The sequence below is a fragment of the Dankookia rubra genome, from assembly GCF_004355005.1.
Lineage (GTDB): Bacteria > Pseudomonadota > Alphaproteobacteria > Acetobacterales > Acetobacteraceae > Paracraurococcus > Paracraurococcus ruber_A.
Genome location: NZ_SMSJ01000002.1, coordinates 1 through 54,464, shown reverse-complemented (window position 1 = coordinate 54,464; position 54,464 = coordinate 1). Strand labels below are relative to the sequence as shown.

At 71.6% G+C, this 54,464-nt stretch carries 54 protein-coding genes and 1 pseudogene (1 of these 55 running past the window's edge); 29 read left to right on the top strand and 26 right to left on the bottom strand.

Annotation, left to right across the window (positions count from 1 at the left end):
* Window positions 1-769: the 5' portion of a CHAP domain-containing protein gene (locus E2C06_RS02000; protein WP_133286910.1), read on the bottom strand. The gene continues 56 nt to the left of window position 1, outside the view; 769 of the gene's 825 nt are visible here — the first part of the coding sequence; it begins with the start codon at window positions 767-769; its stop codon lies off the left edge, out of view.
* 363 nt (window positions 770-1,132) lie between these two features.
* Window positions 1,133-1,483: a RidA family protein gene (locus E2C06_RS01995; RefSeq protein ID WP_133286909.1), complete on the bottom strand. Its 351-nt coding sequence runs from the start codon at window positions 1,481-1,483 to the stop codon at window positions 1,133-1,135.
* A gap of 326 nt (window positions 1,484-1,809) precedes the next feature.
* On the opposite strand from E2C06_RS01995, the gene E2C06_RS01990 reads away from it, so the two are divergent.
* Window positions 1,810-3,570, top strand: coding sequence for a sensor histidine kinase (locus E2C06_RS01990; RefSeq protein WP_133286908.1), 1,761 nt, complete (start codon window positions 1,810-1,812; stop codon window positions 3,568-3,570).
* 51 nt (window positions 3,571-3,621) lie between these two features.
* Here E2C06_RS01990 and E2C06_RS01985 read toward each other — a convergent pair whose 3' ends face one another.
* The 6 genes from E2C06_RS01985 to E2C06_RS01960 form a co-directional block, all read right to left on the bottom strand.
* Window positions 3,622-4,602 carry a Gfo/Idh/MocA family protein gene (locus E2C06_RS01985; protein WP_133286907.1) on the bottom strand — a complete coding sequence of 327 codons (981 nt, stop codon included), beginning with the start codon at window positions 4,600-4,602 and terminating at the stop codon, window positions 3,622-3,624.
* Between the two features lie 73 nt (window positions 4,603-4,675).
* Window positions 4,676-6,511 carry a sulfatase-like hydrolase/transferase gene (locus E2C06_RS01980; RefSeq protein ID WP_165982157.1) on the bottom strand — a complete coding sequence of 612 codons (1,836 nt, stop codon included), beginning with the start codon at window positions 6,509-6,511 and terminating at the stop codon, window positions 4,676-4,678.
* 257 nt (window positions 6,512-6,768) lie between these two features.
* Window positions 6,769-7,803 (bottom strand): methyltransferase domain-containing protein, encoded by a 1,035-nt coding sequence (locus E2C06_RS01975; protein ID WP_133286905.1) that lies wholly within the window; start codon window positions 7,801-7,803, stop codon window positions 6,769-6,771.
* Between the two features lie 81 nt (window positions 7,804-7,884).
* Entirely contained in the window at window positions 7,885-9,141 is a 1,257-nt protein-coding gene (locus tag E2C06_RS01970) for an MFS transporter (protein ID WP_133286904.1), read from the bottom strand.
* A gap of 36 nt (window positions 9,142-9,177) precedes the next feature.
* Window positions 9,178-9,663 carry a hypothetical protein gene (locus tag E2C06_RS01965; RefSeq protein ID WP_133286903.1) on the bottom strand — a complete coding sequence of 162 codons (486 nt, stop codon included), beginning with the start codon at window positions 9,661-9,663 and terminating at the stop codon, window positions 9,178-9,180.
* Between the two features lie 10 nt (window positions 9,664-9,673).
* The gene (locus E2C06_RS01960; RefSeq protein ID WP_133286902.1) at window positions 9,674-10,183 is read right to left on the bottom strand and encodes a hypothetical protein; all 510 of its coding nucleotides are present in this window, start codon (window positions 10,181-10,183) and stop codon (window positions 9,674-9,676) included.
* A 181-nt stretch (window positions 10,184-10,364) separates the two neighbouring features.
* On the opposite strand from E2C06_RS01960, the gene E2C06_RS01955 reads away from it, so the two are divergent.
* The gene (locus E2C06_RS01955; protein ID WP_133286901.1) at window positions 10,365-11,033 is read left to right on the top strand and encodes a MarC family protein; all 669 of its coding nucleotides are present in this window, start codon (window positions 10,365-10,367) and stop codon (window positions 11,031-11,033) included.
* A gap of 54 nt (window positions 11,034-11,087) precedes the next feature.
* On the opposite strand, the gene E2C06_RS01950 is transcribed toward E2C06_RS01955, so the two are convergent.
* The gene (locus E2C06_RS01950) at window positions 11,088-11,327 is read right to left on the bottom strand and encodes a hypothetical protein (RefSeq protein ID WP_133286900.1); all 240 of its coding nucleotides are present in this window, start codon (window positions 11,325-11,327) and stop codon (window positions 11,088-11,090) included.
* A 293-nt stretch (window positions 11,328-11,620) separates the two neighbouring features.
* Here E2C06_RS01950 and E2C06_RS01945 point away from each other — a divergent pair, with 293 nt between their 5' ends.
* Both E2C06_RS01945 and E2C06_RS40710 read left to right on the top strand, forming a co-directional pair.
* Window positions 11,621-12,913: an amidase gene (locus E2C06_RS01945; RefSeq protein ID WP_133286899.1), complete on the top strand. Its 1,293-nt coding sequence runs from the start codon at window positions 11,621-11,623 to the stop codon at window positions 12,911-12,913.
* 124 nt (window positions 12,914-13,037) lie between these two features.
* Window positions 13,038-13,256: pseudogene (locus E2C06_RS40710) on the top strand (hypothetical protein); the annotation flags it as partial.
* Here E2C06_RS40710 and E2C06_RS01940 read toward each other — a convergent pair.
* The gene (locus E2C06_RS01940) at window positions 13,161-14,015 is read right to left on the bottom strand and encodes a uroporphyrinogen decarboxylase family protein (protein WP_165982156.1); all 855 of its coding nucleotides are present in this window, start codon (window positions 14,013-14,015) and stop codon (window positions 13,161-13,163) included. The pseudogene E2C06_RS40710 and the gene E2C06_RS01940 sit on opposite strands and share 96 nt — an antisense overlap.
* 96 nt (window positions 14,016-14,111) lie before the next feature.
* Complete coding sequence (locus E2C06_RS37295) at window positions 14,112-14,282, bottom strand: hypothetical protein (RefSeq protein WP_165982155.1); 171 nt, start codon at window positions 14,280-14,282, stop codon at window positions 14,112-14,114.
* A gap of 109 nt (window positions 14,283-14,391) precedes the next feature.
* Between E2C06_RS37295 and E2C06_RS01935 the strand changes: the two genes are divergently transcribed.
* Complete coding sequence (locus E2C06_RS01935; RefSeq protein WP_165982154.1) at window positions 14,392-15,147, top strand: phytanoyl-CoA dioxygenase family protein; 756 nt, start codon at window positions 14,392-14,394, stop codon at window positions 15,145-15,147.
* A gap of 17 nt (window positions 15,148-15,164) precedes the next feature.
* Here E2C06_RS01935 and E2C06_RS01930 read toward each other — a convergent pair whose 3' ends face one another.
* The 6 genes from E2C06_RS01930 to E2C06_RS01905 all read right to left on the bottom strand — a co-directional run bounded on the left by E2C06_RS01930 (window position 15,165) and on the right by E2C06_RS01905 (window position 21,119).
* Complete coding sequence (locus E2C06_RS01930; protein ID WP_133286896.1) at window positions 15,165-16,814, bottom strand: NTP transferase domain-containing protein; 1,650 nt, start codon at window positions 16,812-16,814, stop codon at window positions 15,165-15,167.
* Window positions 16,811-17,530: an XdhC family protein gene (locus E2C06_RS01925; protein ID WP_133286895.1), complete on the bottom strand. Its 720-nt coding sequence runs from the start codon at window positions 17,528-17,530 to the stop codon at window positions 16,811-16,813. The genes E2C06_RS01930 and E2C06_RS01925 overlap by 4 nt, the downstream gene beginning before the upstream one ends.
* The gene (locus E2C06_RS01920) at window positions 17,527-17,847 is read right to left on the bottom strand and encodes an XdhC family protein (protein ID WP_133286894.1); all 321 of its coding nucleotides are present in this window, start codon (window positions 17,845-17,847) and stop codon (window positions 17,527-17,529) included. Before E2C06_RS01920 ends, E2C06_RS01925 begins: the two co-directional genes overlap by 4 nt.
* Window positions 17,844-19,076: a vWA domain-containing protein gene (locus tag E2C06_RS01915; protein WP_133286893.1), complete on the bottom strand. Its 1,233-nt coding sequence runs from the start codon at window positions 19,074-19,076 to the stop codon at window positions 17,844-17,846. Before E2C06_RS01915 ends, E2C06_RS01920 begins: the two co-directional genes overlap by 4 nt.
* Before the next feature lie 184 nt (window positions 19,077-19,260).
* Window positions 19,261-20,217, bottom strand: a complete 957-nt coding sequence (locus tag E2C06_RS01910) for an AAA family ATPase (RefSeq protein ID WP_370451396.1) — start codon at window positions 20,215-20,217, stop codon at window positions 19,261-19,263.
* A gap of 32 nt (window positions 20,218-20,249) precedes the next feature.
* Window positions 20,250-21,119, bottom strand: a complete 870-nt coding sequence (locus E2C06_RS01905; protein ID WP_133286892.1) for a CoxG family protein — start codon at window positions 21,117-21,119, stop codon at window positions 20,250-20,252.
* 178 nt (window positions 21,120-21,297) lie between these two features.
* Between E2C06_RS01905 and E2C06_RS01900 the strand changes: the two genes are divergently transcribed.
* A complete protein-coding gene (locus tag E2C06_RS01900) occupies window positions 21,298-22,716 on the top strand; it encodes a sodium:proton antiporter (RefSeq protein WP_206664399.1) in 1,419 nt (472 codons plus the stop codon).
* A gap of 100 nt (window positions 22,717-22,816) precedes the next feature.
* On the top strand, window positions 22,817-23,740 hold the full coding sequence (gene prpB, locus E2C06_RS01895) for a methylisocitrate lyase (protein ID WP_133286891.1): 924 nt from the start codon (window positions 22,817-22,819) through the stop codon (window positions 23,738-23,740).
* On the opposite strand, the gene E2C06_RS01890 is transcribed toward prpB, so the two are convergent.
* Window positions 23,709-24,353: a bifunctional transcriptional activator/DNA repair enzyme AdaA gene (locus tag E2C06_RS01890; protein ID WP_133286890.1), complete on the bottom strand. Its 645-nt coding sequence runs from the start codon at window positions 24,351-24,353 to the stop codon at window positions 23,709-23,711. The genes prpB and E2C06_RS01890 overlap by 32 nt on opposite strands.
* Before the next feature lie 126 nt (window positions 24,354-24,479).
* On the opposite strand from E2C06_RS01890, the gene E2C06_RS01885 reads away from it, so the two are divergent.
* A complete protein-coding gene (locus tag E2C06_RS01885) occupies window positions 24,480-24,932 on the top strand; it encodes an SRPBCC family protein (protein ID WP_133286889.1) in 453 nt (150 codons plus the stop codon).
* Window positions 24,929-25,180, top strand: coding sequence for a CDGSH iron-sulfur domain-containing protein (locus E2C06_RS01880; protein WP_133286888.1), 252 nt, complete (start codon window positions 24,929-24,931; stop codon window positions 25,178-25,180). Before E2C06_RS01885 ends, E2C06_RS01880 begins: the two co-directional genes overlap by 4 nt.
* A gap of 44 nt (window positions 25,181-25,224) precedes the next feature.
* On the opposite strand, the gene E2C06_RS01875 is transcribed toward E2C06_RS01880, so the two are convergent.
* Window positions 25,225-25,644, bottom strand: a complete 420-nt coding sequence (locus tag E2C06_RS01875) for a DUF3597 domain-containing protein (protein WP_133286887.1) — start codon at window positions 25,642-25,644, stop codon at window positions 25,225-25,227.
* 119 nt (window positions 25,645-25,763) lie between these two features.
* On the bottom strand, window positions 25,764-26,420 hold the full coding sequence (locus E2C06_RS01870) for a DUF1028 domain-containing protein (RefSeq protein ID WP_133286886.1): 657 nt from the start codon (window positions 26,418-26,420) through the stop codon (window positions 25,764-25,766).
* A gap of 83 nt (window positions 26,421-26,503) precedes the next feature.
* Here E2C06_RS01870 and E2C06_RS01865 point away from each other — a divergent pair, with 83 nt between their 5' ends.
* The 5 genes from E2C06_RS01865 to E2C06_RS01845 all read left to right on the top strand — a co-directional run bounded on the left by E2C06_RS01865 (window position 26,504) and on the right by E2C06_RS01845 (window position 30,404).
* Window positions 26,504-27,457, top strand: coding sequence for a Bug family tripartite tricarboxylate transporter substrate binding protein (locus tag E2C06_RS01865; protein WP_133286885.1), 954 nt, complete (start codon window positions 26,504-26,506; stop codon window positions 27,455-27,457).
* Between the two features lie 44 nt (window positions 27,458-27,501).
* The gene (locus E2C06_RS01860; protein ID WP_133286884.1) at window positions 27,502-27,780 is read left to right on the top strand and encodes a hypothetical protein; all 279 of its coding nucleotides are present in this window, start codon (window positions 27,502-27,504) and stop codon (window positions 27,778-27,780) included.
* Between the two features lie 257 nt (window positions 27,781-28,037).
* Window positions 28,038-29,060, top strand: coding sequence for a PAS domain S-box protein (locus E2C06_RS01855; RefSeq protein ID WP_133286883.1), 1,023 nt, complete (start codon window positions 28,038-28,040; stop codon window positions 29,058-29,060).
* Entirely contained in the window at window positions 29,030-29,758 is a 729-nt protein-coding gene (locus E2C06_RS01850) for a sensor histidine kinase (protein ID WP_133286882.1), read from the top strand. The genes E2C06_RS01855 and E2C06_RS01850 overlap by 31 nt, the downstream gene beginning before the upstream one ends.
* A gap of 58 nt (window positions 29,759-29,816) precedes the next feature.
* A complete protein-coding gene (locus E2C06_RS01845; protein ID WP_133286881.1) occupies window positions 29,817-30,404 on the top strand; it encodes a hypothetical protein in 588 nt (195 codons plus the stop codon).
* Here the strand turns inward: E2C06_RS01845 and E2C06_RS01840 are convergent.
* Together E2C06_RS01840 and E2C06_RS01835 are read right to left on the bottom strand one after the other, a co-directional pair.
* A complete protein-coding gene (locus E2C06_RS01840) occupies window positions 30,401-31,144 on the bottom strand; it encodes an SDR family NAD(P)-dependent oxidoreductase (protein ID WP_165982153.1) in 744 nt (247 codons plus the stop codon). The genes E2C06_RS01845 and E2C06_RS01840 overlap by 4 nt on opposite strands.
* Window positions 31,145-31,197: 53 nt before the next feature.
* Window positions 31,198-32,175, bottom strand: a complete 978-nt coding sequence (locus E2C06_RS01835) for a TRAP transporter substrate-binding protein (protein ID WP_133286879.1) — start codon at window positions 32,173-32,175, stop codon at window positions 31,198-31,200.
* Between the two features lie 99 nt (window positions 32,176-32,274).
* On the opposite strand from E2C06_RS01835, the gene E2C06_RS01830 reads away from it, so the two are divergent.
* The 9 genes from E2C06_RS01830 to E2C06_RS01790 all read left to right on the top strand — a co-directional run bounded on the left by E2C06_RS01830 (window position 32,275) and on the right by E2C06_RS01790 (window position 44,922).
* Complete coding sequence (locus tag E2C06_RS01830) at window positions 32,275-33,051, top strand: SDR family NAD(P)-dependent oxidoreductase (RefSeq protein ID WP_133286878.1); 777 nt, start codon at window positions 32,275-32,277, stop codon at window positions 33,049-33,051.
* Window positions 33,052-33,125: 74 nt separating this feature from the next.
* Complete coding sequence (hisD, locus tag E2C06_RS01825; RefSeq protein WP_133286877.1) at window positions 33,126-34,442, top strand: histidinol dehydrogenase; 1,317 nt, start codon at window positions 33,126-33,128, stop codon at window positions 34,440-34,442.
* Complete coding sequence (locus tag E2C06_RS01820) at window positions 34,439-35,671, top strand: amidohydrolase family protein (RefSeq protein ID WP_133286876.1); 1,233 nt, start codon at window positions 34,439-34,441, stop codon at window positions 35,669-35,671. Before hisD ends, E2C06_RS01820 begins: the two co-directional genes overlap by 4 nt.
* 15 nt (window positions 35,672-35,686) lie before the next feature.
* Window positions 35,687-36,838, top strand: a complete 1,152-nt coding sequence (locus E2C06_RS01815) for a Gfo/Idh/MocA family protein (protein ID WP_133286875.1) — start codon at window positions 35,687-35,689, stop codon at window positions 36,836-36,838.
* Window positions 36,839-36,906: 68 nt separating this feature from the next.
* A complete protein-coding gene (locus E2C06_RS01810) occupies window positions 36,907-37,779 on the top strand; it encodes an isocitrate lyase/PEP mutase family protein (protein WP_133286874.1) in 873 nt (290 codons plus the stop codon).
* 14 nt (window positions 37,780-37,793) lie between these two features.
* Window positions 37,794-38,894, top strand: a complete 1,101-nt coding sequence (locus E2C06_RS01805; RefSeq protein ID WP_133286873.1) for an alpha-hydroxy acid oxidase — start codon at window positions 37,794-37,796, stop codon at window positions 38,892-38,894.
* Between the two features lie 69 nt (window positions 38,895-38,963).
* Window positions 38,964-41,123, top strand: coding sequence for a N,N-dimethylformamidase beta subunit family domain-containing protein (locus E2C06_RS01800; protein ID WP_206664398.1), 2,160 nt, complete (start codon window positions 38,964-38,966; stop codon window positions 41,121-41,123).
* Window positions 41,124-41,127: 4 nt separating this feature from the next.
* The gene (gene pepN / locus E2C06_RS01795) at window positions 41,128-43,761 is read left to right on the top strand and encodes an aminopeptidase N (protein WP_133286872.1); all 2,634 of its coding nucleotides are present in this window, start codon (window positions 41,128-41,130) and stop codon (window positions 43,759-43,761) included.
* Window positions 43,762-43,863: 102 nt separating this feature from the next.
* Window positions 43,864-44,922 (top strand): hypothetical protein, encoded by a 1,059-nt coding sequence (locus E2C06_RS01790; RefSeq protein WP_133286871.1) that lies wholly within the window; start codon window positions 43,864-43,866, stop codon window positions 44,920-44,922.
* Between the two features lie 4 nt (window positions 44,923-44,926).
* Here the strand turns inward: E2C06_RS01790 and E2C06_RS01785 are convergent, their stop codons facing one another.
* Window positions 44,927-45,868: a Bug family tripartite tricarboxylate transporter substrate binding protein gene (locus tag E2C06_RS01785; RefSeq protein WP_133286870.1), complete on the bottom strand. Its 942-nt coding sequence runs from the start codon at window positions 45,866-45,868 to the stop codon at window positions 44,927-44,929.
* Between the two features lie 84 nt (window positions 45,869-45,952).
* On the opposite strand from E2C06_RS01785, the gene E2C06_RS01780 reads away from it, so the two are divergent.
* The 4 genes from E2C06_RS01780 (at window position 45,953) to E2C06_RS01765 (ending at window position 49,078) form a co-directional block, all read left to right on the top strand.
* Complete coding sequence (locus tag E2C06_RS01780) at window positions 45,953-46,792, top strand: amidohydrolase family protein (RefSeq protein WP_133286869.1); 840 nt, start codon at window positions 45,953-45,955, stop codon at window positions 46,790-46,792.
* Between the two features lie 13 nt (window positions 46,793-46,805).
* Complete coding sequence (locus tag E2C06_RS01775) at window positions 46,806-47,246, top strand: cupin domain-containing protein (RefSeq protein ID WP_165982152.1); 441 nt, start codon at window positions 46,806-46,808, stop codon at window positions 47,244-47,246.
* Window positions 47,243-47,959, top strand: coding sequence for a hypothetical protein (locus E2C06_RS01770; protein ID WP_133286868.1), 717 nt, complete (start codon window positions 47,243-47,245; stop codon window positions 47,957-47,959). Before E2C06_RS01775 ends, E2C06_RS01770 begins: the two co-directional genes overlap by 4 nt.
* A gap of 114 nt (window positions 47,960-48,073) precedes the next feature.
* Window positions 48,074-49,078, top strand: coding sequence for a VOC family protein (locus E2C06_RS01765; protein ID WP_133286867.1), 1,005 nt, complete (start codon window positions 48,074-48,076; stop codon window positions 49,076-49,078).
* An 11-nt stretch (window positions 49,079-49,089) separates the two neighbouring features.
* On the opposite strand, the gene E2C06_RS01760 is transcribed toward E2C06_RS01765, so the two are convergent.
* The 3 genes from E2C06_RS01760 to E2C06_RS01750 all read right to left on the bottom strand — a co-directional run bounded on the left by E2C06_RS01760 (window position 49,090) and on the right by E2C06_RS01750 (window position 52,167).
* On the bottom strand, window positions 49,090-50,073 hold the full coding sequence (locus E2C06_RS01760; RefSeq protein ID WP_165982151.1) for a Bug family tripartite tricarboxylate transporter substrate binding protein: 984 nt from the start codon (window positions 50,071-50,073) through the stop codon (window positions 49,090-49,092).
* 100 nt (window positions 50,074-50,173) lie between these two features.
* The gene (locus tag E2C06_RS01755; protein ID WP_133286865.1) at window positions 50,174-51,154 is read right to left on the bottom strand and encodes a Bug family tripartite tricarboxylate transporter substrate binding protein; all 981 of its coding nucleotides are present in this window, start codon (window positions 51,152-51,154) and stop codon (window positions 50,174-50,176) included.
* A gap of 50 nt (window positions 51,155-51,204) precedes the next feature.
* Complete coding sequence (locus E2C06_RS01750) at window positions 51,205-52,167, bottom strand: Bug family tripartite tricarboxylate transporter substrate binding protein (RefSeq protein ID WP_241671077.1); 963 nt, start codon at window positions 52,165-52,167, stop codon at window positions 51,205-51,207.
* Window positions 52,168-52,345: 178 nt separating this feature from the next.
* Between E2C06_RS01750 and E2C06_RS01745 the strand changes: the two genes are divergently transcribed.
* The gene (locus tag E2C06_RS01745) at window positions 52,346-53,332 is read left to right on the top strand and encodes a Bug family tripartite tricarboxylate transporter substrate binding protein (RefSeq protein ID WP_133286864.1); all 987 of its coding nucleotides are present in this window, start codon (window positions 52,346-52,348) and stop codon (window positions 53,330-53,332) included.
* 2 nt (window positions 53,333-53,334) lie between these two features.
* The gene (locus E2C06_RS01740) at window positions 53,335-54,300 is read left to right on the top strand and encodes a Bug family tripartite tricarboxylate transporter substrate binding protein (RefSeq protein WP_165982150.1); all 966 of its coding nucleotides are present in this window, start codon (window positions 53,335-53,337) and stop codon (window positions 54,298-54,300) included.
* Window positions 54,301-54,464: the final 164 nt, after the last annotated feature.

Genomic DNA, 54,464 nt, shown 5'->3' with positions numbered 1-54,464 from the left:
AGGAGGCCGGCTGGGTGGCGAAGCCGGCACCGATCGGCATCTCGGCAAGCTGTTCGAAGCGCAGGCTGCGCTGCATCGGCCGGGCGGCGGCATAGACCGGGGCGCTGTCGCCGGCCGGGCGGTTGTAGATGAAGCCATAGGTCGGATAGGTGCGGCCATAGGCGGCGTCGCTGTGCCCGGACTGGACCCGCACCGCGGTCCAGTCGTTGTTGTCGGAGACATCGACCACGCTGACATTGTGCATGACCGAGCCCTTGCGGATGCCCGGGCCGCCCCAGTTGGCGTGGTCGATCAGTACCTGCCGGTCGCTGAGCACCCGGCTGACCACGGCGACATGGCCGCGCGACATGCCGCCGGTGCTGCGGAAGGCCATGACCGAGCCGGGTTCCGGCTGGTTGCCGCGGCGGTAGCTGCCGGCGGCATTGCTCCACCAGTCCCCGCCATTGCCCGAGATGGCCATGCCGGTGACGCTGCGGGCATAGGGAACGCAGGAAATGCCGCCGCTCCAGCCCGCGGCGGTGGCGTAGCGGCGGGTAGCGGCGTGGCGGCCGGTGCGGCTGGCGCCGGGCCGGTGGGCCGACGCCTTATAGGTGATGCTCCGGCGGGACGACGTGGCACGAGCCTGCGACTTGGGCGCCTGGGCTGATGCCGGGGCATGGCCCGCATCCTGCCGCGTATCATGCCTGCTCCGGGCGGCCTCGGCCTCGGTCGTCGTCGCGACGCCGCCCAACAGGGCGCAAACAGCCAAAGTCGTCCCAGTGACGCGCATGATATCCGAGCCCCCTCGTCGCCCCCGGCGCTCCTTCCGGCCACTCCCAGGCACCTCGTCTGTGCGCTGGAACACGGTATCCGGAGGCGCGTCCTGAAATCTTGGGTAACAAGGCGCTGGTGAACGGGACAACCCGCTGCGGCGCAGCAAGCGGGAAACCGGCGTGATTCGCTGGAACGCGTGCCGCTTACCGGTCCGTGAACGGAATTGCGTCCTAGATACCCGCCCGATCACAAATCATGCAACAGTGTGGCGACAGAAATGCAACGCCAAGGGATAGCGGTTGCGAAGAGCAGTTCTGGCCCTCGGGTTCGTCCGGGGCCGGCGAGCGGCGTCGCCGGCCCCATCCTCCAGCCTGGCCGGTCAGCGGCAGGCGGTGATCATGATCTCGACCAAGTGGCGCGGGTCGGCCATCTCGGCCTGCACGCAGGCGCGCGCCGGGCGGCCGTCGTCGCCCAGCCACTTCACCCAGACCTTGTTCATGGTGTCGCGGTCGGTGATGTGCTTCAGCCAGATCTGCGCAGTCAGCAGCCGGGTCTTGTCCGTGCCGTTGTTCTCCAGCGCCGCGTCGATCTTGGCGATGACCTCTTCGGTCTGGCCGGTGATGTCCTTGCTGAGGTCATCGGCGGTGATGCCGGCCAGGTAGACGAAATTGTGGTACTCGACCGAGGTCGAGAGGATCTGGTTGCTGCCCTGGCGGGTGATCTTGGACATCGGTCTGGCCTCTCCGTTGCGGGTTGGAATTGCGACGGGGGCGGTTCTAGACCGGAAAGGGCAGGGGCGTCATCCGGGGGGCGAGGCCGGTATGGGGCAGGCCGGCGCAACCGCGGAGCAGGGCACGCCGGACGAGACGATCCTGATACCAATAACTGACTTAGTTTTCATCAACTTCGGGTATCCGCGACCTTGTCCATAAACATACAATGGAAATTCTGAGATCGGTACGATCTGGCGATGGGGCGGGTCGCGCAGGTTCGCATCGGCGATCGCGCGACGCGGAGCAGGTGCCTCCATGCAATGATGTGCGGTCGGCCCTTCCGATGCGGCGCCTGACGCTGCGCGCCAGGCTGGCGCTGCTCGTCCTCGCCAGCGTCCTGCCTTTGGTCGGCTACAACCTGGTGGGCGGCTATGCGGCCTACCGGGTCGACCGTGACCACGCGGCGCGGGAGGCGCTCGACCTCGCGCGCAGCCTGGCCCGGTCCGTCGAGAGCGAGTTGCGCGCGCGCATCGCGGTGCTCGAGGTCCTGGCCCTGTCCAGGACGCTGGCGGCCGGCGACCTCGCCGGCTTCCGGACCGAGGCCGAGGCGGTCGTGGCGCGGCAGACGCCCGGTGCGAACATCCTGCTGCTGCGGGAGGACGGGCAGCAACTCATGAACACCATCGTGCCGCCCGGCGTGCCGCTGCCGGCGCGCCAGTATCTCGACAACCAGCGCCGCGTCTTCGCCACCGGCGGGGCTTTGGTCTCGAACGTCTTCGTCGGCATGGTGCAGCAGCGGCCGTTGCTCGGCGTCGACGTGCCGGTGCGGCGCGCCGACGGCAGCGTCGGACTGATCCTCGCCCTCAACCCCACGCTCGATGCCTTCGAGCCGCTGCTGCGGCGCGACCGGGCCTCCTCGGGCTGGATCCTGTCCATCTTCGACCGGGTGGGCGCCCGCGTGGCACGGGTGCCGGACGGGGCCAGGCTGGTCGGCACGCCGGTGGATGCCGCGCTGCTGCGCGCCTGGGGGACGGGTGACGCGGAGGGATCGCTGGAGACGGCCGCGGCCGAGGGCAGGCCGTTCCTCACCGCGTTCAGCCGCGTGCCGGGCATCGGCTGGGGCGTCGCGGTCGCCATCCCGCTGGCGGAGCTGACCCGGCCCGCGGTCCGGTCCGCCGTCACCTCGCTGGCGGTCGGGCTGGCCTTCCTCGTGCTCGGGCTCGGGCTCGCGCACCTGGTCGCGCGCGGCATCAGCCGGCCGATCCTCGCGCTGGTCGGCCTTGCCGCCTCCGCCGACGAGGGCCATGCGGGCGGCGCGGCGGTTCCGGCGCTCGGCCTGCCCGAGGCCGACCGGCTGGCCGATGCGCTGCTGGCGGAGGCGCGCCGGCGGCGCGCCGCGCTGGCCGCCCTGGTCGAGGGCGAGCGGCGGCTCCGCTTGGTGGTCGCGGAGCTCAACCATCGCGCCAAGAATGCGCTCGCCACGGTCCAGGCCCTGGCCCTGCAGACCGCGCGGGTCGAAGGCGCCGATCCGACCCGCTTCACCGAAAGCTTCACCGCGCGGCTGCGGACGCTAGGGCGGGCGCATGACCTGCTGGCACGGCTGGCCTGGGAGGGCGCCGCGCCGGGCGCCGTCGTGCGAACCGGGCTGGCGCCGTGGCTGGAAGCCGATGGCGGCGCTCCAGGGACCCGGATCCTGCTATGCGAGGCCTGCGACGATCCCTTGCCGCTGGTGGCGCCGGGTCAGGCCCAGGCGCTGGTCATGGCGCTGCACGAGCTGGCGACCAATGCAGCGAAATACGGCGCCTTGTCGCGGCCCGATGGCCTGGTCGAGATCGCCTGCGGCGCCGATCCCGCGGGGCATGCCGTGGTGATCACCTGGCGCGAGCGGGGTGGCCCGCCGCTCACCGGTCCGCCGGCGCGGCGCGGCTTCGGCACCAGGCTGCTGGAACGCGGGCTGGTGCACGACCTGGGCGCCGATGCGGAGGTCGCGCTGGCCTTCGAGCCGACCGGGCTGCGGGCCAGCATCCGCTTCCGCCCGCAGCCGATCCAGGCGCCGGCGACCTCCAGCGGATCGCGTTCCGAAGTGAACGCCGCATCGCTGTAGCTTGTTGCTTGCAGGGCGGAACCGGGCGTTCATGCCTTCCCGCCACCCGCCCTAGGCGACGGCGTAGCTGCTGCCCGAGGCCGCGGCGCCGATCATCGTCTCGAAGACCGAGACGCCGTGGATGGCATCCGCCAGCGGCAGCGGATAGGCCGGGCCGCCGGCCGCCGCCGCGGCGAAGGCGGCGAGCTCCGCCGCCTCGATGTCCACCTTGGGGTAGTCGCGGGTCCAGGCCTCTCCCGCGCCGGGGACGGGGACGAAGACCAACTGCTGCTGCCCCCGCATCTCGAGCGAGCCCTTGGTGCCGTAGAGCGCGACGCGCCAGGTCTGCGGCGCCAGCGACAGGGTGGCGAAGGTGCAGGTGGCGCCGCTCGCGAAACGCGCCAGCATCGCCGTGGTATCGTCCACATGCGGCGAGACGCGGCGCAGCGACTGCACGGTGACCTCGGCGAAGCGGCCCATCAGGCAGATCAGCATGTCCACCATGTGGATGCCCATGGCGCCCATGCCGCCGAGCGGGCTCTCAGCGCGGTCGGCGCGCCACATGCCCTCGGTCCAGGCTGCGGCGGCGGGGCCGCTGATATGGCCCTCGGCATGCAGCACCGTGCCGAGCGCGCCCGCGGCCAGGAGCCGTCGCATCTCGGCGGTCGCTGGCAGGAAGCGGCGGTTGTGGCCGAGCGCCAGGACGACGCCGGCCGCCCGGCAGGCGGTGACCGCGGACTCGGCGCTAGCCTTCGACAGGGCGAAGGGCTTCTCGACAAAGACATGCTTCCCGCGTTTCGCCGCGGCGATGACCTGCTCGGCGTGCTGCTTGTGCGGGGTGGCGAGGACGATCGCCTCGACCTCCGGGTCGGCGAGGACCGCCTCGTAGCCGTCATGCAGGCGGATGCCCTGCTCGGCCGCCCAGTCGCGCGCCTTGGCCGGCGTGCCGGTGCAACCGGCGACGAAGCGGATGCCCGCATCGTTCTTCCGCTGCACGCTCTCGACCAGCACGCGGCCCCAGCGGCCCATGCCCACGATCCCGGCCTTCAGCATCCTGGTGATGTCCCTCGACTCGTCGCGCCGAGGGTAGCTGCCGCTGGGCCGGCTGGGCAGCCCTGCCGCCGCGCTAGAATTCGCGGCCGTAGCCGAGGCCGCGCAGCGCGTCCCGCACCGGGCTCGTGCCGTCCGGCGCCAGCACCTTCTGCGCCAGCAGCAGATAGAGCTCCCGCTGCAGGTCCTGCACCAGGCCGAGCCCGCCGGGCAGGCGTTCCTGCAGCTCCTGCGGAATCAGCCGCTCCAGCAGCCGCAGCAGCGCCCGGGCGCGCGGGTCGTCCGGCGTGCTGGCCAGCTCGGCCAGGCCCTCTGCCGTCGCATAATCGTAGAATTCCAGCTCCACGCTGTCCGCGATGATCCGGGTCGAGAGCTCGGCCCATTTGGCGTAGGTGCCGAGCTTGGCCTTATCGGTCCTGATGCCGACGATGTGGGTCGGCGCATCGTTGAAGTTCAGCCGCGCCGGCAGCAGCTCGTCGGTCGCCAGGAGGACATAGGGCCGTCCCGGCGCCTGGGCGGATTTCAGCATCGGCAGCATGTCGTGCCGCTTGGCGTAGATCCGCCCGAGCCGCCCGCGCTGCCAGTCGGTGCTGCCGTTGTGGCCGAGGCTGACCAGCATCGGCGTGAAATCGACCGAGGAGGTAAGCCCGGTGCGGATGGCGTGGATGTCGCCGGTGAAGCGCTGCGTCGGGTCCACCACGATCAGCGGCACGTGGTAGGCTTCCTCGTAGCAGCTCAGCAGCTTGCCCGCGACATAGCCGTGCGCCCCGGCATATTCGCCGTGGTCGGAGGCGAAGACGATGACGGTGTTCTCCGCCACCGCCTTCGGCAGCGCGCCCAGCACCTCGCCGATCCGCTGGTCGACGATGCCCATGATGTTGGCGTAGCTGTTGAGCGCGCGCTGCCAATAGGCATAGGGCGCGACGCCGAGGCCGACGCCATCGACCCCGGGATAGGGCTGCGCGGTGAAGCCGGCCTGGGCAGGGTCCTGCGCGATATCGCCCCAGACCGCCGCTTGGGCGGTGCGGCCGAAGAGCTGGGTGGAGGGCTTGTTGGCCTGCAGCGTCGCCGCGCTCTCCCAGTTCGGCGGCAAGGCAGGGAAGCCGAGGTCGGGCACGGTCTTCAGCGGGTCGTCGTCCCAGGACACCAGCGGCGGGTTGTCCGGCGTCGAGTACTCGATGACCGGCTGCAGCGCCGGGTCGGTGAAAAGCGCGTTGTAGGTCTGGAACTCCGTCCCGGCCCAGAAGAACTGCTGGTCGTGCGGATTGACGAAGCTGACCGTGCAGCACCAGGGCTGTTCGTCCGGCGTGCGGGCGCCGAGCCATTCGACCGCCTTGTCGGCAATGTCCTGGTCGTTCCTGTAGCCGTTCTTCTCGTCGCCGACGGTGCCCTGCAGGTTGAAGCCGGTCGGGTCGGGCGCGAGCAGCCCGTCGAAGCCGTAGATCTCGAGCTGGCGCATGTCGAAGGACAGGTGCCACTTGCCGATATAGGGGGTTTGGTAGCCCGCCTCGCGCAGCAACCGGCCATAGGTCGGGAAGGCCGGGTTCAGGACCGGCGTCGGGCTGACTGAGCCCGGCGTATTGGTCAGCGTCACGCAGACCCAGCTCTGCTGGCTGTAGAGCCCGGTCACCAGTACCCCGCGCGAAGGCGTGCAGGCCGAGGCGGCGGTATAGTGGCTGCCGAACTTCACCCCCCTCTGCCAGAGCCCATGCAGGTTCGGCATGAAGCGCGCGAGGAAGCCGTCGACGTCATGAATGCCCGTCGGGAAGACCGAGGGGAAGCGCAGCTCGTCGACCAGGATAAAAAGGATATTGGGCTGTGGCCCGGGTTCGGGCTGCCTGGCCTCGGCGGCGCCGGCCAGGGCGCTGGTGGCGGCGAGGCCGGCCGAGCGCAGGAAATCACGACGTTCCATGCAATTCTTGCTCCCCCAGGCTCCGGGCCCTGCTGGCCCGGAGGATCCGCTCGCCTGCCCCGCCGGCTGCCGGCAGCCGCTGGCTTGAATGCGGTTCCTTGGACACCGCCCGCCCGGAGCCATCCGTTGGAAAACAGGAACGTATAATGAATAAAAGCGTGCAACGACCATAGGTCGCCCTTTCGCGCCGGTGCGAGAACGGATTGCTCGCGGCGCCGTCACGCCTCGGTGATGTGCTCCCGGTTGCGCCGGGCTGGTCAGCCGCGGTGGACGCGCTGCAGCACGGCCCGCAGCGGGGCGGTCAGCTGCCAGGAGCGGCTGCCCAGCACCCGCCGGAGATGCGACTCGGCGGTCGCCAGCGCCGCTTCCGCCTCCGCCAGCCGGGCGGCGAGGGCGGTGGCGGAGGCCCCGGCTTCGGCCAGGCTGGCCTCGCAATCGGCAAGCGCCCGCGCCTGGGCGGCACAGCGCGCCGCCAGCGCCTCCTGCGCCGCCGCCCGCTCCGCCGCCTCCGCCTGCAGCGCGGCCAGGCTGGCCGCCTGCCGCGTCAGCTCCGCGTCGCGCGCGGCCAGCGTCGCCGCCTGGGCGTCGTGGTCCGCCTGGCGCACGGCCAGCGCGGCGTCGCGCTCGGCAAGGCTGGCGCGCAGGCCGGCGATCGCCAGCATCTCGTCGGTCTGGCCGCGCTCGGCTTCCCGCACCGGCGCGCCGCCGGCGCCGCCATCGAGGATATTCGCCGCCGGCGCCTGCCCGGCGATGCGGCCGCGGCGGCGCAGCGTCCCGGGTCCGGCCTTGCGGAAGACGGCGACGAAGTCGCACCAGCCTTCCCCGCCCTGCTGGCCGATGAAGCTCTCGGCCAGGTCCACCGCCACGCCCTGCCGCGCCGCCCATTGGCAGAGCGCGAGCCCGGCATCCGGGTAGAAGCGCCAGCAATCCAGGGGGTATCGGTGCACCGCGTAATTGCTCGGCGCATTCAGGTACAGCAGCCCGCCGGGGCGGAGGATACGGACCAGCTCCAGGAAGCTGTCCCAGAACGCGATGTCGTGCTCGAAGCAGGAGGAGGTGACGGCGACGTCGATGCTGGCGTCGGCCAGCGGTAGGGGCTGGCCTGGCGCCACCACCAGGTCGACGCCGGGGCCCGGTTCCATGTCCATGCCGATGTAGCGCACCCCGGGCGGGGCATGGTCGCGCAGCCGGCCATTGACGTCGTAGCTGCCGAGCTCCGCCACCGTGGTGAAATCCGGCTGCCAGTAGCAGTCGAAGAACAGTCGGGCGTGCTCATGGGCGGTGTCGTGCATGTGGTCCCCCTGGGCGACAGGGGTATCGCCGCATCGGGGTCCACTGCACGCCGCGGCCTGGTCACAAGCGGCGGAACCTTGTTAGCGCGCCGTGACGGGCGCCTCCCGGCGGTCCTCCAGCACCCGTGCCATGGACGGCAGCCGGCGCAGGCCCCAGGCCAGGACGCCAAGTGCCAGCAGCATGGCCAGGAAGGTCGGCAGCCGCAGCCCCAGCACCTCCCCGAGCCCGCCCAGCACCAGCGCGCCGAGCGCCGGGCAGGCCCGGGTGATCATCCCCCAAAGGCTGAGCACCCGGCCGCGCATCGCCGGATCGGCGGCGTTCTGCACCAGGGTCTGCGTCGAGATCCCGTGCACCGACCCGGCCGCGCCCATGATGGCGGCGCAGAACAAGGCGAAGGGGAAGACGCCGGTGGCGACGAAGCCGATGGTCGCCAGCGCCTGCACCCCGACCGCGCCGACCGCCAGCGCCGTGGTGCCCTCCACCCGGCCGCGATTGGCCACCCAAAGGCCGGAGAACAGCGCGCCGATGCCGATGCAGGCGGTCAGCATCGCCAAGCCATCCGGCCCGCGCAGGAAGATCCGCTCGACAAAGGGCGGCAGGATCTCCTGCACCCCGCGCATCAGGATCGAGGCGACGGCGGCGAAGCCGAGCAGCGGGCCGATCCCCGGATGCCCGCCGGCGTAGCGGAAGCCGGCGATCGCCTCGGCCCAGACGCTGGCTTCCGGCGCATGGCCGCGGCGCTGGGCGGGATCGACCCGCAGCAGCGGCATGGTCAGCGTGGCGATCAGGTAGGCGGTGCAGTTCAGCAGCACCGCCGGCACCACGCCGCCGACCGCGATCAGCGGCCCGGCGATGGCCGGGCCGATGAAGCGGGCCACGTTGAAGCAGAGCGAATTGCAGGCGACCGCGGCCGGCAGGTCGGCGCGCGGCACCAGGCTCGGCATCAGGCTCTGCCGCGCCGGCTGGGAGAAGCTGGCGGCGATGCCGCTGAAGACCTCCAGCACCAGCAGCAGGCCGATGGTAAGTTCCCCACTGAAGATCAGCCCGGCGACCATGGCGGCCTGCAGGGCGATCGCCGACTGCGCCAGCATGGTCAGCCGCACCCGGTCCATGCGGTCGGCCACCGCGCCGGCGATCGGGCTGAACACCACCGCCGGCGCCAGGTCGCAGAAGGCGACCATGCCGACCCAGAAGGCGCTGCCGGTCATCTGCCAGGCCAGCCAGGAGATGGCGATGCGGTGGACCCAGAGCCCGGTCCAGGAGGTCAGCGACGCCGCGAAGAACAGCCGGGCGTCGCGGTGGGACAGCGCCCGGCCGAGCGCCCCGAGATTGGCCATGCGCTCACCCCAGGCCGGACCGGTGGCGGGGCATGCTCAGCGCTGCGGCGCGGCCCGGGTATTCTCCTGCACGCATTGGTCGGCCAGCCGGTCGCGCTCGAAGAGCCGGCCCAGCCGGTCGGTCTCCGCCCGCTGCGAATAGATGCTGGCCTGCGAGCCGACGCGGCTGTCGCGTTCGTCCTCCCGCATCAGCTGGCCGCGGTCGCGGGTGACGATGATGCGGTCGGCGTCGCGCCGGCAGGCTGAGGCGACGGCGGCCTGGTCGCGCATCGCCTGGCCCGGCGCCGGGGCGGCATAGACCTGGCCCGGCGTCGTCGGGATCGCGGCCGGCGCGCCGCCGGCGGCCCCCGGCGGGGCGAGGCTGATCGGGGAGATCGCCGGGTCGCGCCCGCCGCCGGCGCAGCCGGCCAGGACCAGGGTCATGGTCAGGCCGGCGGCCAGCAGGCCCGGCAGGCCCCCGTGCGCGAGGCGGCCGTCGGCGCGGCCGGCGGGGCGGGGCAGGCGGGGCAGCGGGCGGGTCATGGAGTTCTTCTCATGCGATGCGGCGACGGTCGGCGGCGCCTGGCGGGAGTCGGCGCGACAATAGACGCCTTATCGCCGTCTCGTCGAACCTCGCGCCGGCATCGAGCGGCAGGGTCGCCGCCGCGTCGAGCAGCGCCGGGTGCAGCTCGATCCCGTCCGGCGTCACGTCGAAGAGCGGCGCCAGGGCGGGGACCCGCGCCAGGATCTCGACCAGCGCCAGCAGCCGCAGGCAGAGCGCCAGGCCCGGCAGGGTCTGCAGGCCGTAGCCCTCGTCGATCGCCTCCGCCCAGCAGCCGGCATCGGCATCGGCGATGGCGATCTCGGTCGCCTCGCCATCCGGCCGGTCGAAGCGCAGCAGCCGGGGCGGGCCCCAGAGCTCGAGCGCCGCGGCGCGGCGGGCCAGCGACCAGGCGGCGAGAAGGTCGGCGGGCGCGACCGCCGGCAGTCGCTCGGGGGGCAGCGGGACGGCGTAGGTGAGGGCGCCGGCATGGGTGCGGGCGATGCGGATGGGGCCGGGCATCGTTCGAGTGTGGGGATGCGGGAAAGGCGGGGGAAGGGTGGTTCCGCCTCCGGTTGCGGCGGCGCCGGGCAGGCGGGCGCCGGCGTTGGCGTTGCCGCTGGCAGCGGGGGCAACGGTCGGGCAGTCTCGGGGCGCCGGTGCTGCCATCCCCACCCGGCGAGCCGCCCCGAAGGACCAGGCGATGCTGGAAGACCAGGCCATCTTCGTGACCCAGCTGGTGACGCTCTGGGCGGTGCTCGACCCGATCAGCCACCTGCCGCTCTTCATCGCCGCGACCGCCGGGCTGGATGCGGCGGAGCGCCGGCGGGCCGCCACCATCGCCTGCATGATGGCCTTCGTCGTGCTCGCCGGCTTCGGGCTGGCCGGCAAGCTGCTGCTGCATGCGATGGGGATCTCGCTGCTGTCCTTCCAGATCGCCGGCGGCCTGGTGCTCTTTGTCTTCGCGCTGTCGATGGTGCTGGGCAAGGCCAGCGGCCAGGCGTCCGGCCAAGCCCCCGGCGCATCAGCGCCGGACGGCGCGGCGCCAGCGCGGCGGGAGGCGGTGGCGGCGATCGCCGTCCATCCGCTGGCGACGCCGATCATCGCCGGACCGGGGGCGATGCTGACCATGGTGCTGCTGATCGACAACAACCGGTTCTCGGTGCTGGACCAGGCCTATACCGTCGTCGCCCTGGCGGTGGTGCTCGGCCTGCTGCTCGGCATCTTCCTCTGTGGGCACCTGCTGGAGCGGCTGCTGGGCCGCGGCCTGATCCAGTTGATGCCGCGGATCATGGGGCTGCTGCTCTCGGCGCTGGCGGTCAACCTGGTGCTGAACGCGCTGGCGACCTGGCTGAAGCTGCCGGAGATCTAGCCGCGGCTGACCCGGCCCGGGGGGACGGCGACGGCACGCCCAGCCGCGTTCCGGCTAGCGACGGGTCAGGTACAGCCGGTCGCCGGAGGGCGAGTAGTAGAAGCTCTCGTTCAGGACGCTGCGGCAGGGCAGGGCCGGGGTGCAATAGCCGCGGCCCGGCGGCGGCGGGGCATTCGCGGCCGGGGGCGGCGGCGGCGCCACGGTGGTGTTCGGCGGTGCCGGCTGCGCCAGGGCCTTGCCGGCGAGCAGGCCGGCCAGCAGGCCGAGCCCCAGGATCATCGTGCATGCGCGCATGGCCGTCCTTTCTCACCCGGGCGGCGAAAACTCAACGGCGATTTTCAGGCCCGCGGCGCCATGCGGTTGAAACGCCATGAAGTTCTTGTTACGTTCCTTCCGGCTGGATGGAGGCGACCGATGCCCGACCTGCAGGCGACCTTGCCCGGAACCGCGTCCTCCGCGGGCCGCCGCGACCGCATCGCGTCCCGCCGCTTTGTCCGAAACCCGCGTTTCCGCGCCCGGGCCGGGGGATTTGTCCGAAAACTGCATCCGCGCTCAACTGGCCGCCGGATTCTGCCCGGGGCACTGCCATGACCGATCCTGCCGATCTTCCCGCCACCGCGGCCGCGCGCCGGCTGCGCGACGGCAGCTTGACCGCCATGGACCTGACGGAGGCGCTGCTCGACCGCGTCGCCGCCCGCGAACCCGTCCTGCGCGCCTTCGCCTGGCTCGACCCGGCGCTCGCCCGGCGCCAGGCGGCGGCGCTGGACGCCGCGCGCGCGGCGGGCCGGGCGGCGGGGCCGTTGCATGGGCTGGCCTTCGGGGTAAAGGACGTGCTGGACACCGCCGACCAGCCTTCGCAGTACGGCTCGCCGATCTGGGCCGGACACCGGCCGCGCGGCGATGCCGCCTGCGTGGCGGCGGCGCGGCGGGCCGGGGCGGTGATCCTCGGCAAAACCGTCACCACCGAATTCGCCACCCGCCACCCGGGCCCGACCGCCAATCCGGCCGATCCCCGCCATACCCCGGGCGGCAGTTCCTCCGGCTCGGCGGCCGGGACGGCGGCGGGGTATTTCCATGCCGGCTTCGGCACCCAGACTGCCGGCAGCATCATCCGCCCGGCGGCCTATTGCGGCGCGGTCGGCTTCAAGCCCTCCTACGGCACGCTGCACCGGGCGGGGATGAAGGTGATGAGCGAATCGCTCGACACGATCGGCGTCATCACCCGGACCGTGGGCGACGCCGCCTTCGTCATGGCCGGGCTGACCGGGCGGGACTACGGCGCGCCGGAAGCCAGGGCGCCGCGCGCGCCGCGCCTGGCGCTCTGCTGGGGGCCGACCGAGGCGGAGGCGAAGCCGGAAACCCGGGCGCTGCTGGACCGCGTGGCCGCCACGGCGGCCAGGGCCGGCGCGACGGTCGAGCCGATCGTGCTGCCGCCCGCGGTAGTCGGCGGGCTCGAGGCGCATGCGCTGGTGATGAACGGCGAATCGGCCGAGGCGCTGGGCTGGGAGCTGAACACCTCGGCCGCCCAGCTCTCCCCGGTGCTGCGGGAGCGGATGGACTGGGGCCGCGCCCAGGGCGGGCCGGCGCTGGCGGCGGGGCAGGCGGCCTTCGCCGCGGCGCGCGCCGCCTTCGCCGATGCCATGGCCGGCTACGATGCCATCCTGACGCCGAGCGCCCCGGGCGAGGCGCCGGAAGGGCTGGGCTGGACCGGCGACCCCGCCTTCAACTCGCTCTGGACCCTGCTGCACGTCCCTTGCGTGACGGTGCCGGTCGGCGCCGGGCCGCGGGGACTGCCGCTCGGCGTGCAGGTCGTGGCGGGGTTCGGCCAGGACCGGGCGGCGCTGGCCTGGGCGGAATGGGTGCGCCAGGCGGTGGGGTGAGCAGGCCGGGGCCAGAGGGCCACGATTGCAACCTCAAGGTTTGTATTCGATTAAACTAGTCGTTCTGGGTTGAGTATCGACTGTAATCCGTCGCGCCCGACGACGGAGGCTCCAGGTTGCAGCCATGATTCCGGCCGCCATCGCCTCGCGGCGGCCCGCTCGGACTCTACGATCGTGCCTTCCGCCTCATGCTGCTGCCTTCGAGCAGATCTCCGCGCCTTTCGCGGAGGTGACCCTGCCCCTGCTGTCACGCAGCCTGGTCGAGCCGGACGCCTATCGCCGGGCCTTTCGGCGCATCCTCGAGGCCATGCTGCTGCTGACCTTCCCCGGGCTGGTCTGGATGAGCGCCTGCAGCCATGGCTTGGTCGTGCTCGTGCTCGGCGAACACTGGGCGGCGGTCGCGCCGCTGCTTGCCGCGCTGGGCATCGACGGTTTCGTGGCGCCGATCGCCGCCAGCATGGGCTGGCTGTTCGTCAGCCAGGGCCGCCCGCACCCGCCAGAAGGGCAGGTCGCTGGACACCGTGCAGGCGGCGGCCTGCAGTTGCGGCCCGCCCGCCTCGGCCCGCGGCAGGTCCCGCACGGCCGCCCTTATCGCCGCGGCGTCGCCGTCCAGCAGCGCGCCGCGCAGGTCTGGGCCGGGCAGCCGGCACGCCCCTGGCCACAGCCCGTCCGCGGCGTGGCTATGCGCGGCATCCCAGTTCACCGCCGCCGCCCTGTAGCCGCGGTAGCGTGGCAGGACGAGGTCCTCGCCGCAGGCATGCAGGATCGCGCAGGACCCGGCTGCCGTCGCGGCATCGAGGATCATGTGGTCCGGCTCCGCGACCAGGGCCGCGAAGGCGGCATGATCGCGCCGGCCGGCCTCGACCCCTTGGGAGGCGAAGAAGATCCCGGCGGTGCCCGCCTCGGCGACGCAGTCCCGCGCCAGGACCGCCAGGCCGGACGCGACGCGGCGCAGGGCGGCGCCGACCGCCGCGGGATCCTCGGCGATCCAGCCGGCCATCCGCGCCCACCCGTAGCGGTCGCGCATCTGGCCGAACGGGTTCAGCACCGTGGCGAAGACCGGATACCGCCCGCCGCTGCGCCCGACCAGCGCGCGGGCCACGGCCTGCTGGTCGCGGTAGAAGCCGGGGCCGACGGGCGCGGCGCAGACCGGCCGAAGCTCCGCGGTGCGGGTCAGACCGGACGGCAGGAGATGCTGTTACTCATTCATCACCTTGATGAAGTCGCTGCCGCTGAAACGGCACCCCAGCAGGTGCGCCACTCCCGCGCCCTTCCCGTAGCGGAGATCGGGCGGGAAGCGGCACCAGAAGGCGCCGGTCAGGCCTTCGAACGGGGTTTCGCGCCGGGTCCGCTGCGCCGTCTCCGGCATCTCCTGTCCTTCCTGGACAGGCCCGCCGCAGGGTCGGCGAAGGCGCGGCCGCGCTCGATCCGCCGCCTGGCTTCATCGCCCGGTGGTAGACAATGCAAAGGGGTCAATCGTGATCACGAAGGGGCATCACCGCGCCTTCCGCCGCGGCGGCTTCGTCGGGCTGGAGAAATTCGCCACCCCCGCCGAAGTCGCCGCGTCGCGGATGATCCTGGGAGGGCTGTTCTCCCGCCGGGCAGCATTGGCGGAGGGCCACCTGACCGATTTCGCTGCGCCAGCGATCGACTTCGACCGGCCGTGGATGCTGCAGCTGCGCTACCCCTGCGACCGCGCTTCGGAGCTGGAGACCCTGGCCATCCGCGCGCGGGCGCATGCCACGGCGCGCCGAATCCTCGGGGCGGATGCGATCTTCGCCTTCGACCACGCCGTCATCAAGCCGCCGCATGACGGCAGCCCGACGCCCTGGCACCAGGACATTGCCTTCCACGACGCCTGGGACCGGCATCTGAACCTGACCTTCTGGATCCCGCTGCAGGATGTCGGGCCCGTGAATGACTGCCTGCACTTCATCGCGGGGAACCATCGCGGCCAGCTGGAGGCGCACCAGCCGATCGGCGGCAATCGGCGCGTCCGCGGGCTCGGGGTCCCCCGGCCATCCAGCGAAGGGGCCATTGCTGTGCCCCGGCCGGCGGGCGGCGTCAGCATCCATGAGCGCCGGATGCTCCGTTACGCCGGCCCGAAGCGCTCGGCGGCGCCCCGCCGGTCCCATGCGCTCGCCTTCAAGCGCAGGCGGCGGGACTGGCTGGAACGCCAGCGGTTCGGCCCCATGCTGCGCGCCCCCCTGGCCGGACTGATCCGCGCCGGGTGACGCCGGCCCGGCGCCGCCTACCTCACCCCGGCGAAGCCCGGCGCCTTCCGCAGCGCGTCCGTGGTGTCGAAGTCGCGCAGCACGGCGTCGTCCGCCATCTCGACCTCCGCCACCCGATCGGCATGCTTGCCGGCCAGGTGCCGGGCGCCGACATCGCCGGTGATGGTCATCATCTCCGGCAGGAACTCCACGGCCCAGAGCATCGGGTTGCCCTGCTTGCCGCGGAAGGTCGGCATGACGATGGACCGGCCTTCCTCCGGGTCGAAGGCGGCCATCAGGCGGTCAATCATAGGCCCTGCGACCAGCGGCATGTCGCCGAGGCAGATCACCACCCCCTCGATCTCCGGCGGCAGGGCGGCGAGGCCGGCCTTCAGGCTGGCGGAGAGGCCTTCGGCATAGTCCTCGGCATGGGCGAAGATCACCCCCTTGCCGGTGAGCGCCGCCTCCACCCGCTCCCGCTCGTACCCGGTCACGACGACCACCGGCCGGGCGCGGGAGGCCAGCGCGTTGTCGACCACCCGGGCCACCATCGGCACGCCCTGGTCGTCCGGCACCAGCAGCTTGTTGAGCGGCGCCATGCGGCGGCTGCGGCCGGCCGCCAGCACCAGTGCTGCGACCTGCCGGCCGCGGCGCGGCGCCTGCGCCGGCGCCGGGGCATTGGCCGCCTCGGCACGCGGCAGCGGCCGGGTCTCGATCTCCTTCAGGAGGCCGCCGACGCCCATGCCCATGACGTCGCGGGGCGTCACGGCGACGCCGGCGAAGAGCCGCTGCAGCACCCAGTCGATGCCGTTGAGCTTGGGCGACTTGGCGCAGCCCGGCAGGACCAGGGCCGGGATGCTGTCGATATGGCCGAGGCAGATCAGGTTGCCGGGATCGACCGGCATGCCGAAATGGTCGATCGTCCCGCCCGCCCGCACGATGGCGGCCGGCCCGACATCGCGGCGGTCCACCACGGCCGAGGCGCCGGCGACCAGCAGCACCTGCGCGCCCTGGCGGCGCAGCCGGTTCAGCGCGTCGGCGATCGGCGCGGTCTCGTGCCGGGTGCGCTCGGGCGGCAGCAGTGTGCCGCAGAGCGCCTCGATCCGGTCGCGGGTCGCCTCGACGGCGCCCTCCATCACGCTTTCCTTCTGCCCGGGCAGCTCGGAGAGCACGAGCCCGACCTTCAGCGGCCGGAAAGGGTGCAGCGAGAGCGGCGGCGTGCCCTGCTTCGCCATAGCCTCCGCCACCTGCAGCACGGGGCCGGGGACGGCGAAGGGGATGACCTTGATGGTCGCCAGCATCTCCTTCGCCGCGACCGGGATGTGCGAGGCGAGCGTAGCCACGGTGAGCGATTCGTCGAGCGCGTTCAGCCGGTTGATGGTTTCGGCCTCGACCACCAGCAGGCCCGGCGTCTCGGCCAGCAGGTTGACCCGCCCGGTCGAGGCGCGGGAGCGCGCCAGCAGCGGGCCCATCAGCGCATTGGCCAGGCGGTCGGCCGCCTCGTCCTCCGGCACGTCGCCGGGCTCGAGCCGGGCGGCGATGACGCTGCCATGGCCGCCCTGCTGCAGCGCGGCGATCGCCGGCGGGTCCAGCACCGTGCCCTTCTTCAGGACGCGGCCCTGCAGCCGGATCGTATGCGCGAGGACGGCGCCGCGCGCCTCGTCCAGCGGGGTGGGGCCGAAGATCATGCCGCGGCGGCCGTCGGCGCGGCGGCGCGGGGCGCCCCGAGCGCCGCGCCGCGCCGGGCGGCGATCACCTCCGCGAGGATCGACAGCGCGATCTCGGGCGCCGTCACGGCGGCGATGTTCAGCCCGACCGGGGCGTGGATCCTGCCCATGACGGCCTCGGCATGGCCGAGCTCGGCCAGCCGCGCGATGCGCTTGGCGTGCGTCCGGCGGGAGCCGAGGGCGCCGATGTAGAAGGCCTCCGACTTCAGCGCGACGTCGAGCGCGGGGTCATCGAGCTTCGGGTCGTGCGTCAGCGTCACAACAGCGGTGCGGCTGTCCGGCGCCAGCGCGACCATGGCGTCGTCGGTCCATTCATGGATCAGGGCGATCCCCGGAAAGCGGTCCGCCGTCGCCCAGGCACGGCGAGGGTCGACCACGGTCACTGCGAAGCCCACGGTCTGCGACATCGGCACCAGGGCCTGGGCGATGTGCACGGCGCCGACCACGATCATCCGCAGCGGCGGGTTGTGCGGATGGACGAACCAGGCCTCCCCGTCCAGCGTCACGTTCTGCGCCGCGTCGTCGCGCAGCGCAGCCTGCGCGGCGTCCGCCAGCGCCCCGGGCAGGGCCTTGTCGGGCCAGAGGCATTGCTCGCCGTCGCTCAGCCGGGTCAGCAGCGCGACCGGGCGCTTGGCGGCCTGCGCCGCCTGCAGCGTGGCCAGGACCTCCGGCGTCACGACAGCTTCTCCACGAAGACCTTCAGCTTGCCGCCGCAAGCCAGGCCGACTTCCCAGGCGCGCTCGTCGGAAATGCCGAAATCCAGCAGCTGCGGCGTGCCGGTCTGCATGGTCTGCTTGGCGACATCGGCCACCGCGCCCTCGATGCAGCCGCCGGAGACGCTGCCGGCCAGCTTGCCGGAGGCGCTGACCGCGAGCCGCGAGCCGGCGGGGCGGGGCGAGGAACCCCAGGTCTCGACAACCGTGGCGAGCGCCACGGTTTCACCGGCCGCGCGCCAACCGGCCGCGGTCGCCAGCACGTCCTCGGAATCGCTCATGCCGCCATCCTCCGTATCGTCCGGTTGCCGGGCTGCGGGCCGCTCAGGGTCTCGACCAGCGACCGCAGGCTCTGCAGATTATGCACCGGACGGAACTCGTCCACATGCGGCAGCATCGCCCGGATGCCCTGTGATCTGGGCTGGAAGCCCTCGTATCGCAACAGGGGGTTCAGCCAGATTAGCCGGCGGCAGGAATGGCGCAGCCGCTCGGTCGCCTCGGCCAGCCCCTTGGCGCCCTCACGGTCGAGCCCGTCGGTTATCAGCAGCACCACCGCGCCCTGGCCGAGCACGCGGCGCGACCACTGCCGATTGAAAAGTTCGAGCGACTCGCCGATCCGCGTGCCGCCCGACCAGTCCGGCACGACGTGGGAAACCAGCTCGAAGGCGACCTCGGCATCGCGCGACTTGAGCTGGCGGGTGACGTTGGTCAGCCGCGTGCCGAACAGGAAGCTGTGTACCCGGTCGCGGTCGTTGGTCACGGCGTGCAGGAAGTGCAGCAGGACCTGCGCATACCGCGCCATGCTGCCGCTGATGTCGCAGAGCGCCACCAGCGGCGGCGGCTGGGTGACGCGGCGCTTGCGGGCGAGAGTGAGGATCTCGCCGCCCTCGTGCAGGCTGGCGCGGATGGTGGCGCGCAGGTCGACCACCGGGCCTATCGGATCGGGCCGGAAGCGGCGGGTCGGCCGCGCATCCAGCGGCAGGACCAGCTTGCGGATTTCCCGCTTGGCCTCGAGGATCTCGGCGGCCGACATGGCCTCGAAGTCCATGGATTGCAGGCGCTCGCGCTCGCTGACCGTCATCGCCACCTCGACCGGCGGCGTCTCCTCCGGCTCGCGCGGGGGCTGCTGCGGCGGCTGCTTCGGCGGGGTCATCGCCTCGGCGACGCGGCGGGAGGAGGGGGGCGGCTTCTGGCGGTCCTTGAAACCGTCCAGCATGGCCATGGCGGCGGCGTTGCGGCCGGCTTCCGGGTCGCGCCAGAACAGCAGAAAGGCCTGGTCGAAGACATCGAAATCGGCGTGCCGGCGGACCATCACGCCGCGCAGCGCCGCATGCACCTGGCGGCGGTCGCCGATATCGACGAGCTGCAGCGCCTCGGCCGCGGCCAGCGCCTCGGCCGGGCCGACCGCCAGCCCGGCGCGGCGCAGCAGGCGGCCGAAGGCGAGCAGGTTGGCGGCCAGCGCGGCACCCGGGGGCGCGGTGAGGGCCGCAAGGGCGGCGAATTCGCTCATGACCCGGCAGCCCGGCAGGCGGGCGCCTTTCCCCCGCACTCCCTGCCAAAGGCCCAGAGCCCCTTTGAGACCGCTGGCCACGACAGGTCGAGGTTGCCGTCCTTGCGTGACCCAGGTCGGGGTCCAGGGACCGAAGCGGTCCCCACCGGGGGTGCAGGGGGCGGCGCCCCCTGCGCGCGCCACATCACGCCGCCGCCTGCTTCGCCTCGGCGACCAGCTTGGCCGCCTCGGCGCCGCGCAGCTTGGCGATATCGTCCTGGTACTTCAGCAGGACGCCGAGGGTTTCGTCGACCGCCGCCGGCTCCAACTCCTGCGCGTCGAGCGCGGTCAGCGCCGCGGCCCAGTCGATGGTCTCGGCAACCCCCGGCAGCTTGAAGTAGTCGCCGCAGCGCAGCCGCTGCACGAAGGCGACGACCTGGGCCGAGAGCGCCTCCGGCACGCCCGGCGCGCGGATACGCAGGATCGCGCGTTCCCGCGCCGCATCGGGGTAGTCGACCCAGTGATAAAGGCAGCGCCGGCGGATCGCGTCATGCACCTCCCGCGTGCGATTGGAGGTGATAATGACGATCGGCGGCACCGCGGCCTTGATGGTGCCGAGTTCCGGCACGCTGAGCTGGAAGTCGGCGAGGATCTCCAGCAGGAAGGCCTCGAAGGGCTCGTCGGCGCGGTCCAGCTCGTCGATCAGCAGCACCGCCGAGCCGCCCTCTGGCGAGAGCGCCTGCAGCAGCGGACGTTCCTGCAGGAAGCGGCGGTCGTAGATGCCACGCTCCAGGGATTCGCGGTCCCCTGCGGCCCCCGTGGCCTCTGCCAGGCGGATGCTCATGAGCTGGCGGGCATGGTTCCACTCATAGGCAGCGGCCGAGAGGTCGAGACCGTCGTAGCACTGCAGCCGCACCAGGCGGCGCGGCAACTCCTTGGCCAGGACCTTAGCGATCTCGGTCTTGCCGGTGCCAGGCTCGCCCTCGAGGAAGAGCGGCCGGCCCATCCGCAGCGCGAGATGCACCGTGGTCGCCAGCGCCCGGTCGGCGACATAGCCGCCTGCCGCGAGCAGCCGCTGCGTCGCCTCGACGCTCTCGGGCAGGTCGGTCGCGCCGCCCGGGCCCGGCTGGGAGGCGGCGTTCGTCGGGCGCGGCCGGTTCACGCCCTCGCTTGCGCTCGGACGATCGGGCGCGCTCACAGGAACATCAGCGCCAGAATGCCGAGCATCAGCACGCAGCCGGCCCAGAATTGCAGCGGCAGGCCGAAGGGCTCGATCTGCAGCATCAGGCGCAGCGGGCGGATGGCATTCTCGTCCACCGGGCGGGGGTTCGGCCGGTACACCGGCTTGCCGCCGCCAGCGCTCGGCCCGTCAGCGCCGTGCTGGGTGAGCGGGCCGGGCGCGCCGGTGTCACCGAGGTACTCGGTGTCGGTCCCGGCGGCAGGGGTGCCATGCGCCGCGGCGGCGACGCGCGTATCGGTCGCGGCGCGGTTGGCCGGGCTGCGCATCGCCGCACCGGCGGCCATGTTCGCGGCATCCTCCGGCGCGCTCGCCGTCTCAGTCACGAAGCCGCCGGCCGGCGCCGCGGCTTCGGCCATCTCGGGCTCAGCAGCCTCGGGCGCGGCCGGGGTCAACAGGGCGGCGAAGCGATCGAAGAACTGGTCGGCCATCTGCTTGGCGGTGCTGTCGATCAGCCGGGCGCCGAGCTGCGCCATCTTGCCGCCGACCTGCGCCTTCACGTTGTACTTGAGCAGCGTCTCGGCCGGACCGAGTTCCTCGAGCGCCACGTCGGCGCCGCCCTTGGCGAAGCCCATCGCGCCGCCATTGCCTTCGCCGGTGATGGTATAGCTCGCCGGCGGGTTGATGTTCTCGAGCTTCACCTTGCCACCGAACTTGGCCGACATCGGGCCGAGCTTCACCCCGACCTTGGCGGTGAAGGCGTCGTCCGCGGTACGCTCGACGGACTCGCAGCCGGGGATGGAGGCGCGCAGCGCCTCCGGATCGTTGAGCGCTTCCCAGACTTGCTGCCGCGGCGCGGGGATGCGCCGCTCGCCGGTCATTTCCATGGTCTGCTCCCAAATTCGCGTCGGACCTTAGTGGCCGCTGGGGGTCAAGGAAACCCCCGCGGGCCGCGGTCCAGGGTAGGGGCCCGTAGGGGGTGGCCGTATGGTTCAGGCCAGCGGGCACAGCGCCGCGGCGGCCGTTGGGGTTGCGGTGGCGCGACGAATGGTGTGTGTGCCGCCCATGTCCGCCCCCGACTTGCTCCGCCCATGCCGCGCCGCGCTGCTGGCGCCGATGTTGCTGTTCGGCGGCCCGGCCCTGGCGGCGCCGATGGAGGCCTCGCTCGGCCTCGCCTGGGGGTTGCCATTCGCCGGGCTGCTGCTGAGCATCGCCCTGCTGCCGCTGGTCGCCGGGCATCTCTGGCACGTGCACTACGGCAAGATCGCCGCGGCCTGGGCGGCGGCGCTGGTGCTGCCCTTCGCCCTGGCCTTCGGGCTTGGCCCGGCGCTGGTGGAGATCCGCCACGTCCTGCTGCAGGACTGGGTGCCATTCATGGCCCTGCTGCTGGCGCTGTACACCACCGGCGGCGGGGTTGTCCTGCGCGGCCGGCTGGTCGGCACGCCGGCGGTGAACACCGCGCTGCTGGCGGCCGGGACGCTGGCGGCCAGCGTCATGGGCACCACCGGCGCCTCGATCGTCTTCCTGCCGCCGCTGCTGCGGGCCAATGCCTTCCGCATCCGCAAGGTGCATAGCCTGGTATTCTTCATATTCCTGGTCAGCAATATCGGCGGCGCGCTGACCCCGCTCGGCGACCCGCCGCTCTATCTCGGCTTCCTCAAGGGCGTCGGCTTCCTTTGGACGGTGCAGCACCTGGCGGCCGAGTTCCTGCTCTGCGCCGTGCTGCTGCTCGGCCTGTACTGGTTGCTCGACCGGCGCGCCTGGGCGAAGGAACAGCCGTCGGCGCCGGCGCTGCGGGAGGGCGAGGGCGGTCTGCACATCCGCGGCCGCCGCAACCTGGCGCTGCTCGGCGCGGTGCTCGGCGTGGTGCTGCTGCAGGGGGTCTGGCAGCCGGGGCCAGTCGGCCTCCTGGGCGAGCCCATCGGGCAGGAACGCCTGCTGGCGGTGGCGGCCTTCCTCGGCATCACCGTGGTCTCCTTCCGCGTGACGCCCCTCGCGCTGCGGGAGGAAAACGGCTTCGGCTGGGGGGCGATCGTCGAGGTCGCCAAGCTCTTCGCCGCCATCTTCATTTGCATGGCCCCGCTGCTGGCGATCCTGCGGGCCGGGCGGGACGGGGCGGCGGCCGGGCTGGTCGGGCTGACCACGGATGCGGCCGGGGCGCCGGTCCCGGCTGCCTATTTCTGGCTGACCGGCCTGCTGTCGAGCTTCCTCGACAATGCGCCGACCTACCTGGTGTTCTTCAACCTGGCGGGCGGCGACGCGGTGCGGCTGATGGGGCCGGACGCGTCGTTGCTGGCGGCGATCTCCTGCGGCGCGGTCTTCATGGGGGCCAACAGCTATATCGGCAACGCCCCGAATTTCATGGTCAAGGCGATGGCGGAGCGGGCCGGAGTGGAGATGCCGGGCTTCTTCGGCTACTGCGCCTGGGCGGCGGCGGTGCTGCTGCCGTTGTTCGGGCTGGTCACGCTGGCGTTCTTCGCCTGATACGATTTGCCTATCGCCGGCCGCGCGGGATCGAAATTGACAGATCGCTGGCCCTGGCGCTCTCTCCCGCCGCACAGCCTTGTTCCATGAGAGAGACGCCATGCCCTACGTGATCGGTGCCGATGTCCCGGACGAGCCGGCCGGCCTCCGCTTCCGCCGCCTGCTCGAAGGCCCGGGGATCCTGCAGATGCCGGGGGCGCATTTCGGCATGGCCGCGCTGCTGGCGAAGAAGGCGGGGTTCGAGGCTGTCTACCTCTCAGGCGCGGCGATGACCGCCACCATGGGCCTGCCCGACCTCGGCATGATCACGGTGGACGAGGTCTGCTTCTGGATCCGCCAGGTCAACCGCTCCACTGGGCTGCCGATGCTGGTCGATGGCGACACCGGCTATGGCGAGGCGCTGAACGTCATGCACATGGTCCGCGCCTTCGAGGAAGCCGGGGCCGGCGCGGTGCACCTGGAGGACCAGCTGCTGCCGAAGAAATGCGGCCACCTCAACGACAAGAAGCTGGCCGACGCGCATGACATGGCGGCGAAATGCGCCGCGGCGCGGAAGGCGCGGAAGCACCTCTACATCATCGCCCGCACCGACGCAGCGGCCAGCGAGGGCATGGACGGTGCCGTGGCGCGGGCGAAGCTTTATCTCGAGAGCGGCGCCGACGCGATCTTCCCGGAAGCCCTGACGACGCGCGAGATGTTCGTCGAATTCGCCCGGCGGATGCCCGGGGTGAAGCTGCTGGCCAACATGACGGAGTTCGGTCGCACGCCCTTCTTCACCGCGAAGGAGTTCGAGGAGATGGGCTATTCCATGGTGATCTGGCCGGTCTCCCACCTGCGCGTCGCGGCCAAGGCGGTCGAGGAGCTCTACGCCTCGATCAAGGCGAACGGCGGCACCCACAAGATGGTCGATCGGATGCAGACCCGGGCCGAGCTCTACGCCACCATCGGCTACCACGACTACGAAGTGCTGGATGCGAGCCTGGTGAAGACCATCATCCCGACGGCGATGCCGCAGCAGCGGTGACGGCCCCGCGCCGCCGCCGGCGAAGCTCAGTCGGTGCGCGGCGGTAGGTCTGCCGGATGGCCGCGTTGAAGCTGCGCAGGCTGGCGAAGCCGGCTTCGGCGGCGACCCCGGTCATCGGCAGGTCGGTGTCGTCGATCAGCCGCTTCGCCCGCTGCACCCGCGCGGTCCGGGCCACGCCGGTCGGGCTGGCGCCGAGGTGCCGGCGGAACAGCCGGGCGAGGTGCCGCGGGCCGATGCCGAGCCGCGCGGCGAGGGAGCCGACGTCGCCAGCGTCGAGCGCCCCCGCGTCGATGAGCCGCAAGGCCCGGCCGACCGTGCTGCGGGTGCCGTTCCAGGCGGCGGAGAATGGCGCGGTCTCCGGCCGGCAGCGCAGGCAGGGGCGCAGCCCTGCCGCCTCGGCCGCGGCGGCGCTGCGGTAGTAGCGCACGTTGCGCGGGAGCGGCTGCCGCGCCGGGCAGACCGGCCGGCAATAGATGCCGGTGCTGTGCACGCCGATGAAGATCAGGCCGTCATAGGCGGGATCGCGGGCGTAGCGGATCCGCTCGCGAAAGACGGGGTCCAGTTCCGCCTGGTCGCCCGGCGGCAGGCTGGGGATCAAGGGCGCGTGGTCCATGGCCTGATCATGCCACGCGCCCGGCGGGCAGGCAGCCGCCGCGGGATGACCGCGTCCGATTCCTGCGAGCACGGCCGGGCGCGGCGACCTAGGCTGCGGCCCTGCCACACGAGAGGGCTTGGCAAGATGGCCTCGATCCGCCGGGACATCCTTATCCGCATCCCGCCCGCCGTGGCCTGGGATGCCATCCGCGACGTGGGCGCGCTGCATACCCGGCTGGTGCCGGGCTTCGTCCTGGACACGCGGCTGGAGCCTGGGGCCCGCATCGTCACCTTCGGCAGCGGCCGGGTGCTGCGGGAGCGGATCGTCGATTGCGACGACGCGGCGCGGCGGCTGGTCTGGTCGATCGAGGATGCCTGGCTGGCGCACCACAACGCCTCGCTGCAGGTGCTGGCGGAGGAGGAGGGCGCGCGGGTGATCTGGATTGCCGACCTGTTGCCGCACGAGGCCGGCCAGCTGGTCGCCGGCTTCATGGAGCAGGGGCTGGCGACGATGTGCCGGACGTTGGAGGGCGGGCTGGACGGCATGGCCCCGGCCGGTGGAAGCTCGGACTCACCGCAACGGGAGGCCAAGCCATGACCGAAGCCGCGCCGCAGCCCACCATCGCCCAGAAGGCGCCCTATCCGGCCCAGGTCGAGGCGGGGAAGAGCTACTGGTGGTGCACCTGCGGCAATTCGGGCAAGCAGCCCTTCTGCGACGGCACCCACAAGGGCAGCGCCTTCGCGCCGCTGAAATACACCGCGGACAAGGATGGCCAGGTCTGGTTCTGCGGCTGCAAGGCGAGCGCCAAGGCACCGCTCTGCGACGGCCGGCACAAGGCGCTGTAGCCAGGGATGCGGCGCGCCCGCCGGGGCGCGCCGCCGAGTGGTCCCTAGCGCCGCAGTTCCTCCGGCACCTTGCCGCCGTTCTGCGCCAGCTTCTGCACGACCTGGCTGTGCAGCCAGATGTTCATCGCCGCGGAATCCGAGGTGCTGCCGCCGTAGTGCAGCTCCTGTGCCAGCTCCTTCCGGGCCTCGAGGCTGCTGTCGAGGCCGAGCAGCTTCATCAGGTCGACGATCGAATGCTTCCAGTCCAGCTTCTGCGACGACTTGGCCGCCAGGCCGTCGAGGATCGCCGCGACATCGACATTCTGCAGCGAGGCGGGCTGGCCGGCGCTCGCCGCGTCGTCGTTGGTGCCGGGCGGCGGCGGCGAGCCGCCCTGGGCTGCGGCCTCGCTGGCCGGGGTGGCGCCGGGCTGGGCGGCTTGGCTATGGCCGAAGATCTTGGAGATGATGTTGCCGAAAATGCTCATGCCGGGGCTCCTGGATGACCGATGGTTAGAGAGGTGCATCAACACCCCAGGCCTACTCCGGTTCGCCGCCGATCCCGGATCACTGTTGGATCAGTGACGGACCGAGCCCCCGGCTGCTGCTAGATCAGCGGCGCATCGTCCGGCTGCAGCGCCCGCCGCACGAAGCCGTCCGCCAGCGGCGCATAGGCCTGCCACAGCGCACGCAGCGCCGGCAGCGGGGCTGGCGAGAGGTCGATCCGCAGGTCGACATAGGGAAAGGTTTCCCGCCAGACGACCATCAGGCTGGCCGAGGTGACCTTGCCATGCTCGCCGCCTGCTGCCTCGCCGGCCTCGAGCCCCAGCAGCAGGCGCTCGGCGAGCGGCGCTTCGGGCGCCCCGAGGACACCGGCCAGCATCGCCGCAGGCACCTGTTCGGAGGCCAGGATATTGCCGATCGCCACCACTCCCGGCCCATGCGCGACCCCGCGCTCCGGCTTCACCTTCGCGCCGTGATGATGGGCGGTGCAGCCCGCGGCATCCAGCACGGCAAGTTGCCGCCAGCCCTCATGCGGCGTGGAGGCGACCAGGGCCGCGACCGTCTCGGCGGCGGTGCAGCCGCTCCGCAGCAGGTCGAGCCCGCGCGGGCCGAGCCGCGGGTCGGTCCGGTGCTGTGTCAGCACCGCGCCGATCCCGGCAGCGCAGAAAGGCACCCGCGTCGCCACCGCGATCGAGGAGGTGGTGACGGCCGCGCCGATCTGGCCGGTGCGCGGGCAGCGCGCGATCAGGGAGAAGGTCATGCCCGGATCGAAGCCTGTCGCCGCGCTTGCGTCCAGGGTCGGGCAGCGGGAGGATCGCTGCAGGAACGACCGGGGAGGCGGGGATGCGGCGCATCGTGCGGGGTGTGTTGCTGGCGGCGGCATTGGCCGGCCCGGCGATGGCGCAGGAGCGGACCATCCGTCTGGTGAGCGGCTTCGCCGCCGGCGGCGCCTCGGACCTTGTGGCGCGCCTCACGGCCGAGGCGATCGGCCCGCTGCTCGGCGCCCGGGTGGTGGTCGAGAACCGCACCGGGGTGAACGGCGTGATCGGCGCCGCCGAGGTGGCGCGCAGCGCGCCCGACGGCAACACCCTGTTCCAGTGCCCGATGAGCACCATGGCCATCGTGCCGCAGCTGGTCGGCGCCAACCTGCCGCTCGACCCGGGGGAGGCCTTGGCGCCCATCGGCAACCTCGCGCTCTCCTCCTACGGCTTCATGGTTTCGGCCAAGGGCCCCTATCGCAGCGTGCAGGACGTGTTGGCGGCGGCCCGCGCCCGGCCCGGCCAGGTCAGCTTCGGCAGCGCCGGGGTCGGCTCGGCGCAGCACCTCTCGGGCGAGTTGCTGAAGCAGAAGACCGGCACCGACATGGTGCACATCCCCTATCGCGGGGCCACGCCGGCGATCCTCGACATCCTCGGCGGGCGAACCGACTTCATGATCACCAACCTGGCCGATGTTCCGGGCCAGCTGCGCGAAGGCAGCATCCGGCTGCTGGCGCTGGCCGATACAGGCGGCTCGGCGCTTTACCCCGATGCCCGCCCGCTGGCCGAGGCCGTGCCGGGTTTCGACGTCACGGGCTGGTTCGGCATCTGCGCCCCGCGCGGCATGCCGGCCGAGCTCGCCGGCCGGCTGGAAGGCGCGCTGCGCCAGGCGATGGCGGGGGAGGCGCTGCCGAAGCGGCTGGCGGAGAACGGCCTCTCGCCGCGCTTCGAGGATGCCGCCACCCTGGCGGCGCGCATCGCCGCCGACCGGCAGACCTGGCGGGAGGTGATCCGCGCGGTCGGCGTGCGGGCCGAATAGGCCACGGCCCGGCGGGAAATGATCCCGGCGGGCCATGAACCGGGATGGTTCTGCCTCCAGCCTGTTCGCCCGTGGTCCGCGCCAAGGACGGATCGGCCTTGCCGCCGAGCCCGTCAGCCCGGACCGCCGATTTCCCAAGCATCAGCCTCTTTGCCCGGCTGCTGGTCCTCGTCCTGCTGACCGCCCTGCCGCCGCTGGCGCTGCTGGTCTGGCGCGAAGCGTATGCGGACCGCGAGCATCGCGCCGGCCTTGCCGCCGCGGCGCGCGACCTCACTCTGCGCACCACCGTGGAGCAGGAGCGGATGATCGGCGGCGCCGGGTAACTGCTCGGCGCCATCGTCTCCCGGCGCTTGGTCCGGGCCCTCGATGTCGAGGCCTGCTCGGCCAGTCTGTGGCAGATCGCCGCAGAATTCCCCGCCTATGCCGTGAACTTCGCCGCCACGGTCCCGGATCGGGAGGTATTCTGCAGCAGCGGCTGGCCAGGTCGGATCGTGGCGGACCGCTGCTGGTACCGGGCCGCGCTCGAGCGGAGCGGCTTCACCGTCGGCGAGCAGGTGGATAGCCGGAGACCGGTCGCCGCGTGCTGCACGTCTCGCGCCCGGCACTGGGCCCGGACGGCGGGCCGATTGCCATCCTGGATGCCGAACTCGATCTCGAGCAGATGGCGGCGACGCTGCAGCGGGCGCCCTTGCCGCCCGGCGCGGCCCTGCTGGTGGCGGACCGGAATGGCAACGTCCTGGCCGCCCTGCCGGACCGCAGCTTGGTCGGCAAGCCGCTGCCGGCCGGGCTGGCCCCGTCGCTGACAAGCGGCATCCCGGGCGTGACGGAGCCGCGCTGGGCCGGTGCGCTCCGAGTCACCGGCTACCAACCGGTCAACATGGCGCCGGGCGAAGGATTGTTCGTCGCGGTCGGGCTGGACCGCGACCTGGCGCTGGCCGAGGCACGGCGACGCGCCCGGGTGGCGCTGCCCGGCTCCACCTTGGCCGCGCTCGCCGCGCTCGGCCTCGCGCTCTGGTTCGCGGTGCGGTTCATCCGCCGGCCGGTGGCCCGGCTCGCCGGGGCAGCGGCGTGCTGGGAGGCCGGCGACCTTTCCGCCCGGGCAGGCCTGACGGATCGGTCGGAGCTCGGCCGGCTGGCAGCGGCCTGCGATGCCATGGCGGCGGCGGGGCAGGCGCGCGAGGCCGAGCTGCGCCGCGGCATCGCCCGCAGCGAGGTGGCAGGGGCGCGCTTCCGGGCGCTGTTCGAGGCGGCGCCCATCGCGGTGATGCTGGTCGACCCGAAGACCCTGGCCCTGGTCGCTTTCAAAGACCTGGCCTGCGATTTGCCTGGCCATGCCCGGGCGGAATGCGCCGGGTTGCACCTGCCCGACATCGACAAGGTCCACTCCGAAGCCGCCTTCCGCCCGCTGGCGGCGCCGAGGCTGCCCGGGCGCGGCACGCTCGAGACTCGCTTCCGCACGCGCTCCGGCGCGCTGCGCGACATGCTGGTGATCTTGAAGCAGGTCGAGCTCGGCGACCAGAAGCTGCTCTACGCCGCGTCGATCGACGTGACCGGGCGCGGCGCGAAGCCGAGATGCGGGAACGCCTTCTGCTGCGCGAGCTAGACCACGGGCCGCGCAATGCGCTGGCGGCGGTGCGGGCGCCGCTGCAGCTTTCGCCGCGCGACCAGCCGCCGGCGGAGTTTGCCCGCAACCTGGATGGGCGGATCGCTGCCATGACCCGGGCGCATGCGTTGCTGGCGGCGGAGCGCTGGCAGGGAGCAAGCCTCGACGAGTTGCTGGGCCAGGAGCTGGCGGCCTTCGAGACGGAAGCGGTGCCTCGCGTGCAGGCCTCCGGCCCGCCGGTACTGCTGAGGGCGGAAATCGCCCAGCCGCTTTCCTTGATGCTGCACGAGCTGCCGACCGATGCCACCAAGTACGTCGCGCCGTCACGCAAGGACGGGATGCTGCGGGTGGGCTTGGCCTTGGGCGGGAATGGCTGGCTGCAGCTGCGCCGGTCGGAACGCGGCGGACTGCCGCTGGCAGGCGCGCCGACACGCCGGGGGTTCGGCTCCAAGCTGGTGGACCGGGTGACCCGGGCCCGGCTCCACGGCACCGTGGCCTTCGACTGGGGCGCAAGGGGCTGGACGTGCTGCTTGCCATCCCGCTGCCGGAGCCGCCGAGCCTGGCGCGGGCGCCGGAATCCGCAATGGCCGAGGGCCAAGTCCAACCGGACGCTGGAGCCTGTCCTGCAACCGCGCGGCCGCGGCGGATCGGCGATCGGGCAGGCAATCCACCGCCCCTGCCGCTCACGAATCCTTTAAACCAGCGTGACGCACCCTTCGTTACCGTCTCCGCCGCGCCAGACAGGGGAGGGCAGGGATGACGGTCTCGGATCGCATCTATCTATACAACCAATGGTTCGACAGGCTGCCGCAGCAGCAGCAATTCCTGGCGGCCTTCTGGTCTGCGCTGGGCGGATTGGGCGTGATGCTGATGCTCACCTGGTTCGCCCGTATCCCCTTCACCCTGATGCTGATCCTGGTCCTGCTGGTCGTCATGGGCCCGCGGGTAATGTTCAAGTTCGATCTGATCGACCATGCCCCGGGGCTGCCCGCGCGCGACGTGGGCGGCGAGACGCATATCGCGGTGACCGCGCCGGCCTGGGTCTACCGGTTGAACCACTGGTTCGACGCCCAGCCTGACCACATGCGGATCCTGGCAGTGGCAGCGGCGACGGTCGGAACCTTCGTCGCCAACCTGATCCTCTATGCGCTGATCGGGTTCCCCGTCGGGCTGCTGGTGGTGCTGGCGGTGCTGGTTCTGGGCTGGGCCCGCGTGGTCTACGTGCAGCGCTGGTTGGTGCCGGAAGGCAACTCGGACCTGTCTCTGCACGCGGGTCGGCCTGCCCTGGCGGAGGCGGCCGGGCCGCGGATCGAGACCGCGACGCCGGCCGAGATGTCCCGCTAGGGCATGTAGCCGCCGCCGTTGATGTGCCAGACCTGCCCGGTTACCCAGGCAGACTTGTCGGAGGCCAGGTGCACCGCCAACTCGGCGATCTCCTCCGGGCGGCCTAGCCGCCCCAGCGGCAGGGCGCGGCCGAAGGCCTGCAGCTCCTCCTCGGTATTGCCGTAGCGCGGCTGCGCCGTGTCGGTGGTGCCCGGAGCGATCGCGTTCACCCGGATGCCATGCGGCGCAAGCGCCAGGGCCATCGACCGGGTGATGCCGATCACGCCGTTCTTCGTCGCGCTGTAATGCACGCCCACCGGCGTGCCGCGGATCGCCGAGGAGGAGAGGTTGACGATGCACCCCCGGGTGCCGGCGGCGACCATGGCCCGGGCCGCGGCCTGCGCCGCGAAGGCGCTGCCCTTCAGGTTGACGGCGAAGACCCGGTCCCACTCCGCCTCGGTCATCTGCAAGAATTCGACCCGCGGGAAGATGCCGGCATTGTTGACCAGCACGTCGATCCGGCCGAGCGCCTCGATCGCGCCCTGGACGATCGCCTGGCAGCCGGGGACGCTGCCGACGTCGCCCTGGATGAGCGCGGCCCGCCGGCCGGCGGCGCGCACCCCGGCGGCGACTGCTTCGGCATCCGCAGCATTGTCCAGCCAGTTGACCGCGACGTCGTAGCCCGCCGCCGCGAAGGCCAGGGCGCAGGCGGCGCCGATGCCCTGCTGCGCCCCGGTGACCAGCACCGCCTTCTCCGCCATCGCCGCCCCCATCCCGTGCTGCGACGCAGTATGGGGGGCTCGGGCGGCGGGTGTCACTTCGCCAGCGCGGCGCGGTAGCGGTCGAGCATCTGCTGGCCATCCGGCCCGGCCTTGGCCAGCCAGTCCTGCACCTGCTTCGCGCCTACCTCCCGCAGCTGCGCCATCAGCGCCGGGGAGGGCGCGGCAACGGTCATGCCCTTGTCCGCCAGCCGGGCGGCGGTCGCCCGCTCCGCCTCCTGCGCCATGGTCAGGCCGCGGGTGGCGGCGCGGCCGGCGGCGGCGCGCAGCGCCTCCCGGCTCGGCGCGTCGAGCGCCGCCATGGCGCGGCTGTTGACGATGATGACGTTGCGCGCCCGCATGCCGCCGACATCGGTGAAGACCCGGGCATAGTCCCAGGCGCTGGAATCGACCCCGGTCTGGGCCGAGGTGAACATCGCGCCGATGATGTTGGTGGCAAAGGCCTGGGCCAGCTCCGCCACCTGCACCGTGACCGGCACCGCCCCCATCAGCTCCGCCATCCGCACGGTGATGGCGTTGTAGGTGCGCAGCCGGGCGCCGCGCAGCTCCTCAAGCGAGGTCAGCGGCGCGCGGGTATAGAAGCCCTGGCTCGGCCAGTTGACGGCATAGAGAGGTTCCAGCCCCTGGCGCTGCATCCGGATGCGGATCGGCTCCTCCGAGGCCTTCATCAGCGCGGCGGAGGCGGTCCAGTCCTCGGCCAGGAAGGGGACGCTGTCGACCTCGAAGAAGGGGTCCTCGGCTCCGAAGACCGAGAGCAGGATCTCGCCCATCTGCACCTGGCCGCTCTGCACGCCGCGCTTGATCTGCGGCATCGGCAGCAGCGAGGCATTGGTGTGCAGCTGGATCTGCAGCTTGCCGCCCGACCCGGCCTCGGCATCGGCGATGAAGTCGCGCAGGTTGCGGGTATGGAAATTGGCGTCCGCATAGGCCGAGGCCATGACCCATTTGGTCTGGGCGGCAGCGGGCAGGGCGATGCAGGCGGCCAGCAGGGCGGCTGCTGCGAATCGGACCATGGACGGAGCTCCCCGGGATTTCGTTGCGAACAGTCTCGGGGAGGTGTCGCCGCGCCGCAAGCCCTGGACCAGATCGCCGGGGCGTGTAGCCTGCCGCGCATGACGCAGCTGACCGCCTTGCCCGAGACCCCGAGCTTCCGCCTGGATGGCCGGCGCGCCCTGGTGACCGGCGCCGGGCGCGGTATCGGCTTGGCGGCGGCAGTCGCGCTGGCCGGGGCCGGGGCGGCGGTGACCCTGGTCGCCCGCAGCGGGCACGAGATCGAGGCGGCGGCCGCGGCCATCGCCGAGGCCGGCGGCGCGGCGGATACGCTGGTCGCCGACGTGGCGGACGTGCCGGCGCTGCAGGCGGCGATCGCGGCGCGCCCGGCCTACCACGCCTTCGTCAACAATGCCGGCACCAACCGCCCGGCCCGCTTCGACCGGGTGACGCCCGAGGACTTCGACGCCGTCATGGGACTGAACACCCGCGGCTGCTTCTTCGCGGCGCAGGCGGTGGCGCAACGGATGATGGCCGAGGGGGTGCGCGGGTCGATCATCAACGTCTCGTCGCAGATGGGGCATGTCGGCGGGCCGAATCGCGGCGTCTATTGCGCGTCGAAATGGGCGATGGAGGGCTGGACCAAGGCGATGGCGATCGACCTCGCCCCGTTCGGCATCCGGGCGAACACCATCGGCCCGACCTTCATCGAAACGCCGCTGACGAAACCCTTCTTCGAAAATGCGGCGTTCAAGGACTGGGTCCTGTCGAAGATCAAGCTGGGGCGGCTGGGGCAGGTCACCGACCTGATGGGGGCGGTGGTCTTCCTCGCCTCCGATGCCTCGGCGCTGATGACGGGCTCGGCGATGCTGGTGGATGGCGGCTGGACCGCCGAGTAGCCGGTCCGACCGGTGGAGGGCGCCGCGGCGCCCGGAGCCGTGGCGAGGCCCGGCGGCAAGGGAGGATTTCTGCAATGGCACGCTGGTTGAAGACGAGCATCTCCGCATCCGACAAGGCGGATGCCGATACCAAGGTCCGCGGCATCGTCGAGGGCCTCCTGGCCGACATCGCCGCGCGCGGCGACGCCGCGGTGCGCGAGATGTCGGTGAGGTTCGACAAGTGGGACCGCGCCGACTACCGGCTGACCGACGCCGAGATCAAATCCTGCCTGGACCAGCTGACCGGCCAGGATCTTGAGGATATCCGCTTTGCCCAGGCTCAGGTGCGCAACTTCGCCGAGCACCAGAAGGCGGCGATCAGGGATATCGAGGTCGAGACGCTGCCGGGCGTGGTGCTCGGGCACAAGAACCTGCCGGTCAACTCGGTCGGCTGCTACGTCCCCGGCGGCAAGTATCCGCTGCTGGCCTCCGCCCATATGTCGGTGGTCACCGCCAAGGTCGCCGGTGTGCCGCGCATCGTCACCTGCGCCCCGCCGTTCGAAGGCAAGCCGGCGCCGGCGATCGTCGCGGCGCAGCACCTGGCCGGGGCCGACGTGATCTACTGCCTCGGCGGCGTGCAGGCAGTGGGCGCCATGGCGCTGGGGACCGAGAGCATCGCCGCGGTCGACATGCTGGTCGGCCCCGGCAATGCCTTCGTCGCCGAGGCCAAGCGGCAGCTCTATGGCCGCGTCGGCATCGACCTCTTTGCCGGCCCGACCGAGACGCTGGTGATCGCCGACGAGACGGTGGATGCGGAGATCTGCGCCACCGACCTGCTCGGCCAGGCCGAGCACGGCCCGACCAGCCCGGCAATCCTGCTGACGACCTCGGAGAAGCTGGCGCGGGAGACCATGGCCGAGGTCGAGCGGCTGCTCACCATCCTGCCGACCGCCGGCGTCGCCCGGCAGAGCTGGGCCGACTACGGCGAGGTGATCCTCTGCGACAGCCTGGAGGAGATGGTGGCCGAGGCCGACCGCATCGCCTCCGAGCATGTCCAGGTGATGACACGGGACGACGAGTATTTCCTCAAGCACATGACCAATTACGGCGCGCTCTTCCTCGGGCCGCGCACCAATGTCTCCTACGGCGACAAGGTGATCGGCACCAACCACACGCTGCCGACGCAGAAGGCGGCGCGCTATACCGGCGGGCTTTGGGTCGGCAAGTTCCTCAAGACCGTGACCTACCAGCGGGTGCTGACCGACGAGGCGAGCGCCATGATCGGCGAGGCCTGCTCGCGGCTCTGCATGCTGGAGGGCTTCGCCGGCCATGCCGAGCAGGCCAATATCCGCGTCCGCCGTTATGGCGGCCGCAACATCCCCTATGCCACCGCGGCGGAGAAGATCCGGTGAGCTTCGACCTCCTCCTCCGCGATGCTCACCTGCCGGATGGCAGCGCCGTCGATATCGGCGTGCAGGCCGGCCGGATCGTCGCCCTCGGCCACGGGCTGCCGGGCGAGGCGGCGGAGGTGGTCGAATGCGGCGGCCGGCTGGTCTCGCCTGGCTTCGTCGAGACCCACATCCATCTCGACAAGACATGCACCATCGACCGCTGCGCCTGCGAGACCCAGCGCTTCCCGCATGGCGCGATGCAGCGGGTCAGCGACATCAAACACACCTTCACCGTCGAGGACGTCACCAGCCGGGCGCAGCGCACGCTCGAGAAATGCATCGGCCATGGCGCCATGGTCATGCGGACCCATGCCGAGGTCGATCCCAAGGTCGGGCTGCGCGGCTTCGAGGGCGTGAAGGCGCTGGTCGAGCGGTACAAATGGGCGATCGACATCGAGATCTGCGTCATGCCGCAGGAGGGGCTGCTCAACAACCCCGGCACGGACGAGCTGATGGTGGCGGCGCTGCGCAACGGCGCCCGCGTTGTCGGCGCCGCGCCCACCTATGACAGCGATCCGGCCGGGCAGATCAGGCGGGTCTTCGAGCTGGCGCGGGAATATGACGCCGATATCGACATGCATGTCGACAGCGGGTCATCCGCCGCGCACCTCGACACGCGACTGGTCTGCGACCTGACGGAGGAATTCGGCTGGGGCGGCCGGGTTGCCTGCGGCCATCTGACCAAGCTCTCCGTCATGCCGCTGCCCGAGCTCGACGCCATGGCGAAGCGCATGGCGGACGCGGGCGTGGCGCTGACCGTGCTGCCCTCCACCGACCTTTACCTCGGCGGCCGGGAACGCGACCACCGGGTGGAACGGAGCGTCGCCGATGCCAACCGGCTGCACCGGCTCGGGGTGACTTGCTCGATCTCCTCGAACAACATCCTCAATGCCTTTACCCCGATGGGCGACGGCCAACTGATCCGCATGGCGAACCTCTATGCAAACGTGGTGCAGCAGGCGATGCCGGATGCCCTTGCCGATACCTGGGGCATGTTCACCGCGCATTCGGCGAAGCTGATGCGGCGGAAGGACTACGGCATTGCAGTGGGCAAACCGGCCGACCTGGTCCTGATCGATGCGCCCGACCCGGTGGCGGCGATCCGCGAGGTGACGCCGGTGCTGGCGGGCTGGAAGCGCGGCCGGCGCACCTTCACGCGGACGCCGGTGATGCTACACAGGCCCGACTAAAGGGGAAGCGACCGAATGGCCACGCGCCGCATCGGCATCATCGTGCATGGTGCCACCAGCCGCATCGGCACCACGCAGCACCTGATGAACAGCCTGCTGCCGATTCGCGCCGAGGGCGGCCTGCCGCTGGCCAATGGCGACCGCCTCGTCCCTGACCCGATCCTGGTCGGCCGCAGCGCCGACAAGCTGGCAGCGCTGACCGCCCGGCTCGGGGTGGAGCGCTGGACCACCGACCTCGACGCCGCGCTGGCCGACCCGGACGATGAGGTCTTCTTCGAATGCGCCTTCGGCGGTGGCCGGGTCGGTCTGGCGAAGCGGGCACTGGCCGCGGGCAAGCACATCCACCTCGAGAAGCCGGTCGCGGAGTCGATGGCCGAGGTGCTGGACCTGCGCGCCGTCGCCGAGGCCGCCGGTCGCAAGCATGCGGTGATGCAGGACAAGATCCACCTGCCGGGCCTCGTGAAGCTGAAGACGGTGCTCGACCTCGGCACGCTCGGCAAGCTGCTGTCGATGAAGCTGGAATTCGGCTGGTGGGTCTTCGACGGGGAGCACATCCCGGCGCAGCGCACCTCCTGGAACTACAGGAAGGCCACCGGCGGCGGCCTGGTGCTGGATATGTTCCCGCACTGGCGCTACGTCATCGACCACCTCTTCGGCGCGCCGACCGCGCTGACCTGCCACATGCGGACCGCCCAGCCGAAGCGCTGGAACGAGCAGCACCAGCCTTATGACGTGGATGTCGAGGACGAGGCCCGCGCCATCCTGGAATTCCCGGGCGGCATGGTGGGGGAGGTCTTCTCCTCCTGGGCCACTCGCATCCGCCGCGACGACATGCTGGTGGTGACCGCCGAAGGGACCATGGGCAGCGCCGTCGCCACGCTGCACCAGTGCTGGACGCAGTCGTTGGCCAACACTCCGAAGCCGGTCTTCCCGGTGCAGGCGCCGCAAACCATCGACTTCCGCGAGACCTGGGCCGAGGTGCCGGAGCTGCTGCCCTTCAAGAACAGCTATCGCCAGGCCTGGGAAGCCTATCTCCGCCACGTCGCCGAGGATGCTCCGAACACCGCATGCCTGCTGCAGGCGGCGCGCGGGCTGCAGCTGATCGAGGCCTGCCACGCGAGCCACCGCCAGCGGCGCTGGGTCGATCTGCCGGCCATGCAGGGCTGAGCGGGCCGGATGACCGGAGCACCGCAGGTGCGGCAGCCGGACTCGGTGCTGCCAACAGGGAAGACATCATGAGCAGCGTCACCGACCGCCGCCGCAGCCTGCGTGCCATCCTCGATGGCCCGGCCTGCATCCATCCCGGCTCGGTCTACGACCCCATGTCGGCCCGCATCGCCGAGGATCTCGGCTTCGAGCTCGGCATGTTCGCCGGCTCGACCGCATCGCTCACCATCCTCGGCGCGCCGGACAATATCAGCATCACGCTGAGCGAGTTCGCCGAGCAGTGCCGCCGGATCTGCCGCGCGGTGAAGCGCCTGCCGGTGCTGGTCGATGCCGACCACGGCTACGGCAATGCGCTGAACGCGATGCGGACGGTGCAGGAGGTGGAGACCGCCGGCATCGCCGGCATGACGCTGGAGGACACCGTCCTGCCGCGCATCTATGGCGATGGCGCGGTCTCGCTGCTGAGCCTGGAGGAGGGGCTGGGCAAGGTGCGCGCCGGCCTCGCGGCGCGCGACGACCCGTCCTTCTGCATCGTCGCCCGCACCAGCGCCGTCAATGTCACTGGCCTGGCCGATGCGGTCGAGCGCACCAAGGCCTATACCGCCAGCGGCGCCGACGCACTGTTCTACACTGGCATCACCAAGCACGCCGAGCTGGACGCGATCTTCGCCGTGGCGACGAGGCCAATCATCCTCGGCGGCGCCGAGGGGCCGGAGCTGAGCGACCGCGGCTTCCTCGCGGCCCGCGGCGTCCGCATTGCTCTGCAGGGCCACCAGCCGATCATGGCGGCACAGCGCGCGGTGTTCGAAACCTTGAAGGCGCTGCGCGAGGGCACGCCGCCGAAGCAGCTGCCGGGCCTGCCGGACAAGGAATTGATGCCGCGCATCACCCGCGACGGCGACTACAGACGCTGGACGAAAGACTTCCTGGGCGGCGCGTGACGGAGGACACCACGATGAGCAATGAACCTGAAAGCCCCTTCCTCACGCTGCATGAATTCGTCAAGGAAGCGAAGTCGCGGCTGAGCCCGGGCAACTGGGACTACCTGGTCGGCGCGACCGAGACCGAGACGACCATGCTGCGCAACCGCGCTTCCATCGACGCCTGGGCTTTCCGCCCGCGCGTCTTGCGCGACGTTTCCTCGATCGACGTCTCCGGCCGCTTCCTCGGGCGGGCGATCACCTTGCCGGTCATGCTGGCGCCGGTCGGCGGGCTTGAGAATTTCGACCCCGAGGGCGGCGCGCCGGCCGGTCGTGCGACGACCGCCTATGGCGTGCCGATCATGGTCTCCTCCGTCTCCATGCCCGGCCTGCAGCCGATGGCGGAGGCGACGGCGGGCGGCATCAAGGTTTTCCAGCTCTATGTCCGGGGCGATTTCGACTGGATCTGCGGCATCACCCAGCAGGCGATCGATGCTGGCTACGACGCTTTCTGCATGACGGTCGACACCGCCATCTACAGCCGGCGCGAGCGCGACATCGCCAAGCGTTTCGTCAAGCCCTGGCGGACGCGCGCCACCGGCCAGCACTTCCAGGCGGCGCTGAACTGGGCCGACGTGAAGCGCTGGAAGGAGCGCTTCCCCAATACGCCGCTCGCGTTGAAGGGCATCGCCACCGCCGAGGACGCGGCGATCGCCTGCGATCATGGCGTCGAGGTTGTATATGTCTCGAACCATGGCGGGCGGCAGCTCGACCACGGCCGCGGCGCCCTGGCGGTGCTGCCGGAGGTAGTGAAGGCCGTCGATGGTCGCGCCAAGGTGTGGATCGATGGCGGCTTCAGCCGCGGCACCGACATCGTCAAGGCGATCGCCCTCGGCGCCGAACTGGTCGGCATCGGCCGCCTCTACTGCTACGCACTGGCCGCGGCCGGGGAGGCCGGCGTCACCCAGATGCTGCGGCTTCTGGAGACGGAGGTGCACGAGGTGCTCGGCCTGCTCGGCGTCACCGCCTTCGGCCAGCTCGACGGCAGCTACCTGCACCCCGTGGCGCCGGTTGTGCAGCCGCATGTGCACAGCGCGTTCCCGCTGACCAACCTGGCGGACCCCGGCTACCGCTAGCCCGCTTGCGTCATCGCCGCAGGCTGTCCACCCTGTCTCCGATGATGGCGCAGGGGATGGGCGATGGTGGTGCCGCTGATCGGATATCTCGACCGCTTCTCGGCAAGGCCGGGTGAGCGGCTCGAGGTCAAGGTCTCCTCGCAACTCGCCACGCCCTACCGGGCGGAGCTGGTGCGGGTGCGGCATGCCGATCCCAACCCGGCGGGGCCGGGGATGAGGCTGATCCCGGTGCCGGCGGATTGGACCGGCGAGTATCCCTCCGTCGCCAAGCCGGTGCCGAGCGGCGCGCTCGGCCGCGCCGCGGGCCGGCTGCCGCTGGACGAGAGCTTTTCCCTGCTGCTGCGCGTCTCGCCCTGGCTGCCGCGGGAGGCACCGCAAGTGGTGCTGGCGCTGGCGGGCGAGGGCAGGGCGCTGACGCTGTCCGTCACCACCGCCGGCTTCGCGGTGGAGGTGCTGCAGGATGGCGCGAGGACACGCTGCGCCACCGCCGCGCCCCCGCAGCGACGCAGCTGGTACGAGCTCTCGGTCACGGTCGGCCATGGCCGGCTGACGCTGACGCAGCGGCCGCTGCAGCAGGTCTGGGGCGCGTCGGATACCGGTGCGGCGGAGGCGGCGCTGCCGGTCGCCGACTGGTCCGGCGAGATCGCCATCACCTTCGCCGCCGCGCCCGACGCCACCGCGCATTTCAACGGCCGCATCGAGGACCCGCTGCTGCTGCGCGGCACGCCGCGCGTCACGCTGGATGACCCGGCGGCGCTGCTCGCCTCCGGCCGCATCCTCGCCTGGTGGGATTTCGCCGAGGCAATGGAGGGCGAGGCGCTGCACGATCGCGGCCCGGCCGCGCTGCACGGCACGCTGGTCAACCTGCCCGCCCGTGCGGTGAAGGGCAGCCGCTGGACCGGCGCCGAGCACGCTTGGCGTCACGCGCCGCGGCACTACGCCGCGATCCATTTCCATGAGGACGACCTCGAGGATTGCCGCTGGGCGACCGATTTCACCATGACGATCCCTCAGGGCATGCCGAGCGGCGTCTATGCCGTCCGGCTGACCGCGAACGGTCACTGGGACATGATCCCCTTCTTCGTGCTGCCGCCGAAGAGCGTGGCGCGCGCGGCGGTGGCCTACCTGGCCAACACCTTCACCTGCCAGGTCTATGCGAATTACCGCCGCCCGGAATTTCCCGATGATCACCGCGCGAAGCGGCAATCCTGGGGCGCCTTCGACTGGTGCGGCAACCTGGTCACCGATTACGGCCTATCGACCTACAATGCCCATGTCGACGGCAGCGGAATCCATCTTTCGACGCGTCTGCGGCCAATTATGAACATGCGGCCGGGCTTCGTCGCGGTGCCCGATCCGAAGGGCTCGGGCCTGCGACACCTGCCTGCCGACACCCACCTGACCGACTGGATGGAGGAGAAGGGGATCGCCTTCGACGTCATCACCGACGAGGACCTCGACGACGAGGGCTTGCCGCTGCTGGCGCGCTACAAATGCGTCGTCACCGGCTCGCATCCCGAATACCACAGCCAGGGCACGCTGGACGCGCTGCAGGCCTATGTCGCGCAGGGCGGCAGGCTGGCCAATCTCGGCGGCAACAGCTTCTACTGGAAGGTCGGCCGGCGGCCGGACCGGCCGCATGTGCTGGAGATCCGCCGGGCCGAGGGCGGCATCCGCGCCTGGGCGGCGGAGCCGGGCGAGTATTTCCAGCAACTCGACGGCACGCTCGGCGGGCTCTGGCGCCGCAACGGAAGGCCGCCGCAGCAGCTGTGCGGCGTCGGCTTCAGCAGCCAGGGCCGCTTCGAGGGCAGCCACTACCGCCGCATGCCCGGCGCCGACGACCCTCGCGCCGCCTGGATCATGGAAGGTGTCGAGGGCGAGACCTTCGGCGGCTTCGGGCTTTCCGGCGGCGGCGCCGCGGGCTTCGAGCTGGACCGCGCCGACCCGGTGCTCGGCACGCCGCCCAATGCCGTTATCCTGGCGCGGTCAGAGGGACACCAGGACCATTTCGTCGTGGTGCACGAGGAGATGCTGACCAACCTCACCACCGTCACCGGGGAGAAGCCGGAAGACCTGATCCGCGCCGAGATCGTCCATTTCGAGACGCGCAACGGCGGCGCGGTCTTTTCCACGGGGTCAATCACCTTCTGCGGCAGCCTGTCGCACAACGGCTATGCGAACCCGATCTCGCGTATGCTCGAGAATGTCCTCACCCGGTTCCAGGCCTGATTGCATGAAGACCGATACGCCCGTCACCATCCGCCGCTCCGACTACGCGCCGCCGACCTTCTTGGTGGACACGGTCGAACTGGACTTCGATCTCGACGCGGCATCGACCACGGTGCGGGCGAAGCTGGCGCTGCGGCGCAATCCCGCCGCCGCAGCGGACGCGCCGCTGCACCTGGATGGCGATGGATTGACCTTGGTGCAAGCGAAGCTCGATGGTGTCGTGCTTCCGCCGGAACGCCTCGCCTTTGCCGGCGACGGATCGCTGACCATCGCCGGCCTGCTCGATGTGGCGGTGCTGGAGACGGTGGTCCGCATTGCGCCGGAGACGAACACCTCGCTCTCCGGGCTCTATACCTCCGGCGGCAACTTCTACACGCAATGCGAAGCGGAAGGCTTCCGCCGGATCACTTTCTTCCCGGACCGGCCCGACGTGATGTCGCGCTACACGGTGACGATCACGGCCGACAGGGCGCGCGTGCCGGTGCTGCTCTCGAACGGCAATCCGGATGGCGCCGGCGATGCGGGGGAGGGACGCCACCGGGCCCGCTGGGTCGATCCGCACCCGAAACCGAGCTACCTCTTCGCCTTGGTCGCCGGCGACCTCGTTGCCGTCTCCGACCGCTTCACCACGCGGTCCGGCCGCGACGTCGCGCTGAACATCTGGGTCCGCCGCGGCGACGAGGACCGCTGCGGCCATGCGATGGACAGCCTGAAGCGCAGCATGACCTGGGACGAAGACATCTACGGCCTCGAATATGACCTCGACGTCTTCAACATCGCCGCCGTCTCCGACTTCAACATGGGGGCCATGGAGAACAAGGGACTCAACGTCTTCAACACGAAATACGTGCTGGCGAGCCAGGAGAGCGCGACCGACGGCGACTGGCAGGGGATCGAGACGGTCATCGCGCATGAATATTTCCACAACTGGACCGGCAATCGCGTCACCTGCCGGGACTGGTTCCAGTTGTCGCTGAAGGAAGGCCTGACCGTCTTCCGCGACCAGGAATTCAGCGCCGACATGGGCAGCCGCGCCGTCAAGCGCATTCGCGACGTGCGCGGCCTGCGCGCCGCGCAATTCCCCGAGGATGCGGGGCCGATGGCGCACCCGGTGCGGCCGGACAGCTATATCGAAATCGACAATTTTTACACGCCGACGGTCTATCAGAAAGGTGCCGAGGTCGTCCGCCTGATCCACACTCGCATCGGCGCCACCGCCTTCCGACGCGGGATGGACCTCTACACCGCCCGCAACGACAACCAGGCGGTGACGATCGAGGATTTCGTCACGGCGATGCAGGACGCGTCGGGCATCGACCTCTCCGCCTTCTATGGCTGGTACGACCAGGCCGGCACGCCGGAGTTGACCGCTTCGGACAGCTACGACCCGGCGACGCGGCGCTTCACCCTGACGCTGCGGCAGCAGACCCCGCCGACGCCAGGGCAGCCCGACAAGCATCCGGTGCCGATCCCGGTCGCCATGGGCCTGCTCGGCCCGGACGGCGCGCCACAGGCAACCCGGCTGGCGGGTGAGAACGCGGCGCAGCCCGGCACCCGCACGCTGCTGCTGGAGGGCACCGAGCAGAGCTTCGTCTTCGAGGACGTGCCGGCGCCGCCGGTGCCCTCCCTGCTGCGCGGCTTCTCGGCCCCGGTGCGGCTGCGCGGCGTGACGCGCGACCGGCTGCGCTTCCTGGCGGTGCATGACACCGATCCCTTCGTTCGCTGGGAGAGCGGGCTGCAATACGCCGCCAGCGTGATGCTGGAGATGGTCGCGGCGCAGCAGCGCGGCGAACCGCTCGGCTTCGACGCGGCGCTGGCCGAGGCGGTGGCGAATACCCTGGCTGCAGCGGGGGACGACCCGGCCTTCGCTGCCGAAGCGCTGTCGCTGCCGGGTGAAGGCTTCCTTGCCGATCAGATGGAGATCGCCGACCCGGTTGCCATCCATGCCGTGCGCCAGCACCTGCGCGCCGAGATCGGTCGTCGCTGCAGGCCTGCGCTGCGCGCCACCTACGATGCGCTTGCCGAGACCGGCCCCTACCGCATCGACGGTACCGCCATCGGTCGCCGCGCGCTGCGCAATACCTGTCTCGCCTACCTGACCGCCGCAGGCGATGGCCCGCTGGCCAAGGCGCAGTTCGACACGGCAACCAACATGACCGACAGCCTCGCCGCGCTGTCGCTGCTGGCGGATACGGACGGGGCGGCGCGTGACAAGGCATTGGCCACCTTCCATGCGCGGTGGCGCGGCGACGACTTGGTGCTGGACAAGTGGTTCTCCATCCAAGCCATGGCGGCGCGGCCGGACGCGATCGCCGCGGTGCGCGCGCTCTACACGCATCCGGATTTCGACCTGCGGAACCCCAACCGCGCACGCTCCCTGATCGGGGCCTTCGCCAGCGGCAACCCGTCGCAATTCCACGACCTGTCCGGGGAGGGCTACCGCTTCCTCGCCGATGCGGTGATCGCGCTGGATCCGATCAATGGCTCGATCGCCGCGCGGCTGGTTGGGCCGCTCGGCCAGTGGCGGCGGCAAGCCGCAGCACGAGGCACGCTGATGCGGCGGGAGTTGCAGCGGGTGCTGGATACGCCGAACCTCTCGAAGGGTACCTTCGAGAAGGTTTCGAAGGCGCTGCTGTAGGGCGGCCGCATCGCCTACGCAAAGGTGTTCGTGACGCCAATGCCACGATGACTACTCTCGGCCGCAGGAGGCCATGGCTTGGCGCGTATTCGGCGGAGAACCTTGTTCGGAGAGATGGGCGGCTGCACGCTTGCGGCACTTCTGCCCGGCTGCACCTCGATCGGGCCGACCCGGCTCGATCGGGACCAGCTCGACTATGCGCGGGTGATGGCCGAGGCGGGCAAGCGGCAGACGCTCTTTAACCTCGTCCGCATGCGCTATGGCGAGCCGCCCGCCTTCCTCGCCATCCGCCAGGTCGTGTCGGGCTATACCATGCAGGGTACCCTGCAGGCCGGGGTCAATGCCTATCCGCAGGCGAGCACGAGCACTTTCGGCACGCTGCTCGGCACCGCGCAATACACGGATCGCCCCACCTTCACCCTGAACCCGGTGACCGGGGAGCAGTTCGTCGAGGCCTATCTGCGCCCCTTCGCGCCGGCCGACGTGCTGCCGCTCATCCAGGGCGGCATCCCCGTGGACCTGCTGTTCCGGCTGATCGCGCAGTCGATCGGCTCGCTGCAGAACATCCATCCGCTCGGCGGGCCGAACCGCAGCGGCTCGCCCGAGTTCCTGCAGCTGCTCTCCTGGCTGAGCAAGTTGCAGGAAGGCGGCGCGCTGCGCGTTCGGCTGCACCGGCACAAGGATCAGACGCGCGTCTACGTCGCGCTGGACACCCGCAGGTCGGCCGGGCTGCGCAGCCTTGCCGCCCGCGTCTTCGAACTGCTCAGCCTCGATCCGGCCTTGCCGGAGGTGGAGGTCATCTACGGCGCCGCGCAGGACCAGCAGCGGGTCCGGGAGATTCCCGTCCTTACCCGCTCCCTGCTCAACGTGCTCTATGCCATTGCGGCGGAGATCGAGCTGCCCGATGAGGATGTGCGGGCCCGGCGCGCCCCGCCGACCCTGCTCGAGCCGGGCAATCCGCGGCCGAGCATCGTCGTCCGGTCGGCCCCGTCGCAGCCTGCCCGCAGCTATGTCTCGGTGCTGGTCGGCGACACCTGGTACTGGGTCGAGGATACGGATTACCCTTCGAAACTGGCCTTCACGATCCTCGAACTGCTCAAGTCGATCGCCGAGGGCACCCGCGGCTCCGCGCCGCCGGTGCTCACCATTCCGACCGGCTGATCCCTCAGGCCTTCAACGCGCCTGTGATCGCATCCAGCACGGCGGCCATGGCCGCCTGGAAGGCCGGGCCGTCGAGGTAGCCATCCGTCTCGCCGGCCCGCTCGACAAAGGCCTGCCAGCTCGGCTTCGCCATAGCAGCGCGGAAGCGGTCGTGCAGGTAGGCCACCGCCGCGTCGGGCGTATTCGCCGGCACCACCCAGCCCTTCATGTTCTCGAGCGCCATGTCCCAGCCGAGCTCCTTCAGGGTCGGCACCTCGGGATAGCCGGCCGCGCGTTCGGCCGAGCAGCAGGCCAGCACCCGCAGCAGCCCGCCATCGGTCAGGCCGCGGAACTCCTCCGGGCTCGCCACCATCAGGTCCACCTGGCCGGAGGCGACCGCTTGCAGCCCCGGCGCGCCGCCCGTGAATGGCACGTGCAGCAGCTCGACGCCCGCGCGCTTCTCCAGCACCACGAAGGCTGCGTGGTAGATCGAGCCGTTGCCGGAAGAGCCGTGGCTCACCGCCTGCGGCTTCACCCGCGCAGCGGCGATCGCCTCCGGCATCGTGCGGTAGGGGCCCTCCGCCCTGGCCAGGATGAACATCTGCTGCCGCATGAGACGGATCACCGCGCGGAAGCCGTTGCGGGCGTCGTAGGGCAGGGTGCGGAAGGCGGGGATGCTGGTGCTCTCGGACCCGCCGCCCATCAGCAGCACATGGCCGTCGCCCTGCATGCCGGCGACCTGCTGCGCCGCGATGGTACCGCCGGCGCCGGGCTTGTTCACCACGACCAGGGGCTGCGGAAACAACGGCTGCGCCGCCTCGATGATGGCGCGGGCGATCAGGTCGGCGCCGCCGCCCGGGGCGAAGCCGATGATGCACTGGATCGGCCGCGTCGGCATCCAGTCTTGCGCGCCTGCGACGAACGGCGCGGCGGCCAGCCCCGCGATCAGGTGCCGTCGATGCAACATGGAATCCTCCCTCTTGCTTGTCCCCAGCCTAGCCTGGACAGCGCCGGCGCGCGCGCCTTCACTCCGCAGCCGGAGGAGTCATCCATGCCCGATACGCCGCGCCTGCCCGTGCCGCCGGGCGCCTGCGACACCCACATGCACATCTACGGGCCGGTCGCGCGCTACCCGCTCGCCGCGACCGCCGCCAAGCCGCCACCCCTTCAGGCCGACCTTGCCGCCTGGCGGCGAGTCCTGGCGCGGCTCGGCCTGTCGCGCACCGTGGTGGTGCAGCCTTCCGCTTATGGTACCGACAATGCCTGTACGCTGGACGCGGTCGCCGCACTGGGCGAGGCTGCCCGCGCCGTCGTCGTCGTCACGCCGGAAACGCCGATGCCCGAGCTGCACCGCCTGCATGCCGCCGGCGCCCGCGGTGCGCGCTTCTTCATGATGCAGGGCGCGCCGCAGGGCTGGGACGCGCTCGCGCCCGTCGCTGCCCGCATCGCCCCGCTCGGCTGGCACGTCCAACTGCAATTCGATGGTACGGAGCTGCCGGAGCGGGAGGCTTCGATCCGCGCGCTTCCCTGCGACGCGGTCATCGACCATGTCGGCCGCTTCCATCCGCCGGTGCCGACCGACCGGCCGCAGGTGCGCGCGCTGCTGCACCTGCTGGAGACCGGCCGGGTCTGGATGAAGGCCAGCGCCGCCTATAACACCTCGCGCAGCGGCCCGCCGCACTACGACGACGTCGCCGCCATCGCCCGCGCCGCGATCGGCGTCGCGCCCGACCGCATCCTCTGGGCCAGCAACTGGCCGCATCCGAACCCGCCCGATTACCCCATCGAGGAAGCCGCGCTGCTCGACCTGCTCGGCCAGTGGGCGCCGGACGAGGCGACACGGCGGCGCATCCTGGTCGACAATCCGGCCGCGCTCTACGGTTGGACCTGAGGAAGGAACGACGATGCTGAAACGCCTGCTGCTCCTGCTGCCGCTGCTTGCGGCCCCCGCCTGGGCGGCCGAGCCCGATCCGCGCGTGCTCTCCTTCAAGTTGCCGGACCAGATCCCCTGGGGCCCGGTCACCGCGAATGGCAACCAGCAGGCAGTGCTGGTCGGCGACCCCTCCAAGCCCGGCTTCTACGCAGTGATGGTGAAATGGCTGCCTGGCCACATGTCGCGCCCACATTTTCACCTGAACGACCGCTTCATCACCGTGCTGTCCGGAACCTGGTGGATGGGCTCCGGCCCGCGCTTCGACCCCGACGGCACCGTGCCCGTCCCGGCCGGCGGCTTCGTCACCCATTACGGCCGGGGCATCCACTACGACGGCGCCAAGGGCGAGCCTGCCGTGCTGCTGATCGTCGGCGCGGGCCCCGGCACTTCCACCCCGGCAGAGGCGAAGTGACCACGGCGCTGATCAAGGGGCGCTTCCGCGGGCCCGACGGCATCGGCAATGGCGGCTATGTCGCCGGCCGCATGGTGGCGCTGCTCGGCTCGCAGCCGGCCGAGGTGACGCTGCGGCGCGGCTGGCCGGTCGACGTGCCGCTCTCCATCCGCCGCGACGACGCCGCGATATCCGCACGCGATGCCGAGGGCAACCTCGTCGCCGAGGCGCGCGAGGCCGCGCTTGACCTCGACCCGCCCCCGCCGCCGACGCGGGACCAGGCTGCGGCGGCGACGCGCTGGTTCCTCGCCAGCCCCTTCACCCACTCGACCGGTCTCTGCTTCGTCTGCGGCTCGGCCGCGCCCGGCGGGCTCGGCGTCTTCACCGGCAGGGTCGAGGGCCGGCCGGGGATCGCCGCCGCGCTCTGGCACCCGGATGCCCGCTTCGCCGGCGCCGATGGCGGCATCGCCCCGGAATTCCTCTGGTCCGCGCTCGACTGCGCCGGCGCTTTCGCTTTCACGGTGGATGCCGTGCCGCAGCGCATGCTGCTCGGCCGCATCACCGGGCGGCTGCAGGGCGGCATCGCGCCGGGCGAGGCGGTGACCGTGCTCGGCTGGCAGATCGGCCGGGAGGGGCGGAAGCTGCATGCCGGCACCGCGCTTTTCGGCGCGGATGGCAGGCTGCGGGGAATTGCCCGGGCGCTTTGGGTGCTCCCGGCCCCGGTGGCGGACTGAGAGGCTTCCAGGTCGCCCGCCTCCCGGCGCCGCCTGCCCGCGCCTCCGCCGCTTCTGGTCGGCCCAGCATCGGGTCTAGCATGCGTCCCCGCGAAACAACGGAGGGAGCGGACCATGGCGATCCAGGCGCTCGGCTATGTCGGGATCGAGGCAACGGCGCCGGAGGACTGGGCCGGCTACGGCACCCGGTTCCTCGGCCTGCAACTCGCGGAACGCAGCGCGGCGCAACTGGTCTTCCGCATGGACGACCGTCGCCAGCGGATCGTCGTCACCCCCGGCGCGCGCGACGGCGCCCGCTTCTTCGGCTGGGAGGTCGCCGACTCCGCGGCCCTGGTGGCCCTGGCGGCGCGGCTGGAGGCGGCCGGCGTGGCGGTGGCCCCTGGCGACCCGGCGCTGGCCGGGCAACGCCGCGTGGCCGGGCTGATGGTGACGCAGGATCCCCTCGGCAACCGGGTGGAGATCGTCCATGGCGCCGAGCACACGGTCGAGCCCTTCCGCCCCGGCCGCTGCATCAGCGGCTTCCGCACCGGCGCGCTCGGCCTGGGCCATGCGGTGCTGACCGTGCCTCGGATAGCGGATGTGCTGCCCTTCTACCGCGACCTGCTGGGCTTCCGGGTCTCCGACTATGTCACCAACCCGTTTCACGCCTATTTCCTGCACGTGAACCCGCGGCACCATTCGCTCGCGCTGATCGAAACCGGCCAGGCCGGGCTGCACCACCTGATGATGGAGCTGTTCAACCTGGACGACGTCGGCCAGGGCTACGACTTGGCTATGCTCGAGGAAGGGCGGGTAGCGACCTCGCTCGGCCGCCACACCAACGACTTCATGACCAGCTTCTACGCCCGCACCCCGGGCGGCTTCATGGTCGAATACGGCTGGGGCGGGCGGCAGGTGGATCCGGCGACCTGGCAGCCGGTGGAGATGACCTCGGGCCCCAGCCTCTGGGGGCATGAGCGAACTTGGGGCAGCCCCGAGATGCGCGCCGAGGCCCGCCGCCTGAAGCTGCAGGCCGCGGCCGCGGGCGAGCGCGCGCCGGTGCAGGTGCTGCCCGGCAACCACACGCTCATGCAGGGCGAATGCCTGTGGTGGGACGGGGTGAAGGCGGCGGCCGAGTAGGCCGCCGGCCATCAGTCGACCTGGAGCTTGTTTTCCAGGATCACCTTGCGGAACTCCTCCCGGTGGGCTTTCAGGAAGGCGGTGAAATCCGCGGTGTCGCGGTGCTGCGGCTGGAAGCCGATGCCGGCCAGGCGCTGCCGCACCTCTGGCGTCGCCAGCGCGCGCCCGGTCTCCTCGGCCAGCCTCGCGACGATCGCCGGCGGGGTGCCGGCCGGCATCATGTAGCCGCCGAAGGCACCGACATCGAAGCCCGGCAGGTTGGCCGCCTGCGCCAGCGGCGGGATCTCCGGCGCCAGCTCGCTGCCGGCGCCGAGCGAGATGCCGAGCGCCCGCAGCCCGCCCTGCCGCACCAGCGGACCGGTTGCGGCCAGGGTGTCGATGGCGAAGTCCACCTGGCCGGCCATAACGGCGGTCAGCGCCGGGCCGCTGCCCTGGAAGGGCACGTGCACCGTGTCGAGCTTCGCCGCCGAGAGGAACATCAGCGTGATCAGATGCGCCGCCGCCCCGGTGCCGGAGGAGGCATAGGTGTATTTCCCCGGCTCCGCCCGCACCTTGGCGACGAACTCCGCCGCTGTCATGGCCGGGAATTTCGGGTTCACCGTCAGCAGGTAGGGCGAAATGCCGATCATCGCGACCGGGGCGAAATCCTTGTCCGGGTCGTAGGGCGTCCGCTGCACCAGCGGCGCGGTGGTGATCGGCCCGGTCGAGGCGGCGAGGATCGTGTAGCCGTCAGGCGGAGATTTGGCGACGTTGTCGGTGCCGATCATGCCGCCGGCGCCGGCCCGGTTCTCCGGGATGATCGGCTGGCCCCAGAGTTCCGAGACCCGCTGGCCGGTGATCCGGGCCATCAGGTCCGTCGCCTGGCCGGGCGGCCAGGGCACCACCATTCGCACGGCACGGCCGGGATAGGCGCCCTGGGCGTGGGCGAGGCGGCCGGGAAGAATGGCGGGCGCGGCGAGGCCGGCGGTGGCGAGCAGCAGGGCACGGCGTTGCATCCGGGCGCTTCCTTGGTTGTTTCCGCGCATGTGGCGCGGGCGGCGTCCCGTGCCAAGCGATATTTGAGCGAAATGGAACCCGATCGGCGCGAAAGCGGCGCTACTCCGCCCGGATGCCGAGCTGGCGGATCACCGGGCCGAACAGCGCTGCCTCCGCCCGCATCAGGTTCCGGAAGGCGTCGGGCCCGACCGGCGCCAATTCGATCCCGATACCGAGGAAGCGGTCCTTCATCTCCTGCGTGGCGAAGCCCGCCTCGATCTCCGCCAGCAGCCGGTCGAGGATCGGCTGCGGGGTGCCGGCCGGCAGCAGCAGACCGTTCCAGCCGCCGATGTCGTAGTTGGGCAGGTCGGCCGCCTCAGCCAGCGGCGGCACGCCGGGCAGCAGCGCGGTCGGCTTCTTCGTGGTGATGCCGAGCAGCCGGAGCTTGCCCTGCTTCACCAGCGCCCCGGCCGCGGCGATGGTCTCGATCGCATAGTCGATCTGCCCGCCGAGAAAGGCCGCCATGGCCGGGCCGCTGCCCTGGAAGGGGATGTGCAACGCGTCCAGCCCGGCCTGGGCGTTGAACACCGCGGTCAGCAGGTGCTGCGCCCCGCCGATGCCGGAGGAGGCATAGGTGTATTTCCCCGGCGCCGCCTTCACCGCCGCGACGAAGCCGCGCGCATCTTCCGCCGGGAAGTCCGGCCGCACCAGCAGCATGTAGGGCGAGATGCCATAGGCCGCGACCGGGGCGAAGTCGCGCTCCACCACGTAGGGCGTCCGCTGCACCAGCGGGCTGAAGGTGATCGGCCCGATCGAGGCGGCGAGCATGGTGTAGCCGTCGGGCGGGGCCTTGGCGACGAAGTCGGTGCCGATCTGCCCGCCGGCGCCGGCCTTGTTCTCCGGCACCACGTTCTGGCCGAGCCGCTGGGTCAGCATCTGCGCCACCAGCCGACCCTGCAGGTCGGTGGACTGGCCGGGCGGCCAGGGGATGATCATGCGCGCGGCGCGGTTCGGCCAGGGCGCCTGGGATTGCGGCTGCGCCTGCGCCGGCGCGGCCGCCAGCCCAGCCGCGCCGAGCAGCAGGGACCTGCGATGCGGCATGCTTGTCCTCCCGGATTTTCCGGCAGCGCAGCACGGCCCGCGGGCGGCGTCTACTCCACCTTCATGCCGGCGCGCCGCACCACCGGCGCCCAGCGGGCGCGGTCCTCGGCGAAGAAGCGGGCGAAGGCTTCCGGGCTTTCGCTCGGCTCGACCTCGACGCCGCCATCGAGCAGGCGGCGGCGCAATTCCGGCTCGGCCAGCGTGGCGTTCAGCGCCGCATGCAGTCTGGCGATGCGGGCGGGCGGCGTGCCGCCGGTCGCCAGCAGGCCGAACCAGGTTGCCGCCTCGACCTGCGGGAAGCCTTCCTCGCCGGTGGTGGGAAGATCCGGCATGGCGGCGCTGCGCTTGGCTCCGGCGATGGCGACGGCGCGCAGCGCGCCGGACTGAATATTCGGCTGCATCGGCGCGAGCGCATTGGTGAAGACCTGCACCCGGCCGGCGACCATGTCGTTCAGCGCCGGGCCGGTGCCGCGGTAGGGAATATGTTCCATCTCCACGTTCAGCGCCTGCGCCAGCATGGCGCCCGCCGCATGGCCGGTGCTGCCCACTCCGGGCGAGGCATAGGCCAGCGGCGGGCCGCGCCGCGCTACCGCCTGCAGTTCCTTCAAGCTGGTCACCGGCAGGGAGGGGTGCACGACGATGACGTTCGGCCCCAGCGCCATCAGGCCGATTGGCGCGAAGGCGGTGGCGACGTCGTAGGGCACCTTCGCCTGCACGAGCGAGGTGATGGTCAGGCTGCCGCTGCCGCCGAGCACGATGGTATGGCCGTCCGGCGCGGCGCGGGCGACCACCTCCGCCCCCAGCATGCCGCCGGCGCCGCCGCGGTTCTCGATAACGAAGGGCTGGCCGAGCCGGGCCGCCATGCCTTCCGTCACCAGCCGGCCGATGATGTCGTTGGTGCCGCCGGGCGGCCAGGGGATCACCAGGCGCAGCGGCCGGTCGGGGAAGGCGGGCTGGGCCTGTGCCGCCACCGGCAGCAGCAGCGCGACGAGCATTGCAAGGCGGGGCAGCATGGCGGTCCTTCCTGTGCCGCGGTCGCCGCCGCGGTCAGGCGGGATCATCCCCCGGCCATCGGGCCAGGGGAAGCCCGGCCGCAGCTTCCCCGTGACAGCGCCGCCGCCGCGCCAGCAGAATAGCCGCAACGACCCGGCGCCGCGCCCGCGCGCGGCGACACGGACATGATGGGAGGCCATGACCATGCACCGCCGCGCCACTTTCCGGCTTGGGCTCGGCGCCGCCGCGCTGCCCTTGCTGTCTGCGCCCAGCCTCGCGCAGGCGCCCTGGCCGGCGCGGTCGCTCCGTCTCATCATCCCCTGGCCGCCCGGCCAGTCCACCGACGTCCAGGGCCGGCTGATGGCCGCCTGGCTGTCGGAGCGCCTGGGGCAGACCGTGGTGCCGGAGAACCGGCCCGGTGCCGGCGGGCAGATCGGCACCAATGCGGTCGCCAAGGCCGTACCTGATGGCTACACGATCCTCTCGGCTTCGATAGGCCCGATCACATTCAGTCCGCTGGTGCAGCGCACGCCCTATGAGGTGGAGCGGGAACTGGCGCCGGTCGCGACCTTCGGGCTGGCGCCCTTCATGCTGCTGGTGAAGCCGGACTTCCCGGCGCAGGACCTGCGCGGGTTCCTGGCGCTGGTGCGGGCCAATCCCGGCAAGTTCAGCCACAACTCCTCCGGCGTCGGCGGTGCGCAGCACCTGCTGACCGCTTTGTTCAACGCCAAGGCCGGGCTCGATGCGCTGCACGTGCCCTTCCAGGGCAGCGCCCCGGCGCTGGCAGCGCTGCTCGGCGGCCAGGTGGACTACGGCATCGATACTCCCGCCGCCGCCTGGCGACTGGTGCAGGAGGGCCAGTTGCGGGCGCTCGGGCTTAGCACCGCCAAGCCCTCGCCCCTGGTCCCCGGTGTCATGCCGATCGCCAGTTCCGGCGGACCGCCGGACTACGATATCGGCGGCTGGAACGGGATGATGGTGCCGGCCGGCACGCCGCAGCCGATCATCGACCGGCTGGTGGCCGAGATCCGCGCCGGGCTGGCGACGCCGGCGCTCCGCCGCCAGTTCGAATCGGTCGGCGTCGAGGTGGACCCGCAGGGACCGCAGGAGTTCCTGGCCATGCTCCGCAGCCTCTGGGGCAGCTTCGGGCCGTTGATCCAGCAGCTCGGCATCCGGGCGGAATGAGGATGCCAGGCCGCCGCGCCACGCTCTCCACGCTGCTGGCCGCGCCCTCGCTGGCCCGGGCGCAGACCGCCGCGCCGATCCGCCTGCTGGTGAACGGCACGCCCGGCAGCATCTCCGACATCCTTTGCCGCAGCTTGGCGGAGGGGCTGCGGGACCGGCTCGGCCGGCCGGTCGTGCCGGACAACCGCTCGGGGGCCGGCGGCTTCGCCTCGGTACTCGGCGCGCGCGGCCAGCCGGCCGATGGCAGCGTGCTGGTGCAGGCGAATATCGGCGTCACCGCCCTGGCGCCGTTGGTCTTCCGCCGACCGCCGATCGACCCGGATGCCGAGCTGGCGCCGATCTGCCACCTGACGGAAAGCCCCTTCGGCCTCGCTGTCCGCGCCGATGCGCCGGGGGGCGGCACCTTGCAGGGCTGGCTGGCGGCGATGCGGGCACGTGGTGGCGGGGAGGTGGCGGTGAACAGCGCGACCGGCCTGCCGCGCTTCATGGTGCACCGCCTGTCCGTCGTCTCCGGCGTGCCGCTGGCCCCGGTGATCTATCGCAGCAGCGGCGCCATGCTGCCGGACCTGGAAGCCGGGCATGTGCCGGCCGGGCTGACCATCGGCGGCGAGTTCATCGAGCAGCACCGCGCCGGCCGGTTGCGGCTGCTGGCGCAGAGCCTGGGCGAGGGGCGCTGGTCGCTGGCGCCGGAGGTTCCCCGGTTCAACGAGCAGGGTCTGGGAGATTTCGTCGCCAGCGCCTGGAACGGGCTCTTCGCCCCGGCCGGCCTGGCGGAGCCGCGCGCCCTGGCGCTGGCCGAGGCGGTGACGGCGGCGCTGCATGCGCCGGAGGCGCTGGCCCGATTGCGGCCGATGGGGCTGGAGCCGACCGGCGGCACCCCGGCCCAGCTTCGCGCCCGCATCGCCACGGACCGCGCGCGCTGGGCGCCGGCGATCGAAGCGAGCGGGTTCAAGGCGGACGAGCCATAGGCCGGGCAAGGAAAAGCATTCCCTACCCAAGCCCGCCTCCGCCTTCCTGTAAGTCATACTGTCTCCGGTTGATCAGCTCGGCTGAACTGGCCTGGGCCACCAATAGAAGTTGGTGTGCGGCTGGAGGGTGGCGGCATCGAGCTGACGACAGCGCTCGGCGACGA

Excerpts from the sequence above, each read along its gene's own strand:
- E2C06_RS01765 (WP_133286867.1), top strand. The coding sequence starts at position 48,074 with ATGGCGATCCAGGCGCTCGGCTATGTCGGGATCGAGGCAACGGCGCCG.
- E2C06_RS01985 (WP_133286907.1), bottom strand. The coding sequence starts at position 4,602 with ATGCTGAAGGCCGGGATCGTGGGCATGGGCCGCTGGGGCCGCGTGCTG.
- E2C06_RS01900 (WP_206664399.1), top strand. The coding sequence starts at position 21,298 with ATGTCCGCCCCCGACTTGCTCCGCCCATGCCGCGCCGCGCTGCTGGCG.
- E2C06_RS01880 (WP_133286888.1), top strand. The coding sequence starts at position 24,929 with ATGACCGAAGCCGCGCCGCAGCCCACCATCGCCCAGAAGGCGCCCTAT.
- E2C06_RS01740 (WP_165982150.1), top strand. The coding sequence starts at position 53,335 with ATGCCAGGCCGCCGCGCCACGCTCTCCACGCTGCTGGCCGCGCCCTCG.
- E2C06_RS01905 (WP_133286892.1), bottom strand. The coding sequence starts at position 21,119 with ATGGAAATGACCGGCGAGCGGCGCATCCCCGCGCCGCGGCAGCAAGTC.
- E2C06_RS01920 (WP_133286894.1), bottom strand. The coding sequence starts at position 17,847 with ATGAGCGATTCCGAGGACGTGCTGGCGACCGCGGCCGGTTGGCGCGCG.
- E2C06_RS01965 (WP_133286903.1), bottom strand. The coding sequence starts at position 9,663 with ATGACCCGCCCGCTGCCCCGCCTGCCCCGCCCCGCCGGCCGCGCCGAC.
- E2C06_RS01755 (WP_133286865.1), bottom strand. The coding sequence starts at position 51,154 with ATGCCGCATCGCAGGTCCCTGCTGCTCGGCGCGGCTGGGCTGGCGGCC.
- E2C06_RS01760 (WP_165982151.1), bottom strand. The coding sequence starts at position 50,073 with ATGCAACGCCGTGCCCTGCTGCTCGCCACCGCCGGCCTCGCCGCGCCC.
- E2C06_RS01970 (WP_133286904.1), bottom strand. The coding sequence starts at position 9,141 with ATGGCCAATCTCGGGGCGCTCGGCCGGGCGCTGTCCCACCGCGACGCC.
- hisD (WP_133286877.1), top strand. The coding sequence starts at position 33,126 with ATGGCACGCTGGTTGAAGACGAGCATCTCCGCATCCGACAAGGCGGAT.
- E2C06_RS01955 (WP_133286901.1), top strand. The coding sequence starts at position 10,365 with ATGCTGGAAGACCAGGCCATCTTCGTGACCCAGCTGGTGACGCTCTGG.
- E2C06_RS01890 (WP_133286890.1), bottom strand. The coding sequence starts at position 24,353 with ATGGACCACGCGCCCTTGATCCCCAGCCTGCCGCCGGGCGACCAGGCG.
- E2C06_RS01780 (WP_133286869.1), top strand. The coding sequence starts at position 45,953 with ATGCCCGATACGCCGCGCCTGCCCGTGCCGCCGGGCGCCTGCGACACC.
- E2C06_RS01885 (WP_133286889.1), top strand. The coding sequence starts at position 24,480 with ATGGCCTCGATCCGCCGGGACATCCTTATCCGCATCCCGCCCGCCGTG.
- E2C06_RS01860 (WP_133286884.1), top strand. The coding sequence starts at position 27,502 with ATGGTTCTGCCTCCAGCCTGTTCGCCCGTGGTCCGCGCCAAGGACGGA.
- E2C06_RS01870 (WP_133286886.1), bottom strand. The coding sequence starts at position 26,420 with ATGACCTTCTCCCTGATCGCGCGCTGCCCGCGCACCGGCCAGATCGGC.
- E2C06_RS01835 (WP_133286879.1), bottom strand. The coding sequence starts at position 32,175 with ATGGTCCGATTCGCAGCAGCCGCCCTGCTGGCCGCCTGCATCGCCCTG.
- E2C06_RS01785 (WP_133286870.1), bottom strand. The coding sequence starts at position 45,868 with ATGTTGCATCGACGGCACCTGATCGCGGGGCTGGCCGCCGCGCCGTTC.
- E2C06_RS01815 (WP_133286875.1), top strand. The coding sequence starts at position 35,687 with ATGGCCACGCGCCGCATCGGCATCATCGTGCATGGTGCCACCAGCCGC.
- E2C06_RS01930 (WP_133286896.1), bottom strand. The coding sequence starts at position 16,814 with ATGATCTTCGGCCCCACCCCGCTGGACGAGGCGCGCGGCGCCGTCCTC.
- E2C06_RS01995 (WP_133286909.1), bottom strand. The coding sequence starts at position 1,483 with ATGTCCAAGATCACCCGCCAGGGCAGCAACCAGATCCTCTCGACCTCG.
- E2C06_RS01950 (WP_133286900.1), bottom strand. The coding sequence starts at position 11,327 with ATGCGCGCATGCACGATGATCCTGGGGCTCGGCCTGCTGGCCGGCCTG.
- E2C06_RS01775 (WP_165982152.1), top strand. The coding sequence starts at position 46,806 with ATGCTGAAACGCCTGCTGCTCCTGCTGCCGCTGCTTGCGGCCCCCGCC.
- E2C06_RS01865 (WP_133286885.1), top strand. The coding sequence starts at position 26,504 with ATGCGGCGCATCGTGCGGGGTGTGTTGCTGGCGGCGGCATTGGCCGGC.
- E2C06_RS01990 (WP_133286908.1), top strand. The coding sequence starts at position 1,810 with ATGCGGCGCCTGACGCTGCGCGCCAGGCTGGCGCTGCTCGTCCTCGCC.
- E2C06_RS01980 (WP_165982157.1), bottom strand. The coding sequence starts at position 6,511 with ATGGAACGTCGTGATTTCCTGCGCTCGGCCGGCCTCGCCGCCACCAGC.
- E2C06_RS01805 (WP_133286873.1), top strand. The coding sequence starts at position 37,794 with ATGAGCAATGAACCTGAAAGCCCCTTCCTCACGCTGCATGAATTCGTC.
- pepN (WP_133286872.1), top strand. The coding sequence starts at position 41,128 with ATGAAGACCGATACGCCCGTCACCATCCGCCGCTCCGACTACGCGCCG.
- E2C06_RS01750 (WP_241671077.1), bottom strand. The coding sequence starts at position 52,167 with ATGCTGCCCCGCCTTGCAATGCTCGTCGCGCTGCTGCTGCCGGTGGCG.
- E2C06_RS01830 (WP_133286878.1), top strand. The coding sequence starts at position 32,275 with ATGACGCAGCTGACCGCCTTGCCCGAGACCCCGAGCTTCCGCCTGGAT.
- E2C06_RS01850 (WP_133286882.1), top strand. The coding sequence starts at position 29,030 with ATGCGGGAACGCCTTCTGCTGCGCGAGCTAGACCACGGGCCGCGCAAT.
- E2C06_RS01810 (WP_133286874.1), top strand. The coding sequence starts at position 36,907 with ATGAGCAGCGTCACCGACCGCCGCCGCAGCCTGCGTGCCATCCTCGAT.
- E2C06_RS01745 (WP_133286864.1), top strand. The coding sequence starts at position 52,346 with ATGACCATGCACCGCCGCGCCACTTTCCGGCTTGGGCTCGGCGCCGCC.
- E2C06_RS01960 (WP_133286902.1), bottom strand. The coding sequence starts at position 10,183 with ATGCCCGGCCCCATCCGCATCGCCCGCACCCATGCCGGCGCCCTCACC.
- prpB (WP_133286891.1), top strand. The coding sequence starts at position 22,817 with ATGCCCTACGTGATCGGTGCCGATGTCCCGGACGAGCCGGCCGGCCTC.
- E2C06_RS01975 (WP_133286905.1), bottom strand. The coding sequence starts at position 7,803 with ATGCACGACACCGCCCATGAGCACGCCCGACTGTTCTTCGACTGCTAC.
- E2C06_RS01840 (WP_165982153.1), bottom strand. The coding sequence starts at position 31,144 with ATGGCGGAGAAGGCGGTGCTGGTCACCGGGGCGCAGCAGGGCATCGGC.
- E2C06_RS37295 (WP_165982155.1), bottom strand. The coding sequence starts at position 14,282 with ATGCCGGAGACGGCGCAGCGGACCCGGCGCGAAACCCCGTTCGAAGGC.
- E2C06_RS01875 (WP_133286887.1), bottom strand. The coding sequence starts at position 25,644 with ATGAGCATTTTCGGCAACATCATCTCCAAGATCTTCGGCCATAGCCAA.
- E2C06_RS01945 (WP_133286899.1), top strand. The coding sequence starts at position 11,621 with ATGACCGATCCTGCCGATCTTCCCGCCACCGCGGCCGCGCGCCGGCTG.
- E2C06_RS01845 (WP_133286881.1), top strand. The coding sequence starts at position 29,817 with ATGACGGTCTCGGATCGCATCTATCTATACAACCAATGGTTCGACAGG.
- E2C06_RS01915 (WP_133286893.1), bottom strand. The coding sequence starts at position 19,076 with ATGAGCGAATTCGCCGCCCTTGCGGCCCTCACCGCGCCCCCGGGTGCC.